The 57,671-nt window shown below is 62.1% G+C and carries 45 protein-coding genes (2 of these 45 cut by a window edge); 20 read left to right on the top strand and 25 right to left on the bottom strand.

Annotation, left to right across the window (positions count from 1 at the left end):
* The 3 genes from K0H47_RS22785 to K0H47_RS22775 all read left to right on the top strand — a co-directional run.
* A protein-coding gene (locus K0H47_RS22785; RefSeq protein ID WP_017476716.1) for a hydrogen peroxide-inducible genes activator crosses the window boundary here: on the top strand, positions 1-915 show its 3' portion. 6 nt of this gene lie to the left of the window's left edge; the window shows 915 of its 921 coding nt (coding positions 7-921); its start codon lies beyond the left edge, outside the window; the stop codon is at positions 913-915.
* An 8-nt stretch (positions 916-923) separates the two neighbouring features.
* A complete protein-coding gene (gene recG / locus K0H47_RS22780; RefSeq protein ID WP_017476717.1) occupies positions 924-2,999 on the top strand; it encodes an ATP-dependent DNA helicase RecG in 2,076 nt (691 codons plus the stop codon).
* A 78-nt stretch (positions 3,000-3,077) separates the two neighbouring features.
* On the top strand, positions 3,078-4,478 hold the full coding sequence (locus K0H47_RS22775) for an aminoacyl-tRNA deacylase and HDOD domain-containing protein (protein ID WP_177025222.1): 1,401 nt from the start codon (positions 3,078-3,080) through the stop codon (positions 4,476-4,478).
* Positions 4,479-4,596: 118 nt separating this feature from the next.
* Here K0H47_RS22775 and K0H47_RS22770 read toward each other — a convergent pair whose 3' ends face one another.
* From K0H47_RS22770 to tagH, 13 genes are all read right to left on the bottom strand, one after another.
* Positions 4,597-4,977 carry a hypothetical protein gene (locus K0H47_RS22770; protein WP_010168229.1) on the bottom strand — a complete coding sequence of 127 codons (381 nt, stop codon included), beginning with the start codon at positions 4,975-4,977 and terminating at the stop codon, positions 4,597-4,599.
* A gap of 125 nt (positions 4,978-5,102) precedes the next feature.
* A complete protein-coding gene (gene tagQ, locus K0H47_RS22765) occupies positions 5,103-6,026 on the bottom strand; it encodes a type VI secretion system-associated lipoprotein TagQ (RefSeq protein WP_219273703.1) in 924 nt (307 codons plus the stop codon).
* 84 nt (positions 6,027-6,110) lie between these two features.
* Complete coding sequence (locus K0H47_RS22760) at positions 6,111-7,823, bottom strand: SUMF1/EgtB/PvdO family nonheme iron enzyme (protein ID WP_063033839.1); 1,713 nt, start codon at positions 7,821-7,823, stop codon at positions 6,111-6,113.
* Positions 7,816-9,000 (bottom strand): ABC transporter permease, encoded by a 1,185-nt coding sequence (locus K0H47_RS22755; protein WP_219273701.1) that lies wholly within the window; start codon positions 8,998-9,000, stop codon positions 7,816-7,818. Before K0H47_RS22755 ends, K0H47_RS22760 begins: the two co-directional genes overlap by 8 nt.
* A complete protein-coding gene (locus K0H47_RS22750) occupies positions 9,000-9,704 on the bottom strand; it encodes an ABC transporter ATP-binding protein (RefSeq protein ID WP_017476722.1) in 705 nt (234 codons plus the stop codon). Before K0H47_RS22750 ends, K0H47_RS22755 begins: the two co-directional genes overlap by 1 nt.
* Positions 9,704-12,721: a serine/threonine-protein kinase gene (locus K0H47_RS22745; protein ID WP_219273699.1), complete on the bottom strand. Its 3,018-nt coding sequence runs from the start codon at positions 12,719-12,721 to the stop codon at positions 9,704-9,706. Before K0H47_RS22745 ends, K0H47_RS22750 begins: the two co-directional genes overlap by 1 nt.
* Positions 12,718-13,437, bottom strand: coding sequence for a PP2C family serine/threonine-protein phosphatase (locus K0H47_RS22740; RefSeq protein ID WP_008439456.1), 720 nt, complete (start codon positions 13,435-13,437; stop codon positions 12,718-12,720). The genes K0H47_RS22745 and K0H47_RS22740 overlap by 4 nt, the downstream gene beginning before the upstream one ends.
* Entirely contained in the window at positions 13,438-14,091 is a 654-nt protein-coding gene (gene tagF, locus K0H47_RS22735; RefSeq protein ID WP_063033835.1) for a type VI secretion system-associated protein TagF, read from the bottom strand.
* Positions 14,088-17,588, bottom strand: coding sequence for a type VI secretion system membrane subunit TssM (gene tssM / locus K0H47_RS22730; RefSeq protein WP_093203647.1), 3,501 nt, complete (start codon positions 17,586-17,588; stop codon positions 14,088-14,090). Before tssM ends, tagF begins: the two co-directional genes overlap by 4 nt.
* A complete protein-coding gene (locus tag K0H47_RS22725; RefSeq protein WP_063033833.1) occupies positions 17,585-18,874 on the bottom strand; it encodes a DotU family type VI secretion system protein in 1,290 nt (429 codons plus the stop codon). Before K0H47_RS22725 ends, tssM begins: the two co-directional genes overlap by 4 nt.
* Positions 18,875-18,880: 6 nt before the next feature.
* Positions 18,881-20,215 (bottom strand): type VI secretion system baseplate subunit TssK, encoded by a 1,335-nt coding sequence (gene tssK / locus K0H47_RS22720; protein ID WP_076013173.1) that lies wholly within the window; start codon positions 20,213-20,215, stop codon positions 18,881-18,883.
* 14 nt (positions 20,216-20,229) lie between these two features.
* A complete protein-coding gene (gene tssJ, locus K0H47_RS22715; RefSeq protein ID WP_063033831.1) occupies positions 20,230-20,736 on the bottom strand; it encodes a type VI secretion system lipoprotein TssJ in 507 nt (168 codons plus the stop codon).
* A gap of 52 nt (positions 20,737-20,788) precedes the next feature.
* Entirely contained in the window at positions 20,789-22,117 is a 1,329-nt protein-coding gene (tagH, locus tag K0H47_RS22710) for a type VI secretion system-associated FHA domain protein TagH (RefSeq protein WP_219273697.1), read from the bottom strand.
* A gap of 404 nt (positions 22,118-22,521) precedes the next feature.
* Here tagH and tssA point away from each other — a divergent pair, with 404 nt between their 5' ends.
* From tssA to K0H47_RS22650, 12 genes are all read left to right on the top strand, one after another.
* Complete coding sequence (tssA, locus tag K0H47_RS22705; RefSeq protein WP_219273695.1) at positions 22,522-23,541, top strand: type VI secretion system protein TssA; 1,020 nt, start codon at positions 22,522-22,524, stop codon at positions 23,539-23,541.
* Between the two features lie 54 nt (positions 23,542-23,595).
* Positions 23,596-24,102 (top strand): type VI secretion system contractile sheath small subunit, encoded by a 507-nt coding sequence (tssB, locus tag K0H47_RS22700; protein ID WP_010168268.1) that lies wholly within the window; start codon positions 23,596-23,598, stop codon positions 24,100-24,102.
* 2 nt (positions 24,103-24,104) lie between these two features.
* Complete coding sequence (gene tssC / locus K0H47_RS22695; RefSeq protein WP_017476732.1) at positions 24,105-25,601, top strand: type VI secretion system contractile sheath large subunit; 1,497 nt, start codon at positions 24,105-24,107, stop codon at positions 25,599-25,601.
* 174 nt (positions 25,602-25,775) lie between these two features.
* On the top strand, positions 25,776-26,264 hold the full coding sequence (locus K0H47_RS22690; RefSeq protein WP_003213345.1) for a type VI secretion system tube protein Hcp: 489 nt from the start codon (positions 25,776-25,778) through the stop codon (positions 26,262-26,264).
* 78 nt (positions 26,265-26,342) lie between these two features.
* Positions 26,343-26,858, top strand: coding sequence for a type VI secretion system baseplate subunit TssE (gene tssE, locus K0H47_RS22685; RefSeq protein ID WP_063034108.1), 516 nt, complete (start codon positions 26,343-26,345; stop codon positions 26,856-26,858).
* Positions 26,855-28,714 (top strand): type VI secretion system baseplate subunit TssF, encoded by a 1,860-nt coding sequence (gene tssF / locus K0H47_RS22680; protein WP_063033828.1) that lies wholly within the window; start codon positions 26,855-26,857, stop codon positions 28,712-28,714. Before tssE ends, tssF begins: the two co-directional genes overlap by 4 nt.
* A complete protein-coding gene (gene tssG / locus K0H47_RS22675; RefSeq protein WP_063033827.1) occupies positions 28,678-29,721 on the top strand; it encodes a type VI secretion system baseplate subunit TssG in 1,044 nt (347 codons plus the stop codon). Before tssF ends, tssG begins: the two co-directional genes overlap by 37 nt.
* Positions 29,714-32,386 carry a type VI secretion system ATPase TssH gene (gene tssH / locus K0H47_RS22670; protein ID WP_177025229.1) on the top strand — a complete coding sequence of 891 codons (2,673 nt, stop codon included), beginning with the start codon at positions 29,714-29,716 and terminating at the stop codon, positions 32,384-32,386. The genes tssG and tssH overlap by 8 nt, the downstream gene beginning before the upstream one ends.
* 158 nt (positions 32,387-32,544) lie before the next feature.
* Positions 32,545-34,485: a type VI secretion system Vgr family protein gene (locus K0H47_RS22665; RefSeq protein WP_063033825.1), complete on the top strand. Its 1,941-nt coding sequence runs from the start codon at positions 32,545-32,547 to the stop codon at positions 34,483-34,485.
* A gap of 15 nt (positions 34,486-34,500) precedes the next feature.
* Positions 34,501-34,935 (top strand): DcrB-related protein, encoded by a 435-nt coding sequence (locus K0H47_RS22660; protein ID WP_063033824.1) that lies wholly within the window; start codon positions 34,501-34,503, stop codon positions 34,933-34,935.
* Between the two features lie 12 nt (positions 34,936-34,947).
* The gene (locus tag K0H47_RS22655; protein WP_063033823.1) at positions 34,948-39,342 is read left to right on the top strand and encodes an RHS repeat-associated core domain-containing protein; all 4,395 of its coding nucleotides are present in this window, start codon (positions 34,948-34,950) and stop codon (positions 39,340-39,342) included.
* 13 nt (positions 39,343-39,355) lie between these two features.
* Positions 39,356-39,925, top strand: coding sequence for a hypothetical protein (locus tag K0H47_RS22650; protein WP_063033822.1), 570 nt, complete (start codon positions 39,356-39,358; stop codon positions 39,923-39,925).
* 82 nt (positions 39,926-40,007) lie between these two features.
* Here the strand turns inward: K0H47_RS22650 and K0H47_RS22645 are convergent, their stop codons facing one another.
* The 3 genes from K0H47_RS22645 to K0H47_RS22635 all read right to left on the bottom strand — a co-directional run bounded on the left by K0H47_RS22645 (position 40,008) and on the right by K0H47_RS22635 (position 41,839).
* Entirely contained in the window at positions 40,008-40,283 is a 276-nt protein-coding gene (locus K0H47_RS22645) for an HU family DNA-binding protein (RefSeq protein ID WP_003213368.1), read from the bottom strand.
* A gap of 191 nt (positions 40,284-40,474) precedes the next feature.
* Positions 40,475-41,623: an NAD(P)/FAD-dependent oxidoreductase gene (locus K0H47_RS22640; protein ID WP_063033821.1), complete on the bottom strand. Its 1,149-nt coding sequence runs from the start codon at positions 41,621-41,623 to the stop codon at positions 40,475-40,477.
* A 48-nt stretch (positions 41,624-41,671) separates the two neighbouring features.
* The gene (locus tag K0H47_RS22635; protein ID WP_017476746.1) at positions 41,672-41,839 is read right to left on the bottom strand and encodes a rubredoxin; all 168 of its coding nucleotides are present in this window, start codon (positions 41,837-41,839) and stop codon (positions 41,672-41,674) included.
* A 196-nt stretch (positions 41,840-42,035) separates the two neighbouring features.
* On the opposite strand from K0H47_RS22635, the gene K0H47_RS22630 reads away from it, so the two are divergent.
* Both K0H47_RS22630 and ubiA read left to right on the top strand, forming a co-directional pair.
* Positions 42,036-42,599, top strand: coding sequence for a chorismate lyase (locus K0H47_RS22630; protein ID WP_219273693.1), 564 nt, complete (start codon positions 42,036-42,038; stop codon positions 42,597-42,599).
* A complete protein-coding gene (gene ubiA / locus K0H47_RS22625; RefSeq protein WP_063033819.1) occupies positions 42,599-43,489 on the top strand; it encodes a 4-hydroxybenzoate octaprenyltransferase in 891 nt (296 codons plus the stop codon). Before K0H47_RS22630 ends, ubiA begins: the two co-directional genes overlap by 1 nt.
* Before the next feature lie 32 nt (positions 43,490-43,521).
* Here the strand turns inward: ubiA and K0H47_RS22620 are convergent, their stop codons facing one another.
* Positions 43,522-43,902: a hypothetical protein gene (locus K0H47_RS22620; protein ID WP_063033818.1), complete on the bottom strand. Its 381-nt coding sequence runs from the start codon at positions 43,900-43,902 to the stop codon at positions 43,522-43,524.
* Positions 43,903-44,054: 152 nt separating this feature from the next.
* Here K0H47_RS22620 and phoB point away from each other — a divergent pair, with 152 nt between their 5' ends.
* The 3 genes from phoB to K0H47_RS22605 all read left to right on the top strand — a co-directional run bounded on the left by phoB (position 44,055) and on the right by K0H47_RS22605 (position 47,575).
* The gene (phoB, locus tag K0H47_RS22615; protein ID WP_003195617.1) at positions 44,055-44,744 is read left to right on the top strand and encodes a phosphate regulon transcriptional regulator PhoB; all 690 of its coding nucleotides are present in this window, start codon (positions 44,055-44,057) and stop codon (positions 44,742-44,744) included.
* Between the two features lie 43 nt (positions 44,745-44,787).
* Positions 44,788-46,110 carry a phosphate regulon sensor histidine kinase PhoR gene (gene phoR / locus K0H47_RS22610; protein WP_219273691.1) on the top strand — a complete coding sequence of 441 codons (1,323 nt, stop codon included), beginning with the start codon at positions 44,788-44,790 and terminating at the stop codon, positions 46,108-46,110.
* A 124-nt stretch (positions 46,111-46,234) separates the two neighbouring features.
* Complete coding sequence (locus K0H47_RS22605) at positions 46,235-47,575, top strand: hemolysin family protein (protein ID WP_003213385.1); 1,341 nt, start codon at positions 46,235-46,237, stop codon at positions 47,573-47,575.
* A gap of 3 nt (positions 47,576-47,578) precedes the next feature.
* On the opposite strand, the gene K0H47_RS22600 is transcribed toward K0H47_RS22605, so the two are convergent.
* The 8 genes from K0H47_RS22600 to K0H47_RS22565 all read right to left on the bottom strand — a co-directional run.
* Positions 47,579-48,229 (bottom strand): M23 family metallopeptidase, encoded by a 651-nt coding sequence (locus tag K0H47_RS22600; RefSeq protein ID WP_093203613.1) that lies wholly within the window; start codon positions 48,227-48,229, stop codon positions 47,579-47,581.
* Positions 48,230-48,298: 69 nt separating this feature from the next.
* Entirely contained in the window at positions 48,299-49,198 is a 900-nt protein-coding gene (locus tag K0H47_RS22595; protein WP_201140741.1) for a response regulator, read from the bottom strand.
* 124 nt (positions 49,199-49,322) lie between these two features.
* Complete coding sequence (gene phoU / locus K0H47_RS22590) at positions 49,323-50,084, bottom strand: phosphate signaling complex protein PhoU (RefSeq protein ID WP_063033814.1); 762 nt, start codon at positions 50,082-50,084, stop codon at positions 49,323-49,325.
* 72 nt (positions 50,085-50,156) lie between these two features.
* Positions 50,157-50,990, bottom strand: coding sequence for a phosphate ABC transporter ATP-binding protein PstB (pstB, locus tag K0H47_RS22585; protein WP_017476754.1), 834 nt, complete (start codon positions 50,988-50,990; stop codon positions 50,157-50,159).
* Between the two features lie 175 nt (positions 50,991-51,165).
* Positions 51,166-52,836, bottom strand: coding sequence for a phosphate ABC transporter permease PstA (gene pstA / locus K0H47_RS22580; protein ID WP_017476755.1), 1,671 nt, complete (start codon positions 52,834-52,836; stop codon positions 51,166-51,168).
* Between the two features lie 15 nt (positions 52,837-52,851).
* Positions 52,852-54,885: an ABC transporter permease subunit gene (locus K0H47_RS22575; protein ID WP_371103569.1), complete on the bottom strand. Its 2,034-nt coding sequence runs from the start codon at positions 54,883-54,885 to the stop codon at positions 52,852-52,854.
* Positions 54,886-55,315: 430 nt separating this feature from the next.
* Positions 55,316-56,305 carry a phosphate ABC transporter substrate-binding protein PstS gene (locus K0H47_RS22570; protein ID WP_003213401.1) on the bottom strand — a complete coding sequence of 330 codons (990 nt, stop codon included), beginning with the start codon at positions 56,303-56,305 and terminating at the stop codon, positions 55,316-55,318.
* A gap of 330 nt (positions 56,306-56,635) precedes the next feature.
* Positions 56,636-57,671: the 3' portion of an MFS transporter gene (locus tag K0H47_RS22565; protein ID WP_063033811.1), read on the bottom strand. 254 nt of this gene lie beyond the right edge of the window; 1,036 of the gene's 1,290 nt are visible here — the last part of the coding sequence; its start codon lies off the right edge, out of view; its stop codon occupies positions 56,636-56,638.

Below are 57,671 nucleotides of genomic sequence, written 5' to 3'. Positions count from 1 at the left end.
CTTACAGAATTACGCTACATCGTTACCCTCGCCCAAGAGCAGCACTTCGGCCACGCGGCCGAGCGTTGCCACGTCAGCCAGCCGACGCTGTCGGTGGGTGTGAAGAAGCTTGAAGACGAACTCGGTGTGCTGATTTTCGAGCGCAGCAAAAGCGCCGTGCGCCTAACGCCCGTCGGCGAAGGCATCGTTGCCCAGGCCCAGAAGGTTCTGGAACAGGCCCAAAGCATTCGCGAGCTGGCCCAGGCCGGTAAAAACCAGCTGACCGCCCCGCTGAAAGTCGGCGCCATCTATACCGTCGGCCCGTACCTGTTCCCGCACTTGATTCCGCAACTGCACCGCGTCGCGCCGCAGATGCCGCTGTATATCGAAGAAAACTTCACCCACGTGCTGCGCGACAAACTGCGCAACGGCGAGCTGGACGCGATCATCATCGCCCTGCCGTTCAACGAGGCAGACGTGCTGACCCTGCCGCTCTACGATGAGCCGTTCTACGTGCTGATGCCGGCGTCCCACCCGTGGACGCAAAAGGAAACCATCGACGCCGCCCTGCTCAACGACAAGAGCCTGCTGTTGTTGGGCGAAGGCCATTGCTTCCGCGACCAGGTGCTGGAAGCCTGCCCGACCCTGACCAAAGGCAACGACGGCGCCAAGCACACCACCGTGGAGTCCAGTTCCCTGGAAACCATTCGCCATATGGTCGCGTCCGGCCTGGGCATTTCGATCCTGCCGCTGTCGGCGGTGGACAGCCATCACTACGCCCCCGGCGTGATTGCCGTGCGCCCACTGACGCCGCCGGTGCCATTCCGCACCGTGGCAATTGCCTGGCGCGCCAGCTTCCCGCGCCCGAAAGCGATTGAAATCCTCGCCGACTCGATCCGCCTGTGTTCGGTGGCCAAGCCGCCTGCTGCGAGCTAAGTAACGGTATGACTGAGCTGTCGCAGGTGTCGGTGACGGCACTCAAGGGTGTCGGGGAGGCCATGGCCGAGAAATTGGCCAAGGTCGGCCTGGAAAATCTCCAGGACGTGTTGTTCCACCTGCCCCTGCGTTACCAGGACCGTACCCGCGTGGTGCCCATCGGCCAGTTGCGCCCGGGGCAAGACGCGGTGGTTGAAGGCACCGTCAGCGGCGCCGACGTGGTGATGGGCAAGCGCCGCAGTTTGGTCGTGCGCCTGCAAGACGGCACCGGCGGCCTGAGCCTGCGCTTCTACCACTTCAGCAACGCCCAGAAGGAAGGCCTCAAGCGTGGCACCCGCGTGCGTTGCTACGGCGAAGCCCGGCCCGGCGCCTCGGGGCTGGAAATCTACCACCCGGAATACCGCGCCATTACCGGCGACGAACCGCCACCGGTGGACACCACCCTCACACCGATCTACCCGCTCACCGAAGGCCTGACCCAACAGCGCCTGCGCCAGTTGTGCATGCAAACCCTGACGATGCTCGGGCCAAAAAGCCTGCCCGACTGGCTGCCTCAGGAACTGGCGCGCGACTATCAATTGGCACCACTGGATGATGCGATCCGCTATCTGCATCACCCACCCGCCGACGCCGATGTCGACGAGCTGGCCCTCGGTCATCACTGGGCCCAGCATCGCCTGGCGTTTGAAGAACTGCTGACCCACCAACTGTCCCAGCAACGCCTGCGCGAAAGCATGCGCTCCCTGCGCGCACCGGCAATGCCCAAGGCTACACGCCTGCCCGCGCAATACCTGGCCAACCTGGGGTTTGCACCAACCGGCGCCCAGCAACGGGTCGGCAATGAAATCGCCTACGACCTGAGCCAGAAAGAACCCATGCTGCGGCTGATCCAGGGCGACGTGGGCGCGGGTAAAACCGTGGTCGCCGCCCTCGCCGCCTTGCAGGCCCTCGAAGCCGGTTATCAAGTGGCGCTGATGGCGCCCACCGAGATTCTCGCCGAACAGCACTTCATCACGTTCAAGCGCTGGCTCGAACCGCTGGGCCTGGAAGTCGCGTGGCTGGCCGGCAAGCTCAAGGGCAAGAACCGCGTAGCCGCCCTGGAACAGATCGCCGCCGGCGCCCCGATGGTGGTGGGCACCCACGCGCTGTTCCAGGACGAAGTGAAGTTCAAGAACCTGGCGCTGGTGATCATCGACGAACAACACCGCTTCGGCGTGCAGCAGCGCCTGGCCCTGCGCCAGAAAGGCGTGGGCGGCCGCATGAGCCCGCACCAGTTGATCATGACTGCCACGCCGATCCCGCGCACCCTGGCCATGAGCGCGTACGCCGACCTCGACACGTCAATCCTCGACGAACTGCCGCCGGGCCGAACGCCAGTCAACACGGTGCTGGTCACCGATACCCGCCGGGTCGAAGTGATCGAACGGGTGCGCGGTGCCTGTGCCGAAGGGCGCCAGGCGTATTGGGTGTGCACGCTGATCGAAGAGTCGGAAGAGCTGACTTGCCAGGCCGCCGAAACCACCTATGAAGACCTCACCAGTGCCCTGGGCGAACTCAAGGTCGGGCTGATCCACGGCCGCATGAAGCCGGTGGAAAAGGCCGCGGTGATGGCCGAGTTCAAGGCCGGCAATTTGCAATTGCTGGTGGCAACCACCGTTATCGAAGTCGGCGTCGATGTGCCCAACGCCAGCCTGATGATCATCGAGAACCCCGAGCGTCTCGGTCTGGCGCAACTGCACCAATTACGTGGCCGCGTCGGCCGGGGCAGCGCTGCCAGCCATTGTGTGCTGCTGTACCACCCGCCGTTGTCGCAGATTGGCCGTCAGCGCCTCGGTATCATGCGTGAGACCAACGATGGTTTCGTGATCGCCGAAAAAGACCTCGAACTGCGCGGCCCAGGCGAAATGCTTGGCACCCGCCAGACCGGCCTGCTGCAATTCAAGGTGGCCGACCTGATGCGCGATGCCGACCTGTTGCCCGCCGTGCGCGATGCCGCCCAGGCGTTGATCGAGCGCTGGCCTGAACATGTCAGCCCGCTGCTGGATCGCTGGCTCAGGCATGGGCAGCAATACGGCCAAGTGTGACGGCTGACTCACTTAGACGACCCTCACTTGTATCAAGCTGGTTATACTCCAATGACTGTAGGAAATTGGATTCAGGCCATGTCAGAAGTTGCCCTCGCCACAGCCCCACCGACCGCACCCTCGGTGATTCGGACGCTGCTTGCAAAGCTCGCTATCAGCTACACGGAAGTTGCCGAACGCCCTGGCCTGAACCCGGCACAGAAGGTTCAGGCCGTGCTGCTCGATGATGCCGTGGGTGCACTCATGGTGCTGTTTCCGCAGAACCAACTGCTGGACCTCAACCGCCTGGCCGAACTCACCGGGCGCCGCCTCACGGCCGTATCGCCGGAGCGCCTCGAGCGCATGCTCGGCAAGCACAGCCTGAGCCTGCTGCCCGGCCTGCCGCCGCTGACCAGCTCCCCATGCCTGTACGAAGAAAGCCTGTTGCGCGAGCCGACCGTGCTGGTGCACTCGGGCGAAGCCGGGCTGCTGCTGGAGATTTCCAGCGAGGCCTTCAAGAGCATGCTGACCAAGGCCAGCGCCGCGCATTTCGGCGAACCGCTGAGCAACATCCGGCCAAACCTCGATCGCCCCAACGACGACCGCGAGGAAATCACCCAGGCGATGCAGGCGTTCACCGCCCGCCGTATCCAGCAGCGCCTGGAAGCGACCATCGAGATTCCACCGCTGGCCGATACCGCGCAAAAGATCATCAAGCTGCGGGTCGACCCCAACGCCACCATCGACGACATCACCGGCGTCGTCGAAACCGACCCAGCCCTGGCCGCCCAAGTGGTGAGCTGGGCTGCGTCGCCCTACTACGCCTCGCCGGGCAAGATCCGCTCGGTGGAAGACGCCATCGTTCGCGTGCTGGGCTTTGACCTGGTGATCAACCTCGCGCTGGGCCTGGCCCTGGGCAAGACCTTGAGCCTGCCCAAGGACCACCCGCAACAGGCCACGCCGTACTGGCACCAGTCGATCTACACCGCCGCCGTCATCGAAGGCCTGACCCGCGCCATGCCCCGCGCCCAGCGCCCGGAAGCCGGCCTGACCTACCTGGCCGGCCTGCTGCACAACTTCGGCTACCTGTTGCTGGCCCACGTCTTCCCGCCGCATTTCTCGCTGATCTGCCGGCACCTGGAGGTCAATCCGCACCTGTGCCACAGCTACATCGAACAGCACCTGCTGGGCATCAGCCGCGAGCAGATTGGTGCGTGGTTGATGCGTTATTGGGACATGCCGGACGAACTGTCCACGGCCCTGCGCTTCCAGCACGATCCGACCTACGACGGCCAATATGCGGAATACCCGAACCTGGTGTGCCTGGCCGTGCGCTTGTTGCGCAGCCGTGGCATCGGCTCCGGACCGGATGAAGCCATCCCGGACGAACTGCTTGAGCGCCTGGGGCTGGCCCGGGACAAGGCAGAGGATGTGGTGAGCAAGGTGCTGGATGCGGAGACGTTGCTGCGCGAGTTGGCGTCGCAGTTCAGTCAGGGATAAATCGGGCGCCTGTGATACCGCTATCGCAGGCAAGCCAGCTCCCACACTGACCGAGTTCTACCTATAGAAACGCGGTACATGTGGGAGCTGGCTTGCCTGCGATGAATTCACCTCGGTCTTAAGCCTTCGGCTTTTTCTTCGGCTTCAAATACTTGGTCAACCCCTGGAACCAGATCACCAGCGCCGGGTTGCCCTTGATCTGGATCGACTTGTCCTGAATCCCCGTCATGAACGCCAGTTGCTTGTTCTTCGCCTGCATCGTGGCGAAGCCGTAGGCAGCGTCTTTAAAGGCGATGGCGAACGCAGGCGCGGGATGAACACCCGAACGGCTGGTAATGCGCTGGTCTTTGACGATGAAGTGACGGGCAACCTTGCCGTCGAGGGTCTGCAGCTGGAACGCCAGGTCCTTGTCACCCAACTGCTGCTGGAACGCAGGGTTGGTGCGGCTGGCTTTGCCCATCAACAGGCCAAGCATCCAGAGAAGAAAACGAAATTTCATGCACACGGCCTCAGTGTAATTATTGGGTGGCCGCAGCAGTTTAACGATTTGTGCAAATAACGCTACCGATCTCCCGTTTTAGCAGGAGATCGGTTGGCGTTTACCGCTTATAGCAACAACTTTGCTTAGACGTTAGGGCAAGGAACCGGTGCCCAGTCCGCCAGGTTTGGATCACGGCAAGTGCCTTCGATCTGCGCTTTACCGGCGCTGGCAACCTGCTTGCTTTCGGCTTGCTTGGTCTGGGCGGTCTGGATGGTTTTCTCGGTGGCTACGGCTTCTTTCGGCACGGTAGGCAGTACCGGCTTCTTCGCGACTTTTGCCGGCTTCTTGCCTTTGGCTGGCGTCACCACCTGCGTGGTATCGGCAGTCGCAACAGTGACGACGTCAGCACGTTGTACGCCCACTTGTTGCAGGTCCTGCTCGTAAGCCTGGGTGTAGTTGTTCAGGTCTTCGCTGGCCTTGCCGTTTACCGCGACGATCAGGTCGTTGGACTCTTTCAGGCCCGAGACGATTTCTGCCAGGCGCTTGCGGCCTTCGGTGTCGTTAACGGTCTTGGCCTTGCGGTCAGCCACCAGCTTGGTGAATGCGCTCTGGTAGCACTGCTGGGACGCCTTGGCGTATGCGGTGCTGCGGTCGATGTCCGAAGCGCGCTTGTTGACGTCGGTGCCGTAGGACGCGATGCGCTGGTTGTCATCGGTGATCTGCTTCTGGCGCTCGGTGTAGTAACCCGCTGCACCACCTGCCAGGGCGCCGCCCGCTGCACCGATGGCGGCGTTGCGGCCACGCTTGTCGGAATCGCCGGTCAGGGCGCCCAGCAAGGCACCACCGGCCGCACCGATTGCAGCGCCGGTGACGACCGACTTGGTCAGGTCCGAATCGGTAGCGCGCAGGTGCTGCACCGGCTCGTAGCAGTTCGGGTAGTACTCGACCTTGGTGGTCGAGGAGACCTTGGAGGTCGGCGACGTTGCACAACCGGTCAGCACGGTGCTGAAACCAGCAGCGATCAACAGCAGATGACGCTTGGAAACTGCCTTACGGGAAAAAATCATCGTTGTGTTCTCTTTTAAGTTTGACTTGCCCAGCACGGCCCATCGCCGCCTGAGTCCCTTCCAAGCTCGCCATACAACCAGCGGTCAAGACCGCTGACCGCTCGCTGCGAGCAATTCCTTCAAAATCGTCGCCGGGTCGGCCCGCTGTTGCTTGCGGTAGTTGCCCACATGGCGAACGAATAACGTCGCACGCGTCACCAGGCTCTTGCCCAGTACCGGCTTGCGATCCAACTCTTCCTTGATCCGTTGAAACTGCGCCTGGATCACCGCATCGGTGTAGCGCGTGCCGGTGGCCAGGTTGTCGATGTAGATCGCCACCGCGCCGTCCAGCGCACTGCGCCCATTGGTGATCGCCGTGGCGAACAGCTGCGCGCTGGCTTCGTCCTTGGCGTCGATGGCCTGCTGGCGGCTCTTCTGCAAATTGATCAGGCGGATGTTGTAGTTGTTGATGGTCTCGGCCACCAGGGCCGCAGACTGAATCAGGTTCCCGGCCGCTTCTTCGCGCTGCTGGGCGATCAGCGAGACGTTGCGCTTGAGCTCTTCGTTGACCAGCCCGAGTTCGGCTTGCAGGCGCGGGTCGACGCTGGCGGCGATGATGCTGTCCAGGCGCTTGGTCGGGTCCTGGGCGTCGTCGATGGCGTCGGTCAGCGAGGCCAGGCGGCCTTCTTTCTGCCACTGGGCGAACAGTTCCTTGTAGCGCGAACGCGGCGCCGACAAGGCGCCAATCGCCACGCGAAAGCCGGTGGTCTCGTTGCTTTGTTCGGTGCCGTCGGCGGCGAACAACGGATACTCGCGACGCATGCCGGTGAACAGCGTGCCCTCGCCTTCCAGGTAGTTGCCGCCCTTGACCACGAACCCGCCATAGGTGCCCTGACGACGCCCGGCGTGCACCAGTTGGAAGGATTCCTGGACCATTTCCGCCGCGTTGCCGATCACATCGAACATGCCGATCGGGTTGGGCAACTTGGTGCCGATGGGCATCAACCGCGCCGCTTGGCCGGTGCCACCGGCGACTTGGTTGAACACCGCATAATCGGCGAGCGGGCCGTCGCTTTCGCTGCCCTCGGTGCGCCGTGGGAACAGCCGGCCTTCCAGGTCCTGACGGCTGACCGCCTGGCCGCCGCGTGCGGCGAACTCCCACTCCACTTCGGTAGGCAGGCGCACAAAGCCCAAGCCGCCGTCATCTGCCGAAGCACCGCGACCACTCACCGGCAACAGCTCGCGGTGGTATTTCATCAACCAGGCGCTGTACACCGCCGAGAAGCGTTCCGCCTCAAAACGCGACAGCTTGACCTTGGGCAGGCGCGCCGCCATGCCGGTGGGAACGTCACAGGCCGGGGCGGGTTCGCCGCTGGCCAGGGATTGCGCCTGGGACATGACCTGCGCGTATTGCCGCGCGGTGACTTCGTACTTGCCGATGAAGTACAGCATCGGCTTGAGCGGGGTCTTGGCGTCGGTCTTGGGCATCAACGGCGCGATGACTTTGTTCCAGTCCTTAGGCAGGTCCTTGAGGGTGAACTGGCCGTTGATAAAGTCCCGGCGATAACCGGAAATGAACGACTGCTGGTAGCCCGCCTCGCCCTCGCTGAACGGGTAGCCGAGGCTGATCTCGCGGTCATCCAGGGTGCCCTGGGCCAGCACGTAGGCGTAGCGGAACACCATGTTGCCTTCGCAGGGCAGCGGCAGGCTGACGTCATCCGGCAACGGCTTGGGGTTGTCCAGCTTGTCGCTGGCCTCATCGGCCCAGGCCACGCAGGACAGGGTCAGCGCCACGGCGGCGCCCAGTAACTTATACATCTCTGATTCCTTCAGAAGCCTGGATACGCGCCACACGCCAACCGCCACAGGCCGCCGCCACGGCGCTGACGCCAAGGACAGCTGCCAAGGACAGGCCGTAATGACGCGCCAGCAGATGACTGGCGTACTCGCCTGGCACCTGCACGAATAATTGATTCAGACCTGACTGCGCCAGGCCATACAACACGCCACTCAATACAGCGGCAAAACCCGCGCTGTAGAGCGCCTGCAACACCACGAACAGCAACAGCCCGGCGGTGGAAAACCCCAACAGCCGCAACACCGACAACTCCCGGCGCTTGCGTGCAACCGACGCCAGCGCACCGGCAAAGATCGCCGCAAACGCGCCCGCCAACGCCAGCCCGGCAATGATCCAGAACACGATCGACAGGTTGCGGCTCAACGACTGCACCTGGGCGATGGTCTGGGCCTGGGTCGACACCAGCAGATTCTGTCCGGCGAAATACACCCGCAGCGGTTCCACATCCATCAGGCGCCGAGCATACAAGCGGAACGCCGGGTATACCCGCTGCTCGCTCACACCCACCGCATCGCCGTCCCAGCCAAACGCTGGCACCGCGCGGCCATCGCGATAATCTTCCGCCGCTTCCAGCAAGCCCAAGGGCGCAAACAGTCCATCCCGAGCGAAGGCTTCCAGCGGCAATACGTGCAGCACCTGGACCCGAGTGCGCTGCGACTCGAACCGCCCCGCCACTTGGCGACCAAAACTGGCCTCCAGCCAATCACCGGCCTTCGCCCCGAGCTTCTCGGCGGCGGTGTGGCTCAGCACGATCTGATCCAGGCCCTTGGGCATCGGCATGCCGGCCAGCAATGGATCGTTGTCGGCGGTCGGCAGCATCTCCACGGTCACTGCGCCCAACTGCGCCGTCGCTGCAATCTGCCGGGTGCGCGGCAAGGCGAACGCCACGTCATTGCGCTGGCTCAGTTGCTCGACAAATTCACTGCTGAATCGACCACCGCCCAACGGAATAATTTCCCGGGTGGCCGGGTCGTTTTCCAAACGTTCGGTCAAACTGCTAACCAGTCCATATTTCAAGCCAAATAACACCAGCAGCGGGGCGATCACCGCCACCAGCGCGAGCACCGAACACACCGACAGCCACGCGTCGTTGCGGTAATCCTGCCAGGCCAGGGAAGCCACCAGCGCGATACGCATCAGCAGGCCTCCCCGAGGGTCGCGGTGACGCCGCCGTCGGTGTCGCGACGGCAACTGATGCGCCGTACCTGCAGGCCACTGGCCCGGGCCAGGGGTTCGTCATGGGTGGCGATCACGCAGCACGCGCCGTTATTCCGGGCCTGGGCCAACAGTGCCTGCATCACCCGTTCGGCGTTCAACGGGTCGAGCGCAGCGGTGGGTTCATCCGCCAGCAACAGCTGCGGACCGTGGGCCAGTGCCCTCGCGCAGCTGACTCGCTGACGCTGGCCGACGGACAACGCCGCCGGCTTCTTATCCAACTGATCCGTGATCTCCAACTGCTCGGCCAGCCGCGCCACGCTGCCATCGTCCTTCAACCCCAGGAGTTGCCGCGACAACGCAATGTTGCCGCGCACATCGAGAAAACCCAGCAGGCCACCGGTTTGCAGCACATAACCCAAGTGCCGACTGCGCAGGTCCGCCAGCGCGCTTTGCTGGTCGCCGCGCCAGAGTCCGGCGATGTCGACACGGTTGAGCTCGAACTGCCCGACCTGATCCGGCGCCAATACCAGCGCGAGCAAATCCAGCAACGTGCTCTTGCCACAGCCGCTCGGCCCAACCACCGCCAACTGTTCACCCGCACGCAGTTGCAGGCCCGGAATCACCAGGCTATAGCGCTGGGCACCAACGCCCCGGCTCTTGTGCACTGCGCTCAAGTTCAGCATTACGGCAGCGTCGACAGCGGCACGCGGTACAACGCATCACCCGGCTCGGCATCGCCGAAACGGACCCAATTCGCCACGTCATTGTGGAAGGTTTCGTAGAGGCGGATCTTCGAATCCAGCTCGTCGATAAAGTCTTCCTGCTCGGCCACGCTCAACGACAGCCACAAGTCCTGGGTCATGTTCAGCGACTTGCTGCGGTACGGCAGGCCTTCGAGGTATTCGCCAAGAATGCCGCCGTCCGCCAGGTTGCCGCCTTTTTTCAAGGCCTGTGGGTCGCGGCTCATATAGGCCGAGGCGCTGGCGATTTCCTGGAAGAAATCCTTCGGTGAGGTCTGGGTTTTACGCGCGGCGTCGACGATCAGCTTCAAGGATTGCTGCAAATCGTTGAGCTGCAATTTGGTCAGCATCACGCACACCTGGAAGGCCGGCAGCGCGGTGTTGGTCAGGTCGCGGTCGGCAGTCCAGGCGCTCACCAGTTGCGGCGCCTGGCTCGCGGTTTTGCGCCCGAGGAAATCCATGTGCATCGCATAGCCAACGGCTGCAGACTTGTCCGCCAATGTAGGCGCGGCACTGAGCAGCGGCACCGGCTGCGGCGTGTTACTGCGCACCTGATGCACCAGGTTGGCGAACACCGTACCGATCTCGTCGACCCGCTCGCCGAACTTGCGCACATCGCCACCGGGCACCGGCGTGTACAGGTCGCCGATCTGCGGGTTGGCGTCGGCGGTGAGTGTGCGGTACTGGGTTTCGGCGCCGCTGTGGGTTTTCTTGCCGGCGTCGGTGCGCAGGTGCAAAGCGTAGATCTTGATCTGCTTGCCCAATGCAGCCTGGCGTACTTCGGCTTCGTTCATCTGGGTGGTGGCGAACGGGTCGTTCTTGCGCAACGCACCGGCGTCAGTCACCAGCAGGATCAGGCGCCCGCCGTAGCCGGACCAGTCCATGCCCTCCACCGCCTGCATCACACCGGCGAACGCATCTTCGTTGAACGAGTGGCTGGATACAGTGGACGCCTTCACCTGCCGGGCCATGTCGAGGAAGCGTTGCGGGTCGCGGCCCTGGTCGAGGGTGATCAGGGTCTTGGCCACGTATTCCAGGCCCGGGGTTTTCTTGATGCTGTTGCGAAAACCCACCAGCCCAAAGCTCACACTGTCCAGCTCGCCACGCTCGGCGATGCGGGTTTGCAGCTCGTGGACCACGTCGCGAACCTGGTCGATGTAGGGCTGCATCGACACCGTGGTGTCGACCACCAGCACCACGGCGGTGCGAAAGGCGTCGGCGTTGGCATCGGTCACCGGCGTTCGGCCGACAGCCTTGGCGATGACATTAGGCGTGTTGCCCGGGTCGATGGAGGCAACGTTGAGCAACTGCACCGGCTGGCCGTTTTCGTCGAAGCTCTCTTTGGAGTCGAAGATCGGCAGCAGGTAGAACTGGTTCTGCGGGACGGCGCTGGCGCTGGGTTCCAGGGCCAGCACTTGCTGATTGTCCTCGCTGTTTTTCTGCACCTTGAGCAGCAGGTTTTTCGCCGCCGCAGGATCGGCCAGCAACTTTTCCACTTCTGAGGATTGGCGCAGGAACATCACCGGCGCCCGGCCCGAACGCTCGGTGAACTTGAGCACAAGGCTCTGCTTCCAGTCGCTGACTTGCGCCGCCGGCAACCAGCCGTCGCTGCGCCCGTCGGTGGCGGCGCCAACCCGCAGCCATGGGCTGCCGTCGACATCCTTGCGCTGGTAGACGTAAAGCACGGAAAACGCCGGCAAACCTTCGCCTGCCGCGCCGCCCGCGTCACTCGACAGTTTTGCGCCGGGCTTGCTCAGTACCCGTTGGAACAGGGTTTTCTTGCCAGCCATCAGTAACGGGCGCTGGCCACCATCGGCCTGCGCCGCCACAGGTTGCGCGGCAGGCGGCGTGGCAGTCGGCGTGGAGGTCTTGGCCGCCTCGACAACCGGCGGCGCGGCGGGCGCATCATCTTTCAACCACCAGTAACTCGCGCCCCCAATCGCCAGCGCCACCGCCACGGCAACCGCTGCCAACGCCAGCACCGGCCCACGGTTTTGTTCGGACACGGCGGAGTGTTGCGTCGGCGTCACCACCGGTTGACGCACCGGTTGCGGCTGCGGTTTGTCGGTCGGGATTTCGATGGAGACCGGCGTGAGTCCGGCCAGGTCATTCGAGATCGCCACCGGAATCGGCAGAGGCCGAATCAACGTCGCCTCAGCCTCGGTCTCCTTCGGCAACTGATCCAACGCCCGCAACAACGCCGCCGCATCCGGGAAGCGTTCCGCCGGATCCTTGGCCAGTAGCTTGCGCAGCACCTCCTGGTAGCGCCCGTGATGCACCGGCAACTCCGGCAGCGGTTCAGTCAGGTGCGCCAGCGCAGTGGAAAGCGCATCGGTGCCGTTGTAAGGCAGCTTGCCCACGAGGATTTCGTAGAGCACCACGCCCAACGCATACAGGTCGGCGCGCCCATCAATCTCCTGGCCCCGGGCCTGCTCCGGGCTCATGTAGCTCGGCGTGCCGACGGCAAATCCGGCCTGGGTGAACTGCGTGCGGTCATCCAGGGACTTGGCGATACCAAAGTCCGACAACACCGCCGTGCCATCCGCGCGGAACAGAATGTTCGCCGGCTTCACGTCACGGTGGACCAGGCCCTGGGCGTGGGCATAACCCAGCGCCGACGCGATCTGGCGGATATACGTCAGCCCCTGCTCCGGCGTCAGGCCGGCGGCGATGCGCTCCTTGAGCGTGCCGTTGGGCAGGTATTCCATAGCCATGTAATACAGCTCACCGACATTGCCGATGTCATGGATGGTCACGGTATGCGGGTGGGACAGGCGCGCCAGAGTCTTGCCTTCGCGCAGGAAGCGTTCGCAGAAGCTCGGATCGGCCGCCAGCGCTGCCGCCATGATCTTCAGCGCCACCTTGCGCTCCAGGGAACGCTGGGTCGCCAGGTACACGCTGGCCATGGCACCAACGCCGATTTCGCCTTCGATGTCGTAGCCGGGAATGCTGATGTTCATGTCGACACCTTCACGACAATGGCGGTGATGTTGTCCGGCGCGCCGCGATTGAGCCCCAGGTGCACCAGGCTGCGGACGATTTCATCCGGCTCGGCATGGCTCAGCACTTCGCGGATCTCGTGGTCTTCGACGGTCTTGTTCAGGCCGTCGCTGCACAGCAGGTAACTGTCGCCGGGGGCGATCAACAGGTCGACCGACGACAACGCCAACTGTGCTTCCACGCCAATCGCGCGGGTGACGATATTCGCCCGTGGATGCACTCGGGCATCGGCTTCGCTGAGCAGGCCACTGTCCTGCAAGTCCTGCACGTAGCTGTGGTCGCGGGAAATGCCTTCCAGCACGCCGTCCCGCAGGCGATACAGTCGGCTGTCGCCGGCCCACAAGCACACGCCGCGCAAGCCGCGAGTGGCGAGCAACACCACGGTGCTGCCCATCATCGTCACGCCACGGTGGGCGGTTTCTTCGCGCACCGCGCCGTTGACTCGCAGCAGGTCGCTGCGCAACGCCGCCGTGTATTCCTCAAGGGAACGGCCCACAGGAATGCTGCGCAAGCTGTCGACAATCAGGCTGCTGACGTAATCCCCTGCCGCGTGCCCGCCCATGCCGTCGGCCACCACCCACAGGCCGTTTTCCGGCAGGTCGAGACAGGCGTCTTCATTGACTTGGCGAACCATGCCGACGTGGCTTTTGCTGGCGGATTTGAACGTGGACCGCATCTACACAACACCTTCTTGGCCAAGCAAAAATTGCGCAAAATCGTCGGCGGCAGGCAGGCCCTGACACCGCAATAAACCGGGGGAAATCTGTTGCGAACCACGGCCCCACCACAGGCTTGCACCTTCGCAGGCCTGTTCGGCAAGCGCAGTCATTCGCGCTTGCGGGTCTGTGGCAGCGACGCGTTGCAGGCCGGCAAATCGGCTACCCAAGGTGCGTGGGCGGCAGGCCGGAGCACCGAGGGACTCAATCCCGTCGCTGAAACCTTCGAAAGTGGCCCCGGCATCCAGGGTGCTCAACAGCAGCTCTTCCACTTGCTCAAACCAGGCATCCGGCCCGCCGATGATGGAGGCCGGGTCGGTGTCATGATCCAACAGCGCAGCCACCGTCAGCGGGAAATAGCGCCCCACCCGGTCGATGCTCGGCATCACCACGCCCACCGCCGCGTCCGGCCCGCACACACCCGGTGCCAACACAAAGCGCCACAGCGGGCTGACCAGGTAAGCGTTCAACCAGTCAGCCCCCAGGCGGGTCTGGCTGGCGAGCAATCCGGACGCCAGCCAGCTGTCCCAAGGACCGATAAAACTCTGGGGCAGCGCACGGCTGACAAAGTCGCCGCGGCACGCCAATTTGCCGTAGAAACCCAGCGTGGTCATAGACGCTCCGGCAGGCTGAAGCCGTTAAGCACGCGACTCTTGAACGGGTTGAAGGCGCTGTTGGCCCGCAACTCGTAGGAGATGCTCGCGCCGTCGACCCGCAGGCGCAGGTTGAAACGGTCCGGTGAATTACCGGCGGTCAGGTCCGATTGCTCCAGCAACCGGAACCACGCCCACGGGCCGTCCAGCGTCACGCCGGAGCGTCCGCTGGCTGACGGCGGCATGATGGAAATGCGCACCACACCAATGCTGCCGGGATTCGGCCACTGCATCGCAACCGGGCGGCTCGGGCCGTGGTCGTAGCTCAGTTGCTGGCCGTCCAGGTCCAACAGGAACTGGGTGATGGTCGCGTCCATCGCCACCGGCTTGAGTTCAAAGCGCACGATCGGCTGGGTGCCACCGGCGCGGAAAAACGCGTCACGAATGGTCGCCGCCCGCTGGAAGGTTTGCAGCACGCCCGGCGCGATGCCGAGTTTCTGCGCCGCGCCCGGCTGCCAGCGCCAGGTTTGGGTGGAGGTGTCGACGTAAGGTTGCAGGTACTTGCGGAAGTAATTGTCCATCACCCCGCCCACCCCAAAGAACTGCCCGAAATCATCCAGGGTCGCGTCCCGCGCACTGCCGGGCGACATCGGATAGCGCCCGGCCAGGGACTGGCGGTACACGTTCACCACTTCGCTGACCCACGCCGCATTCAGCTGGTTACGCACCCCGCCCATCATGCTGTTGGTGGTGGAGTTGACCACCGACTTGACCATGCCCTGCACCAGCGGCGGCTGGCGTTCGGCATTCAAGCTGACCCGCGTGGCCGCAGCCGCCGCCTGGTTTTTCGCTTCGCCGAGTAATGCATCGCCACTGGCGCCGACCATGGCGCTGACCTGCACATACAGCGCATTCATGTCCGCCAGCAGGCCATCAATGGCCGCTGGTTCGCCTTCGTTCTTGCTGACGATGCTATTGAGTTCGGCGAAGTGCGCCGTCACCGGATCTTCACTGGCCGCTGGTGCATTTGCAGTTGGTTGGTCCTGGCCGAGCAAGCCGCCGAGGCGTTCCTTGAGCTTGTCCACGCCACCTTCCACCGGTGCGCCCTTGGCGGCCAGCAGGCGTTCTTCCGCCTGCAGGTCTGTCTCCTTGGAGACCGCCACCAGCAGCTTCTTCAGCGGCGAGGTCGGCCCGGAAATCACCCGCAAAACGTCGGCCGCCTGGGCCACGCTGGTAATCGGCACAAAGTCGATGTCAGCCAGCAAGGCGTCCCACTGGCGTTGATAGTCCTGGAAGTACAGGCGGCGCACGTCGGCTGCGAGGCTGACCACGTTCTGTTGATCCGCCGGCTCGCGGCCCAGCACCCATTGCTCTTCAGCGAGGGTGCCGGTCTGGTTCAGGCTGGTCAGCAGGAAGCCCTGGCGATAACCCTTGGCGGTGAAGAAGCCGCTCAACGGCTCACCCAACGGCTTGCCACTTTTGCGACTGAACACCAGCGCGGCATCACGGCCCGCCGCTTCGTTGATGCGAAAGTCCGGCACGCCTTCCGGCAGTTTCTGGCGCTTGATCCGGTCGTAGACGCGCTGGGCCACCGGCAGTTGCTGCAGTTGCCGGCGCAGGTCGTCAATCAAGCGCGGGTCCAGCCGGGCGCTGGGTGGGTGCCGCTCGAACAAGGCCTGCAAGTGTCCGATCAATGCCTGGCGCTGATCCGCCGGCAGGTCCCGTGGCAGGTTGCGGTCCCAGTCCAGGGCGATCCAGGCCTTGATGAAGTCCGGGTCGTAATGCTCGCTGTCGGCGAGCATCAGGTAGGCCTTCAAGCCTTCGTAGAGGAAGTCGGAATTGCCGCCGCCGTGCAGTTGCTCTTCGATGCGCGTCACCAAACGGGGCGCGAACACGGCGATCAACAGCTTGCGGTAGACGCTGGCGGATTCGGCTTCGAGCATGTCGCCCTGATACAGGCCCAAGCCTTCGGACCAGCTCGGCGAGTCGCCCGCCAGGTTCTTCACGGCGTTGAGCAACGGCAATACCGCGAGCACTTCGCGTTGCGCCGGGCTCAGGTTCTGCACGGTCTGGCCCAGCGGTGCGACCTTCTGGTCAACCTGGGCGATGTAGGCCTGGTTGGCGCGATAACTCACCCACCACAGCGTACTGACCACCAGCACCAACGCCACGGTTGCGGCCAACACGCCACGGGCAATCCACTTGCGACGGCGCTCGACCTTCGGATTGACGCCCACCAGGCCACGCTCGGCAAACGCCACGGCGGTGAACAGTTTTTCGATGAAGTAGCTACGCCCGGTGCCGGTCTGACGCGCCAGGTGCTGGCGGTCCAGGTTCATGCTCTGGGCCATGGCGCCGATCAAGCGGTCAATCGGGCTGCCCTCCTGGGTGCCGCTGGTGAAGTACACGCCGCGCAGCAAAACCCGCTCTTCAAAGGCGTTGGGTTTGAACACGCCTTCAAGGAAGCCTTGCAGACAATCCTTCAATGCGCCGAACTGCTGCGGGAAGCCGTAGATCAGGTCGCGCCGCGCCGGGTCGCGTTCCTGTTGCAGGCGCTCCACCAGGCGCTCGTTGAGGCGCTGTTCCAGGCCGGCGAACTCGCTTTGCAGATGGGCCAGCGGGCTGTCGCTGTTCTTGCCGTCGTCCAGGGCGAAGGTCATGCCCCACACCTGGGCGCGCTCTTCCTTGCTCAGGTTGTCGAAGAACTCCATGAAGCCCGGTACCAGGTCGAGCTTGGTGAGCATCAGGTAGATCGGGAAGCGCACGCCCAGCTGGGTGTACAGCTCCTGGATGCGCAGGCGGATCGCGGCGGCATGGGCGGCACGCTCGGCATCGCTGCCCAGCAGCAGGTCCGAGAGGCTGATGGCGATAAACGCACCATCAATAGGGCGCCGGGAACGCTGCTTTTTTAGCAGGTCGAGAAAGCCCAGCCAGGCGGCTTTATCCACCGTGGAGTTGCTGTCCTGGGTGGTGTAGCGGCCGGCGGTGTCGAGCAATACGGCCTGGTCGGTAAACCACCAATCGCAATTGCGCGTACCGCCCACGCCCCGTACCGCACCGGCACCCAACTGCGCCGCCAAGGGAAAGTGCAGCCCGGAATTGACCAGCGCGGTGGTCTTGCCCGAGCCCGGTGGGCCGATGATCACATACCACGGCAGTTCATACAGGTTGCGGCGCTCGTCACCGCCCAGCTTGGCCTTTTTCAACAGGGCCAGGGCTTCGTCCATGCGCTGGCGCAGGGTCGCCAGCTCTTCGGCGGTGGCAACGCTGGCCGGGTCTGGCGGGGTTTCTGCGGCGAGGCTGCGCATCACTTCGGCGGCCTGGCGGCGGGCCTGGATAATCCGGAACACGCGGTAGGCAATCCACACCGCGAACACCAGGATGATCAGCGCCCAGCGGCGTCCTTCCGGCACCAGCACATCGAGCAGCGGCCCCACGAACCAGATGATCAGGCTCAAGGCGATCAGGCCCAGCAACGGGATCACCCAGCGAATCACAAAACTGAAAAACGCCTTCACTCGACCCCCTCCGCCAATACGGTGATTTCTACCCGGCGATTGCGCGCACGGCCTTCAGCAGTGGCGTTGGTCGCCACGGGCTCGGTGTCGCTACGGCCCTCGGCACTGAAGCGTTCCGCCTGGCCGGTCTTGGCCGCGAGAATCTCCAGCACCGACTTGGCCCGCGCCTCGGACAGCGCCCAGTTGGACGGGAACCGCAGGGTCGCAATCGGACGGTTATCACTGTGGCCGGTGACTCGCACCTGGCCCTTGACCTTGCGGATGGCGTCGGCAATGCGCAGCATCAGTGGCTGGAAGTCATCGACGATGCTGGAGCTGGCCGAGGCGAACAGTTCATCGCCACGGATAGTCACCACGGAGCGGTCGACAGCATCTTCCACCGCCACGCGACCGGCCTTGATGTCTTCCACCAGGAAGCCCGCCAGGCGTGGCCGCTCGATGATTTTCGGCTGTGCGACCGGACGGTCGATGGCCTGCACCGGGATCTCGCCCAGGGCATGAATATTCTTGAACACCGGCTCGGCATCCGACGCCAGTTTCATCCGCAATCCGAACAGCAACGCCAGCAACAATGCCACGCCGATGGCCACGGCGATCCACGGCGGCATGAACTGCGCCAGGCGATCACGAGCCACGGTTACGCCGCGCCAATGGGGCGACAGCTCGCGCTCATGTTCGCCACGGGCACTGCGAATCGCCGCCGCGGTACGCTCGCGCAAGGCTTCCAGCTGGCTACGGCCGTCGTTCATCACGCGGTAGCGACCTTCGAAACCCAGGCACAGGCACAGGTACAGCAGTTCCAGCAGGTACAGACGTTCCCGTGGGCTTTGCAGGCAGTGATCCAGCAATTGGAAGACCTTTTCGCCGCCCCAGGCTTCGTTGTGCACGGTGATCAGCAGGCTCTGCTTGCCCCAGTCACTGGCACTGCCCCACGGCGTACTCAGCACGGCTTCATCGAGGGCGGTGCACAGCGCGTAACGCGCCAGCAGCACGTCATTGCGGGCCACGCCGGCAGCCTCGGCACGCTCTTCAAACTGGCGCAGGTAGGCCAGCAATTGTGCGCGCAGGCTCGACGGCGCCGGGTGCGAAATCGTGTTGCGCAAGCGCGTCAGCAGCGACAGCAACGGGCCGGCGGCGCTTTCCAGCGGGTTCAGGCCCTGGGCCTTGCCGGTCAGGATGGGCGCGGCAGGCATCGACAGCGGCGCCGGCTCTGCGCGAACCGGCTCCGGTGCGCGTCCACCCGGGCGCGGCATGAACTGGGTGCGGTCATCATCATTGGGATGCATCGCGGATTATCCTCGGATGGCCCAGAAAGCCAGGTTCAACCCCGGGAACTGGCCGGCGATGTGGAACGCAAAGCCGCCGGAATTACTCAGTTGCTGCCAGTGCTCGCTGCCCCGGTCCAGCTCGTAATAGGTGCTGCCTGCGTGGTACGGAATCTGCCGTGGCGCCACCGGCAGCGGCAGCAGGCCGATGCCCGGCAGTTGCAGGTTGACCAGGTCGCGGATGTGTTCCACCGAGCCGACTTTGCTTTGCTGGCCGAAACGCGCGCGCAGGGTTTCGCCCGGCACATCGGCACGCACCACCAAGATGAAACTGGCGCTGTCGATCAGGGTTTTGTCGGCCAGCATCGCCACGTGCACGCCGTAGGCTTTCTCGACAATCGGGATCGGCGTGGCCTTGCTGTCGATCAGCATCGACAGTGCTTCACGCAGCGCCTGCATCACCGGGGTGAAGCTCAGGGCCAGGTCGTCGTGCTGGTATTGCGGGTATTCCTGGGGGCGGCGGCCAGTGGTGGAGAAGGTCGAGAACTCGCCGGCCAGGCTCACCAGCTCACTGAAGAAACGCTCCGGGTGCAGCGGGCTCAACTGGCTCAGGTGCTGGATCAGCGGCTGGGCGCGGTTGACCAGTTGCAGCAGCATGAAGTCGGCAATTTCCGAAGCACCACCGGCGCCCGAAGCCACCACGCGCCCGGCCAACGCTTCGCCGCGCTGGTGCAGCAGGCCCAGCAGTTCGCTGCGAAACGCGGTCAGCGGTTTGCTGGCGGCCACGTCGAGTACCGGCGGGATGTAGCTGTCGTCCAGCACCAGGGCACGGTCGGCGCGTTTTTCCTTGATGCGCACCAGGCCGATGGCCGCGTAATCGCTGATGCCATCCTGGGCCGTCAACAGCCGCAGCGCACGAGAACCGACCGCCACCGGCGCACGGTTTTCAAAGGGCGCGTTGTCGTCGCGCACTTCGCGCACCTGGCTGACGTAGCGCGCCGCTTCCAGGGCTTCGCCTTCGTCGACGGTGTCGCGGGCGCCGGCACGCTTGAGGGGCAGCGCCAGGTAGACCAGGCCATCACGCAGGTGGTCGTCGATGTTCAAGGGGCTCGGCGCCAGGTCGTCCTGCGGAATATTGAACGGCGTGCCGTCGGGCAACAAACCGCGCGCCGAGACGATCGCCAGCTTGCCCTGGGCCAGCAGACCCTGGTCAATCAACAGTTCGGAGAAGCCCCAGGCCCCTGCCGACAACGGGCGGCTGCGCGCATCGATCAGGTTTTCCAGGTAACGGTCATGCTGCTGGAAGTGCTGCGTTCCGATGAACATGCCTTCCGACCAGACCACGCGATTGTTCCAGGACATGGGGGCTCCGATTCTTATTGGGCAGGGCTGGATGGGGGAACCACGACGTCGGCACGCACGGCATGCACATCGAGGCTGATCTGGTATTCGGTGTATTGGCGCGCCGGCACGTTAAGCACGGTGCGCCACACGGCGCGATCCAGTTCGCGATAGCCCACCAGCAGGCCAATCTGGCGGGTGGACGGGTCGAGGTCGCGCTGGATGCTCAATTGCTGGCCGGGCTGGATCACCACTTCGTCCTGGTCGAGCAGGTCGAGGCCGAGGGTCGACTGGGCGCGATCGGCCAAGGCGAAGTAGTCGGAACGGCTGAAGGTGGCGGCGTTTTTCAGTTCGAAAATCCGCACCCGTACCGGGGCTGCCTGGCCATTGGCACCGGGGTTGAGCCCGGCGATGGCGTGGAAATGCAGCTCGACGGCGGCGGTGTCTGCCTCAGCCTCGGGGGCTTCGGGTTTGGCCGCGTCCTTGGCACACGCCGTCAGCAGAAGCGCGGTGGCGGCTGCGAGTAAAAACCTGGGAATCATCCTGCGTCCTCAATGACGTACTTAGCTATCCGTCGTTCCATGTACTGCGTTGTTAGTGACGCTGTCGGCTGCTGTGCTCTTCGTAGGCACGGCTGAACTCACGCCCGAACAGGTCCTGGAAATCTTCCTGGGCCTCGCGGGAAATATTGCTGTAGAGCTCGGTGAATTGCTGCCAGTACTGGGCCTGGCGCGAACCGTTGAAAATGCTCGACAGCCCGCCGGGCTTGCCCATGCGCTCTTCGAGCTGCGCCGGCTCAAAGCGCGTCAGCAGGTGCTTGATGGCGGCTTCGACCCCGGCCATGACGGCCAGTTGGTGAGCGCGCAGATCGTCGAAACTGTCGCGAACCGCCACGTCCGGCGCCATAAACGCTTGGTTGCTGTGACGAAGGAGCAGCAGTAACGCTTCATCGGCGTTGGGAGCGAATTTCAACGGATTGTTTTCCACCGGTTGAATCACCGTCTGTTGCATGCGGAACTCGCCCTTGAGGCTGCTGCGGGCACGCAGTACGTCGATCAGGCCTTCGACCATCAACCGGTAGCTGCGGCCGATGCTTTCCATTTGGGCTTCGGCCTGGGCCTTGTCCAGGCGCAACTGATCGAGGCCGGCACCGCGCAGGAAGGCTTGCAGCAAATCGGGTTGGTTGGCGTCAGCCACCGGGAGCGGCTGCTCAACCTTGGGCGGCTCGATGATCGGTGTTGGAGCAGGTAGTGGCGGCGGCGCAACAGGCTTGGGTGCCGGGGCATCGCCAAACAAATCCCAGTCGTCGGGAATGATTGAGCCCGAGGCTACCGGCGCAGGCGGTTCAGCCACGGGCAGCGGTGTGGGCGGGCGGAAGTCGTGTAGCTCGGCCGGCACGTGATCATGCACGGTAGCCGGCGGGACGCTGGTGGGTGCGAGGAAGTCGAACAGATCCGGCAGGGTGTCCATCGACGAGGCGCCCTGGAACTGCGGCGCGATCACCGGTTGTGGCGTCGGGGCCTTCACGGCGGCGCCCATCAGGGCTTCGAAACTGTTGGAGGCATCACCAGTGAAAGACGGGGTGTCTGTCACTTTCAGGTTGAAATCGATACGTGCCTGGATTTCGTAATCACCGATGCGGATCAGTTCACCGTCTTGCAATGGCTCACTGTTTCCCCGGCGCAAACGGATGCCGGCGTTGACTAACTCAACACCGTTAGTGCTGTTATCGGTTAAATAATAACGACCATCTTTGTATTGAATAACGCAATGCTGCGTGGAAACCAGGCGCTCGGGATCAGGCAGTATCCAGTCATTTTCGGGACCACGGCCAATAGCCATCGCGCCCTGATTCATGGACTTTTCAGGGCACTGGCCAGGGGTAATCTTGTGATAACTAGTGATAGTCAAACACAGCGACATCATGCCTCCTTGCTGATACTTCACGCGCGGCCGTTCCCTGGGAGAACTGCTCCCGAGGGATCCACGACAGATCCTTCCAAAACCTTGAAAGCCTGCTTCAACCCGCGTAATTGCTGATCTTAACCGGCCTGTATGACAAAAATCCTGCCTCGGCACCTGCTTCGACTGATCAGTCGCGCAGGATGTTAAGCACCGCACATCTGTCATAGAGGGCGAATAGCTTACCTTGACAAGGCATAAGTACTACACCAAAAATGCACAACTTCTTGAACACCAATGATGGCACTTTGAAATCAGCACGATGTCAAAGCGCTAAATATGACCAAGAAAACATGCAAAGTTCCTCGCGCAACTAATGCATGAGTTGCCCGTTATCTAACGGGCTGATAGGGAGATCGAATTTAGTGGATGTGCCTCTGTTGCTCGCCGCCGTTTCCGCGACTTCGCCTTGTGGCGAAGACTTGGAATATGACGCCGATTATTTGCATCTTGAGCGTGCCGCACAGGGTCAACCCGAGCGCAGCATGGGCGACTCGATCCTGCCTGCCGAACCTCCGGAATGGCGCAGCATCCAGCAGCAAAGCCTCGACCTCCTGCAACGCAGCAAAGACCTGCGCATCACCCATTTCCTGTTGCAAAGCGCCCTCGCCCTCCAAGGCATCACGGGGCTTGCCGACGCGCTCACGTTGATCAACGCGCTGCTGCGCGAATACTGGGCCGACCTGCATCCGCGCCTGGATGCCGATGACGACAACGACCCCACCGTGCGCATCAACGCCCTCAGCGGCGTGACCAGCGACGCGAACATCCGCCTGCTGCGCGAAGCCATTCTGACCCGTTCGCGTACCTTCGGCCCCGTCAGCCTGCGCGCTGCGCTGAATGCCAGCGGGCTGCAGAGTTTCCCCGGCGAAAGCCTCGGCGCCGAACAGCTCAACGGCGCGTTCCTCGACAGTGATGCCGAGCAACTGCAGGCCACCCACGACGCGCTGAACGCCGCCCGCGCCGCCTGTGAAGCCATCGAACAATACGTCAGCGATCAGGTCGGTTCCGCCCAGGGCGTGGACCTCGGCCCCTTGAGGCAACTGCTCAAGCAGGCCGTGCAGATACTCAACCAATACGCCCCATACAGCGGCGCCGCCAGCGAGCCCGAGGTTGTCAGTGACGACAATGCCCCCTCGGTTGAATACGCCGCCGCGCCCGTTGCCGCACGCCCGACCGGGGACATCGCGAGCCGCGATGAAGTGCTGCGCAGCCTCGACAAAATCCTTGCGTACTACACCCGCCACGAGCCTTCGAGCCCGCTGCCGGTGCTGTTGAACCGAGCGAAGAATCTGGTGCACGCCGACTTTGCGGCCATCGTGCGCAACCTGATTCCCGACGGCATGTCCCAATTTGAAAATCTGCGCGGGCCGGACAGCGAATAAGCGTACGGATCGCGCAGTTACAACACCGTCGCTCAAGCGACCAGGAGCAGCAACGTGGCGAAGCAAAGTTCTCAGAAATTCATCGCGCGCAACCGTGCGCCTCGGGTGCAGATCGAGTACGACGTCGAGCTCTACGGCGCCGAGAAAAAGGTCCAGCTGCCCTTCGTCATGGGCGTGATGGCCGATCTCGCCGGCAAGCCCGCGGAGCCTCTGGCGCCTGTGGCCGACCGCAAGTTCCTTGAAGTGGACGTCGACAACTTCGACTCGCGCCTCAAGGCCATGCAGCCACGCGTCGCGTTCCACGTACCCAACGAGCTGACCGGCGAAGGCAACCTGAGCCTGGACATCACCTTCGAAAGCATGGACGACTTCAGCCCCGCTGCCGTGGCACGCAAGGTCGACTCGCTGAACAAGCTGCTCGAAGCCCGCACGCAGCTGGCCAACCTGCTGACCTACATGGACGGCAAGACCGGCGCTGAAGAAATCATCATGAAAGCGATCAAGGACCCGGCATTGCTGCAGGCCCTTGCGAGCGCGCCGAAGCCGGCAGGGGACCAGTAATCATGACCGAGAATACCGCCCGCGAAGGCGCCCAGAACCTGGGCGCTACCGAAGAAACCAGCGAGTTCGCGTCGCTGCTGCTGCAAGAATTCAAACCCAAGACCGAGCGTGCTCGCGAAGCCGTGGAAACCGCCGTGCGCACCCTGGCCGAGCAGGCACTGGCCCAGACGGACCTGGTGTCCAACGACGCGATCAAGTCGATCGAATCGATCATCGCCGCCATCGACGCCAAGCTCACCGCCCAGGTCAACCAGATCATCCATCACCAGGATTTCCAGCAACTGGAAAGCGCCTGGCGTGGCCTGCACTACCTGGTGAACAACACCGAGAGCGATGAGCAACTGAAGATTCGCGTGCTCAACATCTCCAAGCCGGACCTGCACAAGACCCTGAAGAAATTCAAGGGCACCGCGTGGGACCAGAGCCCGATCTTCAAGAAGATGTACGAAGAAGAATACGGCCAGTTCGGCGGCGAACCTTACGGCTGCCTGGTAGGCGACTACTACTTCGACCAGTCGCCTCCCGACGTGGAGCTGCTGGGGGAGCTGTCGAAAGTCTGCGCCGCCATGCACGCCCCGTTCATCGCTGCGGCATCGCCGACCGTGATGGGCATGGGCTCGTGGCAGGAACTGTCGAACCCGCGCGACCTGACCAAGATCTTCACCACCCCGGAATACGCCGGCTGGCGCTCCCTGCGTGAATCGGAAGACTCGCGCTACATCGGCCTGACCATGCCGCGCTTCCTGGCGCGCCTGCCGTATGGCGCCAAGACCGACCCGGTGGAAGCCTTCGCCTTCGAAGAAAACACCGACGGTGCCGACAGCTCCAAGTACACCTGGGCCAACGCGGCCTACGCGATGGCGGTGAACATCAACCGTTCGTTCAAACACTTCGGCTGGTGCTCGCGCATCCGTGGCGTGGAGTCTGGCGGTGAAGTCGAGAACCTGCCGGCCCACACCTTCCCGACCGATGACGGCGGTGTGGACATGAAGTGCCCGACCGAAATCGCCATCAGCGACCGCCGTGAAGCGGAACTGGCGAAGAACGGTTTCATGCCGCTGCTGCACAAGAAAAACACCGACTTTGCCGCCTTCATCGGCGCCCAGTCGTTGCAGAAACCGGCCGAATACGATGACCCGGACGCCACCGCCAACGCCAACCTGGCCGCGCGCCTGCCGTACCTGTTCGCCACCTGCCGTTTCGCTCACTACTTGAAGTGCATCGTGCGCGACAAGATCGGTTCCTTCAAAGAGAAGGACGAGATGCAGCGCTGGTTGCAGGACTGGATCCTCAACTACGTGGACGGCGACCCGGCGCACTCCACCGAAACCACCAAGGCCCAGCATCCATTGGCGGCTGCCGAAGTGATCGTGGAAGACGTTGAAGGCAACCCGGGGTACTACAACTCTCGGTTCTACCTGCGCCCGCACTACCAGCTTGAAGGGCTGACCGTGTCGCTGCGCCTGGTATCGAAACTGCCTTCGGCGAAAGGCGCGTAATAAAGATCCGCCGGGATCGGGCTTTTTGTGGGAGCCGGGCTTGCCCGCGATGCAGGCGACGCGGTCTGTCAGTCAGACCGCAGTGATGCCATCGCGGGCAAGCCCGGCTCCCACAGAAAAGCACCGCCCTTGGGTTAACCAAATATCGTGGCTGAGACCACACAGGGAGAAAACATGGCTGTTGATATTTTCATCAAGATCGGCGACATCAAGGGCGAGTCCATGGACAAGGCCCACAAGGACGAAATCGACGTATTGAACTGGAGCTGGGGCATGGCCCAGTCCGGCAACATGCACGTTGGCGGTGGTGGCGGCGCAGGCAAGGTGAACATCCAGGACCTGTCGCTGACCAAGTACGTCGACAAGGCCTCGCCTAACCTGATGATGCACTGCGCCAGCGGCAAGCACATCGACAAGGTCACGCTGACCGTGCGCAAGGCCGGCGGTGAAAGCCAGGTCGAGTACATGATCATCAACCTGGAAGAAGTGCTGGTCACCTCCCTGAGCACCGGCGGTTCGGGCAGCGATGATCGCCTGACCGAAAACGTGACCCTGAACTTCGCCCAGGTGATGGTGGACTACCAGCCACAGAAAGCCGACGGCACCAAAGACGGCGGCGCGATCAAGTTTGGCTGGAACATTCGCTCCAACACCAAACGCTGATTGCCCCTGTAGCCGCCACCCCAAGTGGCGGCTGCAAGCCCCCTGTCCCTCTCGCAACCCGTCCGTGGAGCTGCTTTGGTGGTAACTGAAATTGCTTCCCGCGATCGCCTGCAACCGTCCCTGCTGGACCGGTTGACCGACGATGACCCGACCAATCCCAAGGAAAGCGCCGACAAACGCGTGCTGTCCCTGAGCCAATTGAAAGCCTCAGTGCTGCGTGACCTGACGTGGCTGCTCAACACCACTTCACTGCTCAACGCCGATGCCACGCTGCACACACCGGCCGGTACGTCGGTGGTCAATTACGGGCTGCCTGCCCTGGCGGGCAACAGTGTCTCCAGTGTCGACGTCAGTGCCCTGGAGGCCTTGATTCGACAAGCTATCGCCACCTTCGAACCGCGTATCCTGCGTCATACCTTGCGGGTCAAGGCACGCGTGGGCCATGGCGAGATGAACCATAACGCCCTGAGTTTCGAGATCGAAGGCGACCTGTGGGCGCAGCCGGTGCCGTTGCGCCTGTTGCTGCAAACCGACCTGGACCTGGAATCCGGCCATGTGCGTGTGGTCAACGCTGACCAGCGGAGACGCCCATGAACCCGCGCCTGCTGGAGCTGTACAACCAGGAACTGCACCACGTGCGCGAAAGCGCCGCCGAGTTCGCCAAGGAATACCCGAAGATCGCCAGTCGGCTGACCCTGTCCGGCATGGACTGCGCCGACCCGTACGTCGAGCGTTTGCTCGAAGGCTTTGCGTATCTCACGGCCCGGGTCCAGCTCAAGCTCGACGCCGAGTACCCGACCTTCACCAACAACCTGCTGGAGATCGCCTACCCGCACTACCTGGCGCCGACCCCGTCGATGACCGTGGTGCAGTTGCAGGCCGATCCCGATGAAGGCTCTCTGGCCAGTGGTTTTCCACTGCCCCGCGACACCGTTTTGCGCGCCGCCTTGGGCCGCGAAACCCAGACCTGCTGCGAGTACCGCACCGCGCACCCGGTGACGCTGTGGCCGTTGCAGGTCGCCCAGGCCGAGTACTTCGGCAACCCGTCCGCGGTGCTCGGGCGGTTGGCCGCCAGCGAACCCAAGGCTAAGGCCGGCCTGCGCCTGACCTTGCGTACCGGCGCCGAACTGCCGTTCAACAGCCTCGCCCTGGATAACTTGCCGCTGTACCTCAGCGGTGCCGACGAACAACCGTTCCGCCTCTACGAACAACTGCTGGGCAATGCCTGCGCGGTGTTCGCGCGCAAGCCCGGCGGTGATTGGGTGGAACGCCTGCCGCCGGATGCCTTGCGCTCCCGGGGTTTCGACGACGCCGATGCGGCAATGCCGGTGGTGCCTCGGGCATTCCAGGGCTATCGCTTGCTTCAGGAATACTTCGCCCTGCCCCACCGTTTTCTGTTCGTTGAATTCGCTGAGCTGAGCCGCGCAGTCAAGCGCTGTGACGGCCAGGAGCTGGAACTGATCGTGCTGTTCGACCGCCACGATCCGAGCCTGGAAGGCAGCGTCGGCAAGGCGCAATTCGTGCCGTTCTGCACCCCGGCGATCAACCTGTTTCCCAAGCGCGTGGACCGAATCCACTTGTCCGAGCGGGTCAACGAACACCATGTGATCGCCGACCGCACGCGGCCGATGGATTTCGAGATTCACTCCTTGAGCGGCATCACGGGCCACGGCACGGGACCGGAGCAGCCGTTCTTGCCGTTCTACGCAGTACGCGATCCGTCGCGCTATGGCCGTGACCAGGCTTACTATACGGTGCGCCGCGAACCCCGCGTGTTGTCCAGCGACCAGCGCCGCAACGGGCCGCGCTCCACCTATGTGGGCAGCGAAACCTTCGTCAGCCTGGTGGACACCCAGCAAGCGCCGTACCGCCATGACCTGCGCCAACTGGGCGTGACCGCTCTGTGCACCAACCGCGATTTGCCGTTGTTCATGAGTGTGGGCAACGGCAAGACCGACTTCACCCTGGCCGACAGTGCGCCGGTCTTGGCCGTGCGTTGCGTCGCCGGGCCAAGCCGCCCGCGCGCCAGCCATGCACATGACGCCAAGGCCTGGCGCCTGATCAGCCAGTTGTCGTTGAACTACCTGTCGCTGAGCGAGCAAGGCCAGGGCGCCGCCGCCCTGCGCGAATTGCTGCGCCTGTATGGCGACAGCAACGACGCCGCCCTGCAATTGCAGATCGAAGGCCTGCGGGAAGTCAGCAGCAAAGCGGTGACCCGCCGCCTGCCGATGCCCGGCCCGATCGTGTTTGGCCGGGGCCTTGAGATCACTCTGGAATTTGATGAAAACGCGTTCCGCGGCACCGGCGTGTTCCTGCTCGGTGCGGTGTTTGAACGGTTCCTGGCACGCTATGTGTCGATCAACAGTTTTACCGAGACGGTGATCCGTACCACCGAACGCGGCGAGATCATGCGATGGAAAGCCAAGCCCGGACGCCGTCCGACCCTGTGAGTACCCTGGATGCGATGCATCAGGAGCCCTGGGAATATGACTTCTTCCAGGCGCTGCGTCGTATCGAGTGCGAATCGCCGGAGCTGCCACGCCTGGGGCATTCCCTGCGCCTGGCGGATGATCCGCTGCGTCTCGGTCAGCAGGCCGATTGTACCTTTGCGCCGGCCACACTGGCCTCGGTCGAACCTGGGGCTGAAGGCCAGCCGGCACGGCTGGAGCAGTTCTTCTTCGGCCTCGGCGGCCCCAACGGCCCGCTGCCGCTGCACATCACCGAGTACGTGCGTGAGCGCCAGCGCAACAACGCCGACAGCACCAGCAAGCGCTTCCTGGATGTGTTCCACCACCGCCTGCTGACCCTGTTTTATCGGGCCTGGGCCGAGGCGCGGCCTACCGTCAGCCATGACCGCCCGGACGATGACTACTGGTCAGCGCGCCTCGCGGCACTGAGCGGTCGCGGTACACCGAGCCTGCTCAACCAGGGCCTGATCCCCGACACGGCGAAGCTGCATTACAGCGGCCACCTGTCGGCGCAAACCCGCTACCCGGATGGCTTGAAAGCGATTCTTGGCGAGTACTTCGGCCTGCCGGTGGAGATCGAAGAATACGTCGGCCAATGGCTGGAACTGCCCGAGCGCAGCCGCGTAAGTGTCAGCGCCAACCAGCTGGGCGTGGACTTTTGCCTGGGCAGCCACGTGTGGGACCGCCAGCACAAATTCCGTATCCGCCTCGGCCCGCTGAAGCTCGACGCCTACATGGGCATGCTGCCCGGCAGCCAGCCTTTCAACGAGCTGGTGGCGTGGGTCGCCGAGTACCTGGGCCACGAACTGGACTGGGACCTGAACCTGATTCTGCAACAACCGGAAGTGCCGGCCCTGCAACTCAACGGCCAGTTCCGCCTGGGCTTCAACACCTGGCTCGGCCAACCCGAGCATGACGCCAACGACCTAATCCTGGCCCGGCATTACGCCGAACACGCCAACACCTCAAGGAATCCAGAGCATGGGTGAAATCAGTCGCGCCGCACTGTTCGGCAAACTCAACAGCGTGGCCTACAAGGCCATCGAAGCCGCCACCGTGTTCTGCAAGCTGCGGGGCAACCCGTATGTGGAACTGGCCCACTGGTTTCACCAGTTGCTGCAACTGCAGGACTCGGACCTGCACCGCATCATCCGCCAGTTCAACGTCGAGCCCGCGCGCTTGGCCCGTGACCTGACTGAAGCCCTGGACCGCCTGCCCCGTGGCTCGACGTCGATCACCGACCTGTCATCCCATGTGGAGGAAGCGGTCGAGCGTGGCTGGGTCTATGGCAGCCTGATGTTCGGCGAAAGCCAAGTGCGCACCGGTTACCTGGTGCTGGGGATTCTCAAGACGCCAAGCCTGCGCCATGCGCTGTTGGGGTTGTCCGGTGAATTCGACAAGATCAAGGCCGAAGCCCTGAGCGAACGCTTTGACGAATACGTCGGCGACTCGCCCGAAAATGCACTGAGTGCCAGCGACGGTTTCAACGCCGGTGCTGTCCCGGGCGAGGCCAGCGGCGCCATGGCCCCGAGTGCGATGGGCAAGCAGGAAGCCCTCAAGCGCTTCACCGTCGACCTGACCGAACAGGCCCGCAGCGGCAAGCTCGACCCGATCGTCGGGCGTGACGAAGAGATCCGCCAACTGGTGGACATCCTCATGCGTCGCCGCCAGAACAACCCGATCCTTACCGGTGAAGCCGGTGTCGGCAAGACCGCCGTGGTTGAAGGTTTCGCCCTGCGCATCGTCGCCGGCGACGTGCCGCCAGCGCTGAAAGATGTGGAACTGCGCAGCCTCGATGTCGGCCTGCTGCAAGCCGGCGCCAGCATGAAAGGCGAGTTCGAACAGCGCCTGCGCCAGGTCATCGAAGACGTCCAGGCCTCGCCGAAACCGATCATCCTGTTTATCGACGAAGCCCACACCCTGGTAGGTGCCGGTGGCGCCGCCGGGACCGGTGACGCGGCCAACCTGCTTAAACCCGCACTCGCCCGTGGCACCTTGCGTACCGTGGCCGCCACCACCTGGGCCGAGTACAAGAAGCACATCGAAAAGGACCCGGCCCTGACCCGCCGTTTCCAGGTGGTGCAAGTGGCCGAGCCGTCGGAAGACAAGGCGTTGCTGATGATGCGCGGCGTGGCCTCGACCATGGAAAAGCACCATCAGGTGCAGATCCTCGATGAAGCCCTGGAGGCTTCGGTGAAGCTGTCCCACCGCTATATTCCGGCGCGTCAATTGCCGGACAAATCCGTGAGCCTGCTGGACACCGCCTGCGCCCGCGTCGCCATCAGCCTGCACGCCGTGCCGGCGGAAGTCGACGACAGCCGCCGTCGAATCGAGGCGCTGGAAACCGAGCTGCAAATCATCGCCCGCGAGCTTGCGATCGGCATCGCCATCGGTGCGCGCCAGACCAACAGCGAAGCGCTGCTGAGCGCCGAACGCGAGCGCCTGGCCACCCTGGAAACCCGTTGGGCCGAAGAGAAAACCCTGGTGGATGAGTTGCTCGCCACCCGTGCAACCCTGCGCGAAAAAGCCGGTGTGGTGGACAGTGATGCGGGTAACCACAAGAGCGACGAACTGCGTGCAAAACTGGTCGACCTGCAACAGCGCCTCTCCACACTGCAAGGCGAAACCCCGCTGATCCTGCCGACCGTGGATTACCAAGCGGTGGCCTCGGTGGTCGCCGACTGGACCGGCATCCCCGTGGGCCGCATGGCCCGCAACGAACTGGAAACGGTGCTCAACCTCGACCAGCACCTGAAGAAACGCATCATCGGCCAGGACCACGCCTTGCAGATGATCGCCAAGCGCATCCAGACCTCCCGCGCCGGCCTCGACAACCCGAGCAAGCCGATTGGCGTGTTCATGCTTGCTGGCACCTCCGGCGTGGGCAAGACCGAAACCGCCCTGGCCCTGGCCGAGGCCATGTACGGCGGTGAGCAGAACGTCATTACCATCAACATGAGCGAGTTCCAGGAAGCCCACACCGTGTCCACCCTCAAGGGCGCGCCACCGGGCTACATCGGCTACGGCGAAGGCGGCGTACTGACCGAAGCCGTGCGGCGCAAACCCTACAGCGTGGTGCTGCTGGACGAGGTGGAAAAAGCCCACCCGGACGTGCATGAAATCTTCTTCCAGGTGTTCGACAAAGGCGTGATGGAAGACGGCGAAGGCCGGGTGATCGACTTCAAGAACACCTTGATCCTGCTGACCACCAACGCCGGTACCGAGCTGATTTCCCAGGTCTGCAAAGACCCGGCGAACATCCCCGAGCCCGAGGAAATCGCCAAGGCCCTGCGCCAGCCGTTGCTGGAGATTTTCCCGCCGGCGCTGCTCGGCCGCCTGGTGACCATTCCGTACTACCCGCTGAGCGACGAGATGCTCAAGGCGATCACCCGCCTGCAACTCAACCGCATCAAAAAGCGCGTGGAGAACACCCACAAAGTCGCCTTCGATTACGACGACGAAGTCGTCGACCTGATCGTATCCCGTTGCACCGAAACCGAAAGCGGCGGGCGGATGATCGACACCATCCTCACCAACAGCCTGCTGCCGGACATGAGCCGCGAGTTCCTCACCCGCATGCTCGAAGGCAAGGCGCTGGCGGGCGTGCGGATCAGCACGCGGGATAACGAATTGCACTACGACTTCAACGATTGACCTGACGGAATGCGATCAAAACTGTGGGAGCGGGCTTGCTCGCGAAGACGGCGTATCAGTTGATGCATCCGGTGACTGATTCACCGCGTTCGCGAGCAAGCCCGCTCCCACAGTTGGAGCCGGTTCCTACAGTTATTACGCAATTTACGGGTTAACCGATGTTATTCAACCAATCGTCACGCCTGGCCAAGATCACTAGCCCACTGGGGCCGGATGTGCTGCTGCTCAATGAAATGGGTGGCGGCGAAGAGCTGGGGCGACTGTTCAATTTCGAACTGCAGCTGACCTCGCTGGACGCCAACATCGACCTCAACCAGTTGCTGGGCAAGCCCATGAGCCTGAACCTGCAACTGGCGGACGGTGGCGAGCGGCACTTCCACGGCATCGTCGCCCGCTGCAGCCAGAACATCGACCAAGGCCAGTTCGCCAGTTACCAGGTGACCCTGCGCCCATGGTTGTGGCTGCTGAGCCGCACCTCCGACTGCCGGATTTTCCAGAACCTGAGCATCCCGCAGATCATCAAGCAGGTGTTTCGCGACCTGGGTTTTTCCGACTTCGAAGACGCCTTGAGCCGCCCGTACCGCGAGTGGGAATACTGCGTGCAGTACCGCGAGACCAGCTTCGATTTCGTCAGTCGCCTGATGGAACAGGAAGGCATCTACTACTTCTTCCGCCACGAACAGGACCGCCACGTGCTGGTGCTGGCCGATGCCTACGGAGCCCACGCCAACGTGCCCGGCTACGCCTCGGTGCCTTACTACCCCAAGGACGAGCAGCAGCGCGAACGCGACCATATGCACAACTGGCACCTGGCACAGGAAGTACAGCCCGGCTCCCTTGAGCTTAACGACTACGACTTCCAGCGCCCCAGCGCCAGCATCGACGTGCGCTCGGCCATGCCGCGCCCGCACACCGCCGGCGACTACCCGCTGTACGACTACCCCGGCACCTACGTCAAAAGCGAAGACGGCGAACACTACGCCCGCACCCGCATCGAAGCCCTGCAAACCCTGCATGAACAAGTGGAGTTCAGCGGCAACGCACGGGGCCTGGGTTCTGGCCACCTGTTCAGCCTCACCGGCTTCAGCCGCCGCGACCAGAACCGCGAATACCTGATCGTCGGCGCCCGCTACTACATCTCCCAGGAAAGCCTCGAAAGCGGCGGTGGCGCGCCTTCGGCCCAGTTCGAAAGCACCCTCACCTGCATCGACGCGCAACAGAGTTTCCGTCCACTGGCCAACACCTACCGGCCCATCGTCAAAGGCCCGCAGACGGCGCTGGTGGTGGGGCCCAAGGGCGAAGAAATCTGGACCGACCAATATGGCCGGGTCAAGGTGCATTTCTATTGGGACCGCCACGACCAGTCCAACGAAAACAGCTCGTGCTGGATTCGCGTATCGCAGTCCTGGGCCGGGAAAAACTGGGGCTCAATGCAGATTCCACGGATTGGCCAGGAAGTGATCGTGAGCTTCCTGGAGGGCGATCCGGACCGGCCGATCATCACTGGCCGGGTGTACAACGCCGAGCAGACGGTGCCTTACGACTTGCCGGAAAACGCCACCCAAAGCGGGATGAAAAGCCGCTCCAGCAAAGGCGGCACGCCGGCCAACTTCAATGAAATCCGCATGGAGGACAAGAAGGGGTTGGAGCAGTTGTACATCCATGCAGAGCGCAATCAGGACATCGTGGTGGAGGTGGATGAAAGTCATTCGGTGGGGCATGACCGGAACAAGAGTATTGGGCATAACGAGACGGTGACGATTGGTAATAACCGAACGCGCATCGTCAAGCAGGAGGATGTCCTCTTGGTGGGCCAGCGCAAAACCGACAGTATCAGCCAGAGCTACGTCATCGAAGTGGGTGAGAACCTGCGCCTGGTGTGCGGAGAAAGTATCCTGGAGCTGAATGCCAGCGGACAAATCAACCTGACCGGCGTGAATATCAGCTTCTATGCCAGCGGCGATGCCGAGTTCAACACCAAGGGCGTACTGCACCTGAACAATGGCCACGGCCCCGGCGCAACGCCCGATGGCCAGGGAATCAAAGGCAGCATCGACGCCAATATCAAAGCCGTGTTCCCCGCGCCCAAAACCTCCTGACGAGATGTGTTTGCCATGACGTACCGAATCAACGAACTCCAGTTTCAACTGCCTGCAGGCGAGCTGCAGGACGCGTCGATCAATATCCTCAAGTTCCCCGAGTTGGGCACTTCGTTGATCATTAGTCGCAGCTTGCTAAACGAAGGCGAAACCTTACACAGCAACTTCGACGACCAGCTCAAGCGCTTGGAAAAGCAAGTGCAGGACTTACGCTGCCAACCGAGCGTTACCGTATGTTTGGGGGCCGCCCAAGAGGTGGAAGGTGTCGAACTGCGCAGCCAGTTCAACAAGGGTAATGACAAGGTGTTCCAATACCAATTGGCCTTGGTCTTGCCGGGAACGCGCAAGATGATAGCGTTGAGTTATGTGAAAGCGGACATGCTCGGTGATGCCGAGGCGGCGCACTGGGCAACCATTAAAAACTCGCTATCGTTTGACGCCATTTCCTGATGAGTTACCTGCATGTCTGACGCGCTATGGGCGGCCCGCATGGGCGATGCGCTTTCCCACACCTCGATGATGGCGGACATCCTAGGCGGTGTGCTGGAAATAGCGGCCAATATCGCGATCACTGCCGTGGCGACCGCCGCGGTGGTTGCCGCTACCGGCATTACCGTCGCCACCGGCGGGCTCGGCTGCTTTCTGCTGGGCGCGGTAGTGGGCACGATTGTCGGCCTCGCCATGAGCAAGAGCGGGGCGGACAAAGGCTTAACGAATTTATGCGACAGCTTCAGCAATGCTCTGTTTCCGCCCACGGTGCAGGCGAACATTCTCACGGGTTCCACCAACACTCTCACCAATAATATCCCCGCTGCCCGCGCCGCCGGGGCGATCAGCTCCCATGTCACACCAGCCGGCACCGAGCTGGAAGAAACCAAACCGGAACCCGAACCGGAAGCCAGTTATCTGGACATGGCCGCAGGCTTCTTTTCGCAGATGTGGCGGCCCACCGTCGCGACGCCGGCGCCGGGCGCCGTGCCCAAGCCGCTGGATTTGGTGGTGTGCATGAAGCATCCGCCGATGCCGCCGCAGTTTCTTGCCGAGGGTTCGGAAAAAGTTACGGTCAACGGTCAGCCAGCTGTGCGCAGCGGTGACCGCAGTACCTGTGATGCAACGGTGGTGTCGTCCGGGCTAATCTCATCCAACGTGACCATTGGCGGCGGCTCAGTGGTCGTGCGTGAAATTCGCAGCGGCAAGACGCCGGGCGTTGGACTGGCAGTGACAGCACTGTTGATGCTCAAGGGCGGCAAGGGCAAGTTCTTTAGCAAGCTGCCTTGCATGCTGATCGGTGGGGCGACTTCGATGGCCGTCAGCAGTGCGATGGGCGCGCTGGCCAACGCGGCAATGGGCTCGTCTAATCCAGTACATGCTGCAACGGGCGCGAAAGTGCTGGGCGGTAGCGATGATTTGGATTTTGTACTGCCCGGCATTTTGCCAATTGACTGGCAGCGCTTCTACAACAGCCGTGATGAGCGTCCAGACAGCCTGTTCGGCAGGGGATGGAGCGTGCCCTACGAAGTCTGTGTCGAGATCCTGCCCCACCTCGAAGGCGGCGAAACGTTGGTGTATACCGACGAACAGGGCCGGCCTATCGACATGGGCTCGATTCCCTTGGGCGGCGCGGTGTTCAGCGCAGGTGAAGGGCTTGTCGTACGGCGGCATCTCAACGGGCAGTTGTTGATCGAGAGCGATGACGGCCTATATCGCCTTTTCGAACCTGCACCCGCCAATGCCTCGTTGCTACGTCTGAGCCAACTCGGCGACCGCAATGACAACCGTATCCACGTTGACTACGACGAAGCCGGTTGTTTGGTCCGACTGCGCGATACGTTCGATTTGGTACAAGTCGAACTGGTCCGCCATCAGCGAAACTTGACGAGAATCGAACGCCTCTACCCCGATCAACGCCGTGAAGTGCTGGTCAGCTATGACTACGACGTGGCTGGCAATCTGGCTGAAGTCCGCGACGCCACTGGGCAGATACAGCGACGTTTCGGGTACGACAGCGGTCGGCGAATGGTGGAGCATGAACTGTCCACCGGGCTGCGTTGCTTTTATGAATGGGCTTTGGTTGAAGGTTTGGAATGGCGCGTAGTCCGGCACTGGACCGATGAAGGTGACGCCTACCAGTTTGACTATGACTTGAAGACCGGTACTACACGCATCACCGACGGTTTGCAGCGTGTCAGCACACGGCATTGGAACGCGCAGCACCAGATCATCCGATACAGCGACAACCTCGACCAAACCTGGCTGTTCGAGTGGAACGACGAACGCCAGTTGCTCAGCGCCACTGACCCGCAGGGTGGCCGCTATGAATACAGCTACGATGAGGTCGGTAACCTGATCGGCGAAACCGACCCGCTGGGCCGCAGCGATTCAACGTTGTGGCTGGAGCATTGGGCGTTGCCGCTGGTGGAGACCGACGCCGCCGACAACAACTGGCAGTATCGCTACGACCCACGCGGCAACTGCATCGCCGAAACTGATCCATTGGGCTACGTCACTCGCTACCGCTATGACGACCACGGCCAGGTCGTGGAAATTACCGACGCCACCGGTAAAAGCAAAAAGCTGCTTTGGAGCCCATTCGGGCAACTGGTCGAGCATATAGATTGCTCGGGTTACCCAACTCGTTTCAGCTACGACGAGCGGGGCTATTTGCAGGTCATCACCGACGCCCTTGGTGAACGAACTCAATTCAGCTACGACGCCCGGGGAGGCTTGCTCGAAACCCGCCTGCCAGATGGGCGAACTCAACAGTACCAACGCAACGCCAGCGGCCAAATGGTGGGTTACACCGACCCGGCCGGGCATACCACGCTCTACCAGCACAACCGCCGCGGCCAGATTCGCCAACGTACCGACACTCATGGTCGGCAGGTGCAATTCGGATATGACAGCTACGGGCGACTGCAGGCGCTGATCAACGAGAACGGCGAGCGTTATCACTTCGCGTGGGATGCAGGCGACCGCTTGGTTGAACAGCAGGACCTCGACGGCAGTGCCAAACGCTACGACTACGACACGCTGGATAACATCACGGCGATGACGGCCATTCCAGCGCCTTATGGCAGTGGCCTGGCATTAGTCCCCGAGGCACCGCCGCCCCCTATCGTCCATCAAATGGAGCGCGATGCGGTCGGCCGATTGGTGGCCAAAACCACAGACGATGGTCGCACCGAGTACAGCTACGATGCCGTGGACCAACTCACGGCCGTCACCTTCACCGACCTGCAAGGCAACACCCAGGCATTAGGTTTCGCCTACGATCCGCTCGGCCAGTTGCTCGCAGAACAGAGCTCGGCGGGCAACCTGCAACACCACTACGACGAACTCGGCAACCTGATCCAGACCCAACTACCAGACGGTCGCTGGCTCAATCGCCTGTATTACGGCAGCGGCCATCTGCACCAAGTCAACCTGGACGGCCAGGCCATCAGCGACTTCGAGCGAGACCGCTTGCACCGCGAAGTGCTGCGTACCCAAGGCCAACTTAGTACCCGCAGCGAATACGACCGCAGCGGCCGCCTACGCTCACGCCAACGCCGCCTTACAGGTCAGCCATCGTTAATGCCAGCGGCGGCGCAAAAGCGGTTCGAGTACGACCCCGCCGATAACCTGATCGGCAAACTTGAGCAGCAACCCGCCGCGCAACACAGTCAGTTGCTGCACTACGACGCCACCGGCCGCATCATCGCCAGCCAGGACAGCCTGTACGGCCAGCGCGAAACCTTCGCCTACGACGCCGCAGCCAACCTGCTGGATGGCCCGCAGCCGGGTGCCGGGCTCGTGGTGCATAACAAGCTGCTGACCTATCAGGACAAGCGTTACCGCTACGACGCCTTTGGTCGGATGATCGAGAAACGTAGCGCCAAGCGAGGGGTTCAGCGCTTCGCCTATGACGCAGAAAGCCGATTGGTTGAAGTGCTCAATGAAAACGGCAGCGTGGTCAGGATGACCTATGACCCCCTGGGCCGTCGCATTGAAAAGACCGAGCATGGCAGCGATGGGTACCCACTAGGCGAAACCCACTTCACGTGGGACGGCCTGCGCCTGTTGCAGGAGCACAAGCACAGCCAGACCAGCCTTTATGTTTACGAAGATAACGGCTACGAACCGCTCGCCCGCATCGACGGCATGGGACCGCTGCAAAAGATTCGCTACTACCACAATGACCTGAATGGCCTGCCGGAACAGCTGACCGAGGCCGATGGGCACAACGTTTGGCAGGCGACTTATCGGGTATGGGGCAATACGTTGGAAGAGGTACGCGAGCCTTATTACATTGAGGAGCAGAACCTAAGGTTTCAGGGGCAATACCTGGATAGGGAGACCGGACTGCATTTCAATACGTTCAGGTTTTATGATCCGGATGTGGGACGGTTTACTACGCCGGACCCGATTGGCCTTCAAGGTGGGCTCAATCTCTATGCCTACGCAGACAACCCACTCACCTGGCTGGATCCGATGGGGTGGGCACCGACCCCACTGAACAAGCCCGGATTCTATGTTTACGGGCTTTACGAACCCGGAGCAGAAAAACCCTACTACATTGGCCATACCGAACAACTGCCCGCGACGCGTGAAGGGCAGCACGCAAGGTCAACAAGACTCGGAAATGCTAGATTGGAAGTGCTTGAAGGACATGACGGAAAGATGACCTACAGCCAAGCCAAAGGTTACGAACAAGCTTATAGGGAAAAATACAAAACCAAGGGTAAATTCCCGAACAACGTGATCGAACCTATTAACAAAAACCGTACGGACAAACGCGGAAAAAGCCACTACAAACACTATCGGGCCGCCGCCAAAGCGCTGGGCATCAAGCCCAGCAAAATCAAATCATGCTCATGACGGAGAGCGCCCTATGAAGATCCTGAAGTCACCCAAACCGGGCGATCTTTTCTACATTCCTGCCGTCGATGCTTCAGAGACGCCGGGATTCGTGATTGCCCGTTATATTGAGTTGATCCCACCTGCGCTAGGCCATCTGGTCGAGGTGTTCGCCCGGTTTTATACTCATATACCCAGCTCTATCGCTGAAGTAGACACTTCACATCGTCTCTTCAGACCTATTTTCTGCAGCATGCGCTTTTCCGATATCCCGCGCTGGAAGATTCTCTTTAGCGATCCAGATTATAAAAAAACTTCTTCCAACTATGAGTCCATCCAATTTGCCTTCGGCTCCAAAATCTGGATTGGTGCCCACATTCAAGCTGCAACACCTGAGCAACTCTCCGGCGTCGAACCCTCTATCTGCTGGCGCATGGATCATATTATCTACCGCGTTATAGCTCATTTGCGCCATGCACTGAACGAGAACGACTGTATGGGGCACTTCGAGTTACCCGAGGACTTGCGCGTTGGTAACGACGTTGCACTTGAACGTGTAAATAAAGCAGCGCATAGCATGCAAGAACTGTTCGACGACAAATAAAAATGGGCACCCGACCCAGTCGGCGTGCCCATTTTTTTATCCCGCGCTCACACTCGCATGTGCGTAGCGCAGGCTTCTTTACTTACGGATTGACGCTGTCTTTAAGCGACTTGCCTGGCTTGAACGCAACGGTGTTGCTCGCCTTGATTTTCACCGGCTCGCCGGTTTGCGGGTTTTTGCCGGTGCGGGCGCCGCGGTGGCGCTGCAGGAAGGTGCCGAAGCCCACCAGGGTGACGCTGTCCTTGCGATGCAGCGCGCCGGTGATTTCTTCGAGTACGGCGTTGAGTACGCGGTTGGCCTGTTCTTTGGTCAGGTCTGCTTTTTCAGCAATAGCGGCTGCGAGTTCTGGTTTACGCATAAGTGAAGCCTCTTTGACGGTTTTTTGTTGTTATGTCCGTGCTGCTCTCTTTCGGAGCAGCGCCCAAGGCGCCGCAGGCTCTACTCTGCGGCAGACGGGAGTGAGGATGGCATGCCATCGGGGCCTGCGCCAGTCTCATGGCGACCTTTCTACGGTCAAAATGATGCTTATTCCGACAGAACGACCAGCATTTACGCCAGTAGCGGCGGAAGTTCTTTGTTAAGGGCCAGTTTCTCCATCACGGCTGTGCCGGTTAGGGCGTAACCCAGCAGGCGGCCGCTGGCGTCGCGGCACAGGGCCTTGATGTCGCCGCCCTGCCCTTCGACGCTCCACACGCCTTCGGTACCCCGTGGCGGGGGCGAGACGACCAGTGGGCAGATCGGGGTCTTTACCGTGACCGGCATCGGGCCGTAGCTGACGGCCGTCGCGTTGCCCGCCAGGGTCTGGGCCAGGGCGCGGGCGCAGCTCATCAGCGGCATCACGTACAGCAGGTTCAGGCCATCGACCTCGGCGCAGTCGCCCAGGGCGTAGATGTTGGCGTGGGAGGTCTTGAGGTGGCGGTCCACCATAATCCCGCGGTTGGTCTGCAAGCCGGCAGCGGCGGCCAGATCGACACGCGGGCGCAGGCCGATGGCAGACACCACCAGGTCACACTGGATCACTTCGCCATCAGACAGGTGGGCTTCCAGGCCGTCAGCGGTGCGTTGCAGGCGATTGAGCACCGGGCCCAGGTGGAAACGCGCCCCCAGGCCTTCAAGGCCGGCCTGCACCGCCGCAGCCGCCGCCGGGTGCAGCAGCGTCGGCATGACTTGCTCGCACGGCGCCACCAGGTCGATCTCGTAGCCGCCGAGGATCAGGTCGTTGGCGAACTCGCAGCCGATCAGCCCGGCGCCCAGCAGCAGCACCCGGCGCTTACCGGCCGCAGCGGCACGAAAGCGTGCGTAGTCTTCAAGGTCGTTGATCGGGAAAATCAGGTCGGCAGCGTCGCCCTGTACCGGCACCCGCACAGTTTCTGCGCCCCAGGCCAGGATCAGGTCGCGGTAGATCACCGCTTCCTCACCGATCCACAAGCGCTTGTGGCCCGGATCGATGCCGCTGATACGGGTATGGGTGCGCACTTCGGCCTTCAGTTGCTCGGCCATGGCGCCCGGTTCAGCCATGCTCAGGCCGTCGGCTTCCTTGTTCTTGCCAAAGCCGGTGGAGAGCATGGGCTTGGAGTAGGAGCGCCCGTCATCTGCGGTGATCAGCAACAGCGGGGTTTCGCTATCGAGTTTGCGAAACTCCCGAGCCAGGTTGTAACCGGCCAAACCCGTGCCGACGATCACGACAGGTGCGTTCATTCCTTTCTCCTTGTAGTACGGTTCTTTAATGGCGTCTTAAATCAGCAATCAGCCGATTTCGATCATTTCGAAATCCATTTTGCCCACGCCGCAGTCCGGGCACAGCCAGTCTTCGGGGACGTCCTGCCACAGGGTGCCCGGGGCGATGCCGTCATCCGGCCATCCGTCTTTTTCGTCGTAGATCAAGCCACAGACGATACATTGCCACTTCTTCATTACTCGCTTCCTCAGGGTCCAGGCGTACTGGCCGACGGTCGATGGATCCAGCCTTGCCGTGCGGCTCAGGGCGTTTTGTACTGATCAGCAGGCGCAGATGCAAGCATGATCGACGCATGGGCCTGGCGCGCTCCGGCAAAAGTCCAGGGCTCCATGGTAAGCTCGCCGCCTCATTAACTGCCAATAATGACCCTCCGTGCCGCATTCAAACGCCCTTTCCGATGCTTGCCGATGGCTGACCCAGAGCCTTCTGAGCCCACTGCCCGCGCCGCTGACACTCAACTGGCTGTTCGATGAAGGTTCGCTGACCCGGCGCCTGACGCGCCTGTCCAACGATGGCTTCAGCGTGACGCCGCTGTTCGAAGGCTGGCAACCGCTGCGTGACGACGAATGCGCCACTCTGGACTTGCCCGCCGCCAGCATCGGCTGGGTGCGCGAGGTGCATTTGCGTGGCCATGGCCAGCCGTGGGTGTTTGCCCGCAGCGTGGCCGCCCGCAGCGCCTTGCAAGGCGACGGCTTGCACATGGACGAGTTGGGCAGCCGGTCGTTGGGGGAGTTGCTGTTTTGTGACCACGCCTTCACTCGCCAGGCCATCGAGGTGTGCCGCTACCCACGGGAATGGCTGCCCGTGGCGGACCAGGTCGATGACCTGTGGGCGCGCCGCTCGCGCTTTGATCGCGGGCCGCTGAGCGTGCTGGTGGCTGAAATCTTCCTGCCGACCCTGTGGCAAGCCGTGCACGACCATCCGGAGCGTTTCTGATGTACCAGCGCCTGCTCAAATCCCTGAATCGCTTGAACCCGAGGGCCTGGGACTTCATCCAGTTGACCCGCATGGACAAGCCCATCGGCATCTATCTGCTGCTGTGGCCCACGCTGTGGGCGCTGTGGATTGCCGGCAAGGGTTCGCCATCGCTGCTCAATATCGCGATCTTCGTGCTCGGCGTGATACTCACCCGGGCCGGTGGTTGCGTCATCAATGACTGGGCTGATCGCAAGGTCGATGGTCACGTGAAGCGCACCGAACAGCGGCCGCTGGTGAGCGGCAAGATCAGCTCGAAAGAGGCGCTGGTGTTCTTCGCGGTGCTGATGTTCATCAGCTTCCTGCTGGTATTGCTGACCAATTCCATGACGATCTGGCTGTCCCTGGGCGGCCTTGCGTTGGCGGCCAGTTATCCGTTCATGAAGCGCTACACCTACTACCCGCAGGTGGTATTGGGCGCGGCGTTTTCCTGGGGCATGCCGATGGCGTTCACCGCCGAGACGGGCAGCCTGCCAGCCGCAGCATGGCTGTTATACATCGCCAACCTGTTATGGACGGTGGGGTACGACACCTATTACGCCATGACCGATCGTGACGATGACCTGAAAATCGGGGTCAAATCCACCGCCATTCTGTTTGGCGATGCAGACCGGGTGATCATCCTGACGTTGCAGAGCCTGGCACTGGTTTGCCTGTGGCTGGCGGGCATGCGTTTTGAGCTGGGGGGCTGGTTCCACCTCGGTTTGCTGGCGGCGGCCGGGTGTTTTGCATGGGAGTTCTGGTACACCCGGGACAAGGACCGCCTCAAATGCTTCAAGGCGTTTTTGCACAACCACTGGGCCGGGTTGGCGATTTTTGTCGGGATTGTGGCGGACTATGGGTTTCGGTGAAGGGCCACGCCCCTCACCGCTAGCGGGTTGACTCAGGGCTTGGCGACCTTCCAGGCCCCGTCCATTTTGCCCTCGCCGGTCATGTCACCGGCCTTCTTGTCCATGACGAAGGTGTAGAGCGGTTTGCCGCTGTAGGCCCACTGGCTTTTCTGGTCGTCACGGGTGATGACGGTCCACTTGCCCATGGGCTTGTCGGTGGATTCCGCCATCAATGGCGGCCAATTGGCGGCGCACTTGTCGTTGCACATGGATTTGCCATCAGCGTCCTTGGCAAAGGTGTAGAGGGTCATGCCTTTGTGGTCCACCAGCATCCCGTCCTTGGTCATCGCCGGGTCTGCCGCAAACGCCAGTGTCGGCAGCGTTAACGCGGCCGTTACCAGCAGGGCTTTCCAGGAAAAAGTACTGTGAGTCATGGGAACCTTCCTTTTGTGGTTGTCAGGATTCGGACCCAAAGCGTAGTCCAGAGAGGCAAGGATTGCCCAAGCGGCTAAATTACTGTCACACGACTGCAATAATTCCGTTATCTAATGCGGCGCAAGACAGTTAAATGACAAGAGGATTTAGCATGGTTGGCAGGAGCATTCTGATCGTTGACGACGAAGCGCCCATTCGCGAGATGATCGCCGTTGCGTTGGAAATGGCCGGCTATGACTGCCTGGAGGCGGAGAACTCCCAGCAGGCCCATGCCATTATCGTCGACCGCAAGCCGGACCTGATCCTGCTGGACTGGATGCTGCCCGGCACCTCCGGCATCGAGCTGGCCCGCCGCCTCAAGCGTGACGAGCTGACCGGGGATATCCCGATCATCATGCTCACCGCCAAGGGCGAAGAGGACAACAAGATCCAGGGCCTGGAAGTCGGCGCCGATGACTACATCACCAAGCCCTTTTCCCCACGGGAACTGGTCGCCCGTCTGAAAGCCGTTCTGCGCCGTGCAGGCCCAACCGATGGCGAAGCGCCTATCGAAGTCGACGGCCTGATTCTGGACCCTATCAGCCACCGTGTGACCATCGACGGCAAACCCGCCGAGATGGGCCCCACGGAATACCGCCTGCTGCAATTCTTCATGACCCATCAGGAGCGCGCCTACACCCGCGGCCAACTGCTGGACCAGGTCTGGGGCGGCAACGTGTATGTCGAGGAGCGCACCGTCGACGTGCATATCCGCCGCCTGCGCAAAGCCTTGGGCGACGCTTACGAGAATCTGGTACAAACCGTGCGCGGCACCGGCTACCGGTTTTCAACCAAAGGCTGAGCCAGACTGAACTGCACAGACAGCTGAAAGGACGCGTGTTCAAGTGAATCAAAACTGGTATGGCACCCTGATCCGCCACATGCTCCTGTTGATCACTGGCTGCCTGCTGGTGGGCCTGGTCAGCGGCTATTACGGCTGGAGCCTGGCCGTCGGCCTGGGCGTCTACCTGGGCTGGACCCTCAAGCAATTGCTGCGCCTTCACGAGTGGCTGCGCCAGCACAAACCTGATGAAGCACCACCCGACGGTTACGGCCTGTGGTGCGAGGTGTTCGACAGCATCTACCATCTGCAGCGCCGCGACCAACGCGTACGCGGGCGCCTGCAAGCGGTGATCGATCGGGTGCAGGAGTCCACGGCCGCGCTGAAAGACGCCGTCATCATGCTCGACAGCGACGGCAACCTGGAATGGTGGAACCGCGCCGCAGAAACCCTGCTGGGCCTCAAGACGCCCCAGGACAGCGGCCAGCCGGTGACCAACCTGGTGCGCCACCCACGCTTCAAGGAATACTTCGAGCAGGACAACTACGAAGAAGCCCTGGAAATCCCGTCACCGACCAACGACCGCGTGCGTATCCAGCTGTACCTGACGCGCTACGGCAATAACGAACATTTGATGTTGGTGCGTGATGTCACGCGCATCCATCAGCTGGAACAGATGCGCAAGGATTTCGTCGCCAACGTCTCCCACGAGCTGCGCACGCCGCTGACGGTGATCTGCGGTTATCTTGAAACGCTGCTCGATAACGTTGAAGACGTGAACCCGCGCTGGACCCGCGCCCTGCAACAGATGCAGCAGCAAGGCTCGCGCATGCAAACCCTGCTCAACGACCTGCTGTTACTGGCCAAGCTGGAAGCCACCGATTACCCCTCGGACAACCACCCGGTACCGGTGCAAAGCCTGTTGCAGACCATCAAGAGCGACGCCCAGGCATTGTCCGGGCAGCGTGAACAGCAAATTACCCTCGAAGCCGACCCGTCGATCCTGCTCAAAGGCAGTGAGGGCGAGTTGCGCAGCGCGTTTTCCAACCTGGTGTTCAACGCCGTCAAATACACCCAGGACAAAGGCAACATCCGCATCCGCTGGTGGGCCGATGACCAGGGCGCGCACCTCAGCGTGCAGGACTCCGGAATGGGCATCGACGCCAAGCACTTGCCGCGCCTCACCGAGCGCTTCTACCGTGTCGACTCCAGCCGCAACTCCAACACCGGCGGCACCGGGCTCGGCCTGGCCATCGTCAAGCATGTGTTGCTGCGCCATCGCGCGCGACTGGAAATCAGCAGTGTGTTGGGCCATGGCAGTACCTTTACCTGCCATTTCCCGCCGGCACAGATGACACGCTCACGGGTCATTCATCAGGACGAGTAACCCTCCACCCGGCAGCCGCCACTAGGCAAGCGCCCCGTCAGCCGCTACATTGGCGGACTTGCGCCTGCCTTTCAGGCCCACCTGCTCACCCTTTTTGATTAGACGGAACCCGCAAAACCCCATCATGGACCCTTCCCCTGGCATCACCCTCGCGACACTCTTCGCCGACTTCGGCATGATTCTTTTTGCACTGATCCTGGTACTGCTCAACGGCTTTTTCGTTGCGGCGGAATTTGCCATGGTCAAACTGCGCTCGACCCGGGTCGAGGCCATCGCCCACAAGAACGGCTGGCGCGGGCAGATCCTGCGCACCGTACACAGCCAGCTCGACGCGTATCTGTCGGCCTGCCAGCTGGGTATCACCCTCGCCTCCCTGGGCCTGGGCTGGGTCGGTGAACCGGCCTTTGCGCACATCCTCGAGCCGTTGCTGGGCGCGATCGGCGTGCAATCGCCGGAAGTGATCAAGGGCGTGTCGTTCTTTGCCGCCTTCTTCGTCATCTCTTACCTGCACATCGTGGTCGGTGAACTGGCGCCCAAGTCCTGGGCCATTCGCAAGCCTGAGTTGCTGTCGCTGTGGACCGCCGTGCCGCTGTACCTGTTCTACTGGGCCATGTACCCGGCGATCTACCTGCTCAACGCCAGTGCCAACGCCATCCTGCGCATCGCCGGCCAAGGCGAGCCTGGCCCGCACCACGAGCACCATTACAGCCGTGAAGAACTGAAACTGATCCTGCACTCCAGCCGTGGCCAGGACCCGAGCGACCAAGGCATGCGCGTGCTGGCCTCCGCCGTGGAAATGGGTGAACTGGAAGTGGTGGACTGGGCCAACTCCCGGGAAGACCTGGTAACCCTGGACTTCAACGCTCCGCTCAAGGAAATCCTGGCGCTGTTCCGTCGCCACAAGTTCAGCCGCTACCCGGTGTACGACGCCGTGCGCAACGAGTTCGTCGGCCTGCTGCACATCAAGGACCTGCTGCTGGAACTGGCGGCCCTGGACCACATTCCCGAGTCGTTCAACCTGGCCGAGCTGACGCGCCCGCTGGAGCGCGTATCGCGCCACATGCCGCTGTCGCAACTGCTCGAACAGTTCCGTAAAGGCGGCGCGCACTTCGCCCTGGTGGAAGAAGCCGACGGCAAGGTCATCGGCTACCTGACCATGGAAGACGTGCTGGAAGTGCTGGTAGGCGACATCCAGGACGAACACCGCAAGGCCGAGCGCGGCATCCTCGCTTACCAGCCGGGCAAATTGCTGGTGCGTGGCGATACGCCGCTGTTCAAGGTGGAGCGCCTGTTGGGCGTAGACCTGGATCACATCGAGGCCGAAACCCTCGCCGGGCTGATCTACGACACCCTGAAACGGGTGCCGGAAGAGGAAGAAGTGCTGGAAGTCGAAGGCCTGCGCATCATCATCAAGAAGATGAAAGGGCCGAAGATCGTGTTGGCCAAGGTGCTGTTGCTGGATTAAGCCTTACCGCGTGCCCAGCGCAAAGTTGGGCAACGCCTGCACCGGCTGGTTGAATTCATAGGGAATCGACACCAGCCCCGACGCCGTCGTGCGCTGCACCACAAAATGCAGATGCGGCCCGCTGCTGTTGCCGGTATTGCCCGACAGTGCCAGCGGGCTGCCTACCGCTACTCGCTGCCCTTCCCTGACGCTGACCGAACCTTGCTTGAGGTGCAGGTACACACCCTGCGTGCCGTCATCGTGCTGTACCCGCACGAAATTGCCCGATGGATCGCTGCCGCGCCCGGATTGGGTGTTCTCGGTTTTCAGCACCACACCTGCGCGTGCCGCAATGATCGGCGTGCCTTCGGGCATGGCAATGTCCATCGCATAGCGGCTTTTGAGCTCGGAGTGGCTGAAGGTGCCGTTGGGGCCTTGGGTGAGACGGAACGGCCCGCCGCGCCAGGGTAATGGATAGCGATAGGATGCGGGCTGCAGAGGGAATACAGGCTTGGGAATCACCCGCTCCTGATACACAAACGCCTGCGCTCCGGGCGTGTATCGGTCGCTGAAGACCACAGCGCCGTCAGCGTCGATGGATTTGTAGAGGGTCATGGACATCGCCGGCATGACGACGGCGAACAGTCCACAGAACAGCAGTGAGCGCACGAGCATCGGGTTGGCCTGCCAGGGACGACTGAATGGCAGGCTAACAAGGGATCATGACAGTGCTATGTGGGCCTATCACGCACCCGGCACAAAATGCTTCTGTGCTGTCCCGCGGGCGATCAGCCGCGAGATGTAGTCGAGCTTCTGCGCATCCTGGTCGATAAACCGGAAGGTCAGTTGCAGCCAGTCACTGTCAGGCTTGGGTTCGTAGGCGACAACAGCGTGCAGGTAGCCGTTAAGACGGGCCACCTCGGCGTTTTCGCCCTGCTCCAGGTCGAGCACGGCGCTTTCCAGTACCTGAGGCAGGATTTCACCGCGACGCACCACCAGCAGCGCCTCCTTGATGCTCAGGGCTTTGATCACACATTGCTGGGTGCCACTGGACAGGCGCAGCTGGCCCTGGCCACGACCACCGGCTGGCGACGCTGCCGCAGCAGCCTGCACCGGCTGGCTGTTGAGCAGGCCTTTGCTCGGTGCGGCCACCGGAGCCGGCTTGAGCGCTTCAGGCTTGCCGCCGGTGAGGGCGCTCAGGGAGTCGTTGCCGAACGCCGAGTTCATCTTGGTCGGCGCGCTGGCGATCAGCGCGTCGAGGCGGCCGATCTTGTTCAGTGCCTGCTTGACCTTGTTTAGCAACTGCTCGTTGGTGAAGGGCTTGCTGACGTAGCCGGAAACCCCGGCCTGGATCGCCTGCACCACGTTTTCCTTGTCGCCACGGCTGGTCACCATGACAAACGGCATGGCTTTGAGATGAGGCTGCTCACGGCACCAGGTCAACAGTTCCAGGCCGGACATTTCCGGCATTTCCCAGTCGCACAACACCATGTCGAAGGTTTCGCGCATCAGGATGGCCTGGGCCTTTTTGCCGTTCACCGCGTCTTCGATCTTGATTCCCGGAAAGTAGTTACGCAGGCACTTCTTCACCAGGTCGCGAATAAACGAGGCGTCATCCACCACCAATACACTGACTTTGCTCATCGACCCTTCATCCTATAAAAACCCCGGCAAGCATAACGCTTCGCTGATGGCGTTTTGCCAAAAATTCCAACGCCACAAACGAAAACGCCCGACCAAAGGCCGGGCGTTTATTTCTCGGGCAATCTTACTTATCGTCAGGAACGCCCGGAACATTAGGGATTTGATCGGTTGTGCCTTCAACTTCTGCTTTCATGCGCTTGAGGCCCATGTGCCGCACGTCGGTACCACGGACCAGGTAGATCACCAGTTCCGAGATATTGCGCGCGTGGTCGCCGATGCGCTCCAGCGAGCGCAGCACCCAGATGATGCTCAATACCCGCGAGATAGAACGCGGGTCTTCCATCATGTAAGTCGCCAGCTCGCGCAGGGCGGTCTTGTATTCGCGGTCGATAATCTTGTCGTACTGGGCCACCGACAACGCCAGCTCGGCGTCGAAGCGGGCAAACGCGTCAAGGGCGTCGCGAACCATGTTGCGCACCTGGTCACCGATGTGGCGCACTTCCACGTAACCGCGCGGCGCTTCGCCTTCCTCACACAACTGGATGGCGCGGCGAGCGATCTTGGTGGCTTCATCGCCGATACGCTCCAGGTCGATCACCGACTTGGAAATGCTGATGATCAAACGCAAGTCGGACGCCGCCGGCTGACGGCGGGCCAGGATGCGCAGGCATTCCTCGTCGATGTTGCGTTCCATCTGGTTGATCTGGTCATCGATCTCGCGCACTTGCTGAGCCAGGCCGGAGTCGGCCTCGATCAGCGCAGTAACCGCGTCGTTGACTTGCTTCTCCACCAGACCGCCCATGGCCAGGAGGTGGCTGCGCACTTCCTCAAGCTCGGCGTTGAACTGCGCGGAGATGTGATGGGTAAGGCCTTCTTTGCTAATCATGTTGGCGTCCTTGGAACGTCCAGTAAGGTGCGGTCGACCGCAGCATCAGTTCAGTGAGCAACCCGCTACCTGCTAGCCATAGCGACCGGTGATGTAGTCTTCGGTCTGCTTCTTCGCCGGGTTGGTGAACAGGGTATCGGTGTCACCAAATTCCACCAGTTTGCCCATGTACATGAACGCGGTGTAGTCGGAAACCCGCGCTGCCTGTTGCATGTTGTGGGTCACGATGACGATGGTGAACTTGGATTTCAGTTCGTAGATCAGCTCTTCGACTTTCAGCGTGGAGATGGGGTCGAGTGCCGAGCAGGGTTCGTCGAGCAGCAGTACTTCCGGCTCCACGGCGATGGTACGGGCGATCACCAGACGTTGCTGCTGGCCGCCGGACAAACCGAGGGCCGACTCGTGCAGGCGGTCCTTGACCTCGTCCCACAGTGCCGCGCCTTTCAATGCCCACTCAACAGCTTCGTCGAGGATGCGCTTCTTGTTGATGCCCTGGATACGCAGGCCGTAGACCACGTTTTCATAGATGGTCTTGGGGAACGGGTTGGGCTTCTGGAACACCATGCCCACCCGGCGACGCAGCTCGGCCACGTCTTCGCCCTTGCGGTAGATGTTGGTGCCGTAGAGGTTGATCGCGCCCTCGACGCGGCAGCCGTCCACCAGATCGTTCATCCGGTTGAAGGTGCGCAGCAGGGTCGACTTGCCGCAACCGGACGGACCGATGAAGGCGGTCACGCGCTGCTTCGGGATGTTCATGCTGACGTCATACAGCGCCTGCTTGTCACCGTAGTAAAGGCTCAGGCCAGGGACTTCGATGGCCACGGTTTCCTGGGCCAGGCTCAGGCTCTGCTTGTCGCGACCCAGGGCTGACATGTTGATGCCGTGGGAATGGGTTTCATGTTGCATGGGATGCTCCCTGTGCTACCAATTCGTTTCGTTGAACCGCCGGGGCGGCTTACTCAAAATCTGTGTCTACCGCTAACCCTGTGGGAGCTGGCTTGCCTGCGATGGCATCACCGCGGTGTACCTGTTCAACCGAGTCGCCGGCATCGCAGGCAAGCCAGCTCCCACAGGTGCCCGCTTAACTGTCCAGCGCCTTGTACTTCTCGCGCAGGTGGTTACGAATCCACACCGCCGACAAGTTGAGCGTGGCGATCACCAGCACCAGCAGCAGCGCGGTGGCGTACACCAGCGGCCGCGCGGCCTCGACGTTGGGGCTCTGGAAGCCGACGTCATAGATATGGAAGCCCAAGTGCATGATCTTCTGGTCCAGGTGCAGGTACGGGTAGTTGCCGTCCACCGGCAGCGACGGCGCCAGTTTCACCACACCCACCAGCATCAGCGGCGCCACTTCACCGGCGGCGCGGGCCACGGCGAGGATCATGCCGGTCATCATCGCCGGGCTGGCCATCGGCAGGACGATCTTCCACAGCGTTTCCGCCTTGGTCGCCCCCAGTGCCAAAGAACCTTCACGTACGGTGCGAGGGATCCGCGCCAGGCCTTCTTCGGTGGCCACGATCACCACGGGTACCGCCAGCAGCGCCAGGGTCAGGGACGCCCAGAGCAGGCCAGGCGTACCGAAGGTCGGTGCCGGCAAGGCTTCGGCGAAGAACAGCCGGTCGACCGAGCCGCCCAGTACGTACACAAAGAAGCCGAGGCCGAATACGCCGTAAACGATGGCGGGTACACCGGCCAGGTTGTTCACAGCGATACGGATGATCCGCGTCAGGGTGTTCTGCTTGGCGTATTCACGCAGGTACACCGCCGCCAGCACGCCGAACGGGGTCACGATCATCGCCATGATCAGGGTCATCATCACGGTGCCGAAGATCGCCGGGAAAATCCCGCCTTCGGTGTTCGCTTCCCGCGGGTCGTCGCTGAGGAATTCCCAGACCTTGCTGAAGTAGAAGCCGACCTTGGTCATGTAACCCATGGCGTTCGGCTGGTAGGCATGCACCACCTTGCCGATGCCGATTTCGATTTCTTTGCCGTTGGCATCGCGGGCGGTGAGGCTGTCGCGGTTGAACTGGGTGTGCAGGTCCGCCAGGCGGGCTTCGATGTCTTTGTAGCGGTTGTTCAGTTCGGCGCGGCCGCTGTCCATGTCGGCCTGGGCGGTGGCGTCCAGCTTGCCTTCCAGCTCCAGCTTGCGACCGTGCAGGCGGATGCGTTCGAGGCCAGCGTTGATGGCGCCGATGTCGGACTTCTCAAGGGTCTTGAGCTGGGCCGCGAGCTTGTTGACGCGGTCCACACGGGCTTGCAGTTCCGGCCAGGCCGCTTCGCCTTCAGCGATGACCTTGCCGTCCTGCTTGACGTTGACCAGGGTGCCGTAGAAGTTGCCCCACTCACGACGCTCGATGGCCATCAGTTCGACCGGCTTGGTCTGGTTGGTCAGCCACTCGCCGACGATCCAGGTGAAGTCGTTGCCGTTCAGGTCACGGTTGCCGACCTTGATCAGCTCGCGAGTCATGAACTCCGGGCCTTGGTCCGGCACCGGCAGGCCAGCGCTTTTCAGGCGCTCGCGAGGCACTTCCTCTTTCTGCACCACTTCGCCGACAACGATGTGATTTTCCTGGCCCGGCACGTTGTAGCTGGCCTGGATCAGGTCGGCCGGCCAGAAGTGGCCCAGGCCACGCACGGCAATCACGGCCAGCAAACCAATGGTCATGATGACCGCGATGGACACCGCGCCACCGCTGATCCAGACGCCCGGGGCGCCGCTCTTGAACCATCCATTCAGGGAGTTCTGTTTCACAGACTTCTACCTTTCTTAAAGCGACGAGTATTTCTTGCGCAGACGCTGACGAATCAGCTCGGCGAGGGTGTTCATGATGAAGGTGAACAGCAGCAGCACCAGCGCCGAGAGGAACAGCACGCGGTAGTGGCTGCCGCCCACTTCCGATTCGGGCATTTCCACCGCGACGTTGGCCGCCAGGGTGCGCAGGCCTTCAAACAGGTTCATCTCCATCACCGGCGTGTTACCTGTGGCCATCAGCACGATCATGGTTTCACCGACCGCGCGGCCCATGCCGATCATCAGCGCCGAGAAGATGCCCGGGCTGGCAGTCAGGATCACCACGCGGGTCATGGTCTGCCATGGCGTGGCGCCCAGGGCCAGGGAGCCCAGGGTCAGGCCGCGCGGCACGCTGAATACGGCGTCTTCGGCGATGGAGTAGATGTTCGGGATGACCGCAAAACCCATGGCCAGGCCGACTACCAGGGCGTTGCGCTGGTCGTAGGTGATGCCCAGGTCGTGGGAGATCCACATGCGCATGTCGCCACCGAAGAACCAGGTTTCCAGGTACGGGCTCATGTACAGCGAGAGCCAGCCCACAAACAGGATCACCGGGATCAGGATTGCGCTTTCCCAGCCATCCGGGACCCGCAGGCGGATCGACTCAGGCAGGCGGCTGAAGATGAAGCCGGCCACCAGGATGCCAATCGGCAGCAGCATCAGCAGGCTGAAAATCCCCGGCAAATGCCCTTCGACATACGGCGCCAGGAACAGGCCGGCGAAGAAGCCGAGGATCACCGTCGGCATCGCTTCCATCAACTCGATCACCGGCTTGACCTTGCGGCGCAGGCTCGGAGCCATGAAGTAGGCGGTGTAGATCGCAGCGGCGACGGCCAGTGGCGCCGCCAGCAGCATGGCGTAGAACGCGGCCTTCAGGGTACCGAAGGTCAGGGGCGCCAGGCTCATCTTGGGTTCGAAGTCGGTGTTGGCGGCGGTCGATTGCCAGACGTATTTAGGCTCGTCGTAGTTTTCGTACCAGACCTTGCTCCACAGCGCGCTCCAGGAAACTTCCGGGTGCGGGTTGTCCAGCAGCAGCGGTTGCAGCTTGCCACCGGCTTCGACGATCACCCGGTTGGCCCGTGGCGACATGCCGAAGATACCGGTGCCATCGACCACTTGGTCCACCAGCAACGTGCGGTGGGCGGTGCTGTGGAACACGCCGAACTTGCCGGAAGCGTCGAGGGCGGTGAAGCCTTTGCGACGTTCTTCAGCGGTGATTTCAACGATAGGCGCAGTGCCCATCTGGAAGGTACGGATCTGCTTCAGGCGTTGTTCGCCGTCCGGGTCGCGGGCCATGAACCACTGCGCCAGGCCACCGCTGGAGTTACCGATGATCAGCGAGATGCCGCCCACCAATTGGGTGCTGGCCGTGACTTGCGCCACGCCGTCGTCCAACAACTTGTAGCGACCGTTGAGGCTCTTGTCCCGCAGGCTGAAAACGTCGGCCTGGGCGCGGCCGTTGATCACGTACAGCCACTGCTGGCGTGGATCAACGAAGATGGCTTTCACCGGCTCGGTCATTTGCGGCAGTTCAATGCGCTTCTGCTCGGTGGTGACTTCCTCGGTCATCATGTTTTCTTCACGGCTGATGGACAGCACGTTCAGATGGGCACCACTGGAACCGGCCACCACCAGCGTCGAGTCGGTCGCGTTCAAGGCGACGTGCTCAAGGGAGCGGCCTTGTTCGTCGAGGACGATCGGCGTTTCGCCGTAAGGGTATTCGACGGCTGGGGAGATGGTCTTCTTGCCGTCCGGGTACGACACTTTATAAGTGTGGCGGAACACCAGGGACTGGCCGTTGGACAGGCCGAGGATCACCAGCGGGCTGCCAGGCTGATCTTCACCAATAGAGGCGACTGTCACACCCGCCGGCAACGGCAGGTCAACGCGCTTGAGTTCAGCCCCCGTGTCAACGTTGAAGAACAGCGCCTGGCCTTTGTCGGAAACCCGCATGGCGACCTGGTTCTGTTCTTCCATGGAGATCATCAGCGGTTTGCCGGCGTCCTGCAGCCAGGCAGGCGCCAGGGCGTCTTCCTTGGTCAGGTTGGCGCCGTGAAACAGCGGAGCGACCACATAGGCGAGGAAGAAGAAGATCAAGGTGATCGCGCCCAGGACGGCGAGGCCGCCAATCAGCACATACCAGCGGGTCAGGCGATCCTTGAGCGCGCGCATACGGCGCTTGCGTTGCAGTTCAGGCGTATTGAAATCAATGCGCTTGGGGGGAGAAGTCGTCGTCATGGTGGAATTGGCCAGATCATTCATGCGCACACCCTAGCGATCCTGTATGACAGAAAGATGACAATGCAGTGACGCAAGAAATCCGCCGCGTAGCAGGGCTGGCAGCGGATTAAAAAATGGGAGGCGAGGCCCAGGTCTTACAGACCCCGCCCAGGCCTTGAACCGTGGGTAAACCCCGGTTCAAGGCAGGTTTACCGGAGGCTTATTTGCCACCTTCTTTCAGGCCCAGGTCAGCCAGTGCCTTGGCGGCAACTTTGGCTGGCAGCGGGATGTAGCCGTCTTTCACTACAACTTCCTGGCCCTGTTTGGACAGAACCAGCTTCACGAACTCAGCTTCCAGCGGGGCCAGAGGCTTGTTCGGGGCTTTGTTGACGTAGACGTAGAGGAAGCGCGACAGCGGGTATTTGCCGTTCAGGGCGTTTTCTTCGCTGTCTTCGATGAAGTCAGTGCTGCCTTTCTTGGCCAGGGCCACGGTCTTCACGCTGGCGGTTTTGTAACCAATGCCCGAGTAACCGATACCGTTCAGCGAGGAGCTGATGGACTGCACAACCGACGCCGAACCAGGTTGTTCGTTCACGTTAGGTTTGTAGTCGCCCTTGCACAGGGCTTCTTCCTTGAAGTAGCCGTAGGTGCCGGATACCGAGTTACGACCGAACAGTTGCACTGGCTTGTTGGCCAGGTCGCCGGTCACGCCCAGGTCGCCCCAGGTCTTGACGTCAGCTTTGGCGCCGCACAGACGAGTCGAGGAGAAGATCGCGTCGACTTGTTCCATGGTCAGGTGCTGGATCGGGTTGTCCTTGTGCACGAACACGGCCAGGGCATCCACGGCAACCGGGATAGCGGTTGGCTTGTAGCCGTACTTCTGCTCGAAGGCAGCCAGTTCGGTGTCCTTCATCTTGCGGCTCATCGGGCCCAGGTTGGAGGTGCCTTCAGTCAGCGCAGGAGGTGCAGTGGCGGAGCCGGCGGCCTGAATCTGGATGTTGACGTTCGGGTATTCCTTTTTGTAACCCTCAGCCCACAGGGTCATCAGGTTTGCCAGGGTATCGGAACCAACGCTGGACAGGTTGCCCGACACACCAGTGGTCTTCACGTAAGCCGGAATTGCCGGGTCAACACCAGCGGCTACCGCGTTAGCGGTCGCAACGCCAGCAGCGACAAAAGTCATTGCCGCCATCAAACGTTTCAGTTTCATGCCTTGCTCCTAGCAGATAGGGATAGTTGGATCGGGGCCAAGTATCGGTAGGCCGTGTGAACACTCTATGTCTGGAATATGACAATTAGATGAAAGGCCAGCATTTATGAAAAAGCTGACAGGAAGGAGAAACGTCAATAAATCCGGGGCTTGCGAGGAGGCTGGAGCGATTTCGTGGAAACAATCTGTAATCGTTGTAAGGCAAAATCTGTGGCGAGGGAGCTAGCTCCCGTTGGGTCGAGTAGCGGCCCCCAAAATGGAACTGCTGCGCAGTTCAACGGGAGCAAGCTCCCTCGCCACAAGGTTATCCGTCAGTTTTCAAAAAACGTGTCAGCGCCCACGCTTCCACAGGTACCCACCCACGGCCATCCCCATCACGCACAGGACAGCCACGTAGTAAGCAGGACCCATCGGGCTTTCCTTCATCAGCAGCGACACCGCCAAGGGTGTCAGGCCACCGAATACGGCATAGGCGACGTTGTAGGAAAACGACAAACCACTGAAACGCACCACTGGCGGGAACGCTTTCACCATGACATAGGGCACCACACCGATGGTGCCTACAAACAGGCCGGTCAAGGCGTACAACGGGAACAGCCAATCCGGGTGCGCCATCAGGCTGTGATAGAGCGTCCAGGAAGTTGCCAGCAACAGCGCGCAACCGATGATCAGCACACGCCCGGCACCGAATCGATCGGCCAGGGCCCCGGAGGCAATACACCCCAGGCTCAGGGTGACGATGGCCAGGCTATTGGCCTGCAGCGCCACCGTAGGGCTGAAGTGGTAGACCGTTTGCAGCACGGTCGGCGTCATCAGGATAACGACGACCACACCGGCCGAGAGTAACCAGGTCAGCAGCATCGACAACACGATGGCCCCACGGTGGTCACGCAACACGGCGCGCAATGGCAGCTCGGCCGCCAGGGTCTTGCGCTGCTGCATCTCGGCGAAGATCGGCGTTTCGTGCAGCCAGCGACGCAGGTACACCGACAACAGGCCGAACACACCACCCAGCAGGAACGGAATCCGCCAGGCGTAATCCGACACCTGCTCCGGGCTATAAAGGGTGTTGATGGCAGTGGCCACCAGCGAACCCAACAGAATGCCCGCCGTCAGGCCGCTGGTCAGGGTGCCACAGGCATAACCGATGTGACGGGGTGGCACATGTTCGGAAACAAACACCCACGCGCCTGGCACTTCACCGCCAATCGCCGCGCCCTGGATCACGCGCATCAGCAGCAACAGGATCGGCGCCCACAGGCCGATCTGCGCGTAGGTCGGCAGCAGGCCCATGATCAGGGTCGGCACGGCCATCATGAAGATGCTCAGGGTGAACATCTTCTTGCGCCCCAGCAGGTCGCCGAAG

Source organism: Pseudomonas sp. Xaverov 83 (assembly GCF_019352905.1).
GTDB classification, from domain to species: Bacteria; Pseudomonadota; Gammaproteobacteria; order Pseudomonadales; family Pseudomonadaceae; genus Aquipseudomonas; species Aquipseudomonas yamanorum.
Note: the sequence above shows the minus strand (reverse complement) of the source record. Positions and strands in the feature narration are given on the sequence as shown.

Coding starts and splice junctions, on each gene's coding strand:
- K0H47_RS22745 (WP_219273699.1), bottom strand. CDS start 12,721: ATGAACATCAGCATTCCCGGCTACGACATCGAAGGCGAAATCGGCGTT.
- K0H47_RS22725 (WP_063033833.1), bottom strand. CDS start 18,874: ATGCATCCCAATGATGATGACCGCACCCAGTTCATGCCGCGCCCGGGT.
- K0H47_RS22665 (WP_063033825.1), top strand. CDS start 32,545: ATGTTATTCAACCAATCGTCACGCCTGGCCAAGATCACTAGCCCACTG.
- tagH (WP_219273697.1), bottom strand. CDS start 22,117: ATGTCGCTGTGTTTGACTATCACTAGTTATCACAAGATTACCCCTGGC.
- K0H47_RS22655 (WP_063033823.1), top strand. CDS start 34,948: ATGTCTGACGCGCTATGGGCGGCCCGCATGGGCGATGCGCTTTCCCAC.
- pstB (WP_017476754.1), bottom strand. CDS start 50,990: ATGCAACATGAAACCCATTCCCACGGCATCAACATGTCAGCCCTGGGT.
- K0H47_RS22775 (WP_177025222.1), top strand. CDS start 3,078: ATGTCAGAAGTTGCCCTCGCCACAGCCCCACCGACCGCACCCTCGGTG.
- tssF (WP_063033828.1), top strand. CDS start 26,855: ATGAACCCGCGCCTGCTGGAGCTGTACAACCAGGAACTGCACCACGTG.
- tssJ (WP_063033831.1), bottom strand. CDS start 20,736: ATGATTCCCAGGTTTTTACTCGCAGCCGCCACCGCGCTTCTGCTGACG.
- phoU (WP_063033814.1), bottom strand. CDS start 50,084: ATGATTAGCAAAGAAGGCCTTACCCATCACATCTCCGCGCAGTTCAAC.
- recG (WP_017476717.1), top strand. CDS start 924: ATGACTGAGCTGTCGCAGGTGTCGGTGACGGCACTCAAGGGTGTCGGG.
- K0H47_RS22635 (WP_017476746.1), bottom strand. CDS start 41,839: ATGAAGAAGTGGCAATGTATCGTCTGTGGCTTGATCTACGACGAAAAA.
- K0H47_RS22755 (WP_219273701.1), bottom strand. CDS start 9,000: ATGCGTATCGCGCTGGTGGCTTCCCTGGCCTGGCAGGATTACCGCAAC.
- tssG (WP_063033827.1), top strand. CDS start 28,678: ATGGAAAGCCAAGCCCGGACGCCGTCCGACCCTGTGAGTACCCTGGAT.
- K0H47_RS22605 (WP_003213385.1), top strand. CDS start 46,235: ATGGACCCTTCCCCTGGCATCACCCTCGCGACACTCTTCGCCGACTTC.
- K0H47_RS22690 (WP_003213345.1), top strand. CDS start 25,776: ATGGCTGTTGATATTTTCATCAAGATCGGCGACATCAAGGGCGAGTCC.
- tssC (WP_017476732.1), top strand. CDS start 24,105: ATGACCGAGAATACCGCCCGCGAAGGCGCCCAGAACCTGGGCGCTACC.
- K0H47_RS22660 (WP_063033824.1), top strand. CDS start 34,501: ATGACGTACCGAATCAACGAACTCCAGTTTCAACTGCCTGCAGGCGAG.
- K0H47_RS22600 (WP_093203613.1), bottom strand. CDS start 48,229: ATGCTCGTGCGCTCACTGCTGTTCTGTGGACTGTTCGCCGTCGTCATG.
- K0H47_RS22740 (WP_008439456.1), bottom strand. CDS start 13,437: ATGCGGTCCACGTTCAAATCCGCCAGCAAAAGCCACGTCGGCATGGTT.
- tagQ (WP_219273703.1), bottom strand. CDS start 6,026: ATGATTTTTTCCCGTAAGGCAGTTTCCAAGCGTCATCTGCTGTTGATC.
- tagF (WP_063033835.1), bottom strand. CDS start 14,091: ATGACCACGCTGGGTTTCTACGGCAAATTGGCGTGCCGCGGCGACTTT.
- K0H47_RS22595 (WP_201140741.1), bottom strand. CDS start 49,198: ATGAGCAAAGTCAGTGTATTGGTGGTGGATGACGCCTCGTTTATTCGC.
- ubiA (WP_063033819.1), top strand. CDS start 42,599: ATGTACCAGCGCCTGCTCAAATCCCTGAATCGCTTGAACCCGAGGGCC.
- K0H47_RS22645 (WP_003213368.1), bottom strand. CDS start 40,283: ATGCGTAAACCAGAACTCGCAGCCGCTATTGCTGAAAAAGCAGACCTG.
- tssK (WP_076013173.1), bottom strand. CDS start 20,215: ATGTCCTGGAACAATCGCGTGGTCTGGTCGGAAGGCATGTTCATCGGA.
- K0H47_RS22640 (WP_063033821.1), bottom strand. CDS start 41,623: ATGAACGCACCTGTCGTGATCGTCGGCACGGGTTTGGCCGGTTACAAC.
- phoB (WP_003195617.1), top strand. CDS start 44,055: ATGGTTGGCAGGAGCATTCTGATCGTTGACGACGAAGCGCCCATTCGC.
- K0H47_RS22760 (WP_063033839.1), bottom strand. CDS start 7,823: ATGTATAAGTTACTGGGCGCCGCCGTGGCGCTGACCCTGTCCTGCGTG.
- tssH (WP_177025229.1), top strand. CDS start 29,714: ATGGGTGAAATCAGTCGCGCCGCACTGTTCGGCAAACTCAACAGCGTG.
- K0H47_RS22570 (WP_003213401.1), bottom strand. CDS start 56,305: ATGAAACTGAAACGTTTGATGGCGGCAATGACTTTTGTCGCTGCTGGC.
- K0H47_RS22650 (WP_063033822.1), top strand. CDS start 39,356: ATGAAGATCCTGAAGTCACCCAAACCGGGCGATCTTTTCTACATTCCT.
- K0H47_RS22770 (WP_010168229.1), bottom strand. CDS start 4,977: ATGAAATTTCGTTTTCTTCTCTGGATGCTTGGCCTGTTGATGGGCAAA.
- K0H47_RS22750 (WP_017476722.1), bottom strand. CDS start 9,704: ATGCTGAACTTGAGCGCAGTGCACAAGAGCCGGGGCGTTGGTGCCCAG.
- K0H47_RS22620 (WP_063033818.1), bottom strand. CDS start 43,902: ATGACTCACAGTACTTTTTCCTGGAAAGCCCTGCTGGTAACGGCCGCG.